At 33.1% G+C, this 45,217-nt stretch carries 40 protein-coding genes, 1 tRNA gene and 1 other RNA gene; 29 read left to right on the top strand and 13 right to left on the bottom strand.

The genetic code is table 11. The features are described 5' to 3' along the window. Positions 1–132: 132 nt before the first annotated feature. Positions 133–366, bottom strand: a complete 234-nt coding sequence (locus Q1J40_RS02515; protein WP_502306654.1) for a Rid family hydrolase — start codon at positions 364–366, stop codon at positions 133–135. A 74-nt stretch (positions 367–440) separates the two neighbouring features. Beyond that, on the bottom strand, positions 441–1,460 hold the full coding sequence (locus Q1J40_RS02510; RefSeq protein WP_301098459.1) for a branched-chain amino acid aminotransferase: 1,020 nt from the start codon (positions 1,458–1,460) through the stop codon (positions 441–443). A gap of 484 nt (positions 1,461–1,944) precedes the next feature. On the opposite strand from Q1J40_RS02510, the gene Q1J40_RS02505 reads away from it, so the two are divergent. Then, complete coding sequence (locus Q1J40_RS02505) at positions 1,945–2,838, top strand: transcriptional regulator GcvA (RefSeq protein ID WP_301098458.1); 894 nt, start codon at positions 1,945–1,947, stop codon at positions 2,836–2,838. Positions 2,839–3,027: 189 nt separating this feature from the next. Here Q1J40_RS02505 and argG read toward each other — a convergent pair whose 3' ends face one another. Beyond that, positions 3,028–4,359 carry an argininosuccinate synthase gene (gene argG, locus Q1J40_RS02500; RefSeq protein WP_301098457.1) on the bottom strand — a complete coding sequence of 444 codons (1,332 nt, stop codon included), beginning with the start codon at positions 4,357–4,359 and terminating at the stop codon, positions 3,028–3,030. 144 nt (positions 4,360–4,503) lie between these two features. Then, on the bottom strand, positions 4,504–5,265 hold the full coding sequence (locus Q1J40_RS02495; protein WP_301098456.1) for a glycosyltransferase family 2 protein: 762 nt from the start codon (positions 5,263–5,265) through the stop codon (positions 4,504–4,506). Positions 5,266–5,383: 118 nt separating this feature from the next. Between Q1J40_RS02495 and yhbY the strand changes: the two genes are divergently transcribed. The 12 genes from yhbY (at position 5,384) to lpxA (ending at position 16,810) form a co-directional block, all read left to right on the top strand. Further along, complete coding sequence (yhbY, locus tag Q1J40_RS02490) at positions 5,384–5,698, top strand: ribosome assembly RNA-binding protein YhbY (RefSeq protein ID WP_301098455.1); 315 nt, start codon at positions 5,384–5,386, stop codon at positions 5,696–5,698. Positions 5,699–5,757: 59 nt separating this feature from the next. Further along, positions 5,758–6,480, top strand: coding sequence for a phosphatase PAP2 family protein (locus Q1J40_RS02485; protein WP_301098454.1), 723 nt, complete (start codon positions 5,758–5,760; stop codon positions 6,478–6,480). Positions 6,481–6,482: 2 nt separating this feature from the next. Next, positions 6,483–7,400, top strand: a complete 918-nt coding sequence (gene nagK / locus Q1J40_RS02480; RefSeq protein ID WP_301098453.1) for an N-acetylglucosamine kinase — start codon at positions 6,483–6,485, stop codon at positions 7,398–7,400. Between the two features lie 66 nt (positions 7,401–7,466). After that, positions 7,467–8,174 carry a hydroxyacylglutathione hydrolase gene (gene gloB, locus Q1J40_RS02475; RefSeq protein WP_301098460.1) on the top strand — a complete coding sequence of 236 codons (708 nt, stop codon included), beginning with the start codon at positions 7,467–7,469 and terminating at the stop codon, positions 8,172–8,174. A gap of 95 nt (positions 8,175–8,269) precedes the next feature. Further along, positions 8,270–8,983 carry a polyprenyl diphosphate synthase gene (gene uppS / locus Q1J40_RS02470; RefSeq protein ID WP_301098452.1) on the top strand — a complete coding sequence of 238 codons (714 nt, stop codon included), beginning with the start codon at positions 8,270–8,272 and terminating at the stop codon, positions 8,981–8,983. Between the two features lie 23 nt (positions 8,984–9,006). After that, positions 9,007–9,876, top strand: coding sequence for a phosphatidate cytidylyltransferase (locus Q1J40_RS02465; RefSeq protein ID WP_301098451.1), 870 nt, complete (start codon positions 9,007–9,009; stop codon positions 9,874–9,876). A gap of 12 nt (positions 9,877–9,888) precedes the next feature. Continuing rightward, on the top strand, positions 9,889–11,223 hold the full coding sequence (gene rseP, locus Q1J40_RS02460; protein ID WP_301098450.1) for an RIP metalloprotease RseP: 1,335 nt from the start codon (positions 9,889–9,891) through the stop codon (positions 11,221–11,223). Between the two features lie 55 nt (positions 11,224–11,278). Then, on the top strand, positions 11,279–13,690 hold the full coding sequence (gene bamA / locus Q1J40_RS02455; protein WP_301098449.1) for an outer membrane protein assembly factor BamA: 2,412 nt from the start codon (positions 11,279–11,281) through the stop codon (positions 13,688–13,690). A 67-nt stretch (positions 13,691–13,757) separates the two neighbouring features. After that, positions 13,758–14,474 (top strand): OmpH/Skp family outer membrane protein, encoded by a 717-nt coding sequence (locus Q1J40_RS02450; RefSeq protein WP_301098448.1) that lies wholly within the window; start codon positions 13,758–13,760, stop codon positions 14,472–14,474. Between the two features lie 3 nt (positions 14,475–14,477). Next, a complete protein-coding gene (gene lpxD / locus Q1J40_RS02445; protein ID WP_301098447.1) occupies positions 14,478–15,515 on the top strand; it encodes a UDP-3-O-(3-hydroxymyristoyl)glucosamine N-acyltransferase in 1,038 nt (345 codons plus the stop codon). A 19-nt stretch (positions 15,516–15,534) separates the two neighbouring features. After that, on the top strand, positions 15,535–15,987 hold the full coding sequence (fabZ, locus tag Q1J40_RS02440) for a 3-hydroxyacyl-ACP dehydratase FabZ (protein WP_301098446.1): 453 nt from the start codon (positions 15,535–15,537) through the stop codon (positions 15,985–15,987). 28 nt (positions 15,988–16,015) lie between these two features. Continuing rightward, positions 16,016–16,810: an acyl-ACP--UDP-N-acetylglucosamine O-acyltransferase gene (lpxA, locus tag Q1J40_RS02435; RefSeq protein ID WP_301098445.1), complete on the top strand. Its 795-nt coding sequence runs from the start codon at positions 16,016–16,018 to the stop codon at positions 16,808–16,810. A gap of 67 nt (positions 16,811–16,877) precedes the next feature. On the opposite strand, the gene Q1J40_RS02430 is transcribed toward lpxA, so the two are convergent. After that, positions 16,878–19,391 carry a glycogen/starch/alpha-glucan phosphorylase gene (locus tag Q1J40_RS02430; protein WP_301098444.1) on the bottom strand — a complete coding sequence of 838 codons (2,514 nt, stop codon included), beginning with the start codon at positions 19,389–19,391 and terminating at the stop codon, positions 16,878–16,880. 261 nt (positions 19,392–19,652) lie between these two features. On the opposite strand from Q1J40_RS02430, the gene rplY reads away from it, so the two are divergent. Next, positions 19,653–19,940, top strand: coding sequence for a 50S ribosomal protein L25 (gene rplY, locus Q1J40_RS02425; protein ID WP_301098443.1), 288 nt, complete (start codon positions 19,653–19,655; stop codon positions 19,938–19,940). Between the two features lie 59 nt (positions 19,941–19,999). Here the strand turns inward: rplY and Q1J40_RS02420 are convergent, their stop codons facing one another. Both Q1J40_RS02420 and yjgA read right to left on the bottom strand, forming a co-directional pair. Next, the gene (locus tag Q1J40_RS02420; RefSeq protein WP_301098442.1) at positions 20,000–20,347 is read right to left on the bottom strand and encodes a SirB2 family protein; all 348 of its coding nucleotides are present in this window, start codon (positions 20,345–20,347) and stop codon (positions 20,000–20,002) included. A 5-nt stretch (positions 20,348–20,352) separates the two neighbouring features. Further along, the gene (yjgA, locus tag Q1J40_RS02415; protein WP_301098441.1) at positions 20,353–20,883 is read right to left on the bottom strand and encodes a ribosome biogenesis factor YjgA; all 531 of its coding nucleotides are present in this window, start codon (positions 20,881–20,883) and stop codon (positions 20,353–20,355) included. A gap of 157 nt (positions 20,884–21,040) precedes the next feature. Between yjgA and pmbA the strand changes: the two genes are divergently transcribed. Next, entirely contained in the window at positions 21,041–22,390 is a 1,350-nt protein-coding gene (gene pmbA, locus Q1J40_RS02410) for a metalloprotease PmbA (RefSeq protein ID WP_301098440.1), read from the top strand. A 42-nt stretch (positions 22,391–22,432) separates the two neighbouring features. On the opposite strand, the gene priC is transcribed toward pmbA, so the two are convergent. Continuing rightward, complete coding sequence (gene priC, locus Q1J40_RS02405) at positions 22,433–22,939, bottom strand: primosomal replication protein PriC (protein WP_301098439.1); 507 nt, start codon at positions 22,937–22,939, stop codon at positions 22,433–22,435. A gap of 451 nt (positions 22,940–23,390) precedes the next feature. On the opposite strand from priC, the gene Q1J40_RS02400 reads away from it, so the two are divergent. From Q1J40_RS02400 to Q1J40_RS02385, 4 genes are all read left to right on the top strand, one after another. Further along, positions 23,391–24,602 (top strand): porin, encoded by a 1,212-nt coding sequence (locus tag Q1J40_RS02400; protein ID WP_301098438.1) that lies wholly within the window; start codon positions 23,391–23,393, stop codon positions 24,600–24,602. Between the two features lie 78 nt (positions 24,603–24,680). After that, positions 24,681–25,361 (top strand): pyrimidine 5'-nucleotidase, encoded by a 681-nt coding sequence (gene yjjG / locus Q1J40_RS02395; RefSeq protein WP_301098437.1) that lies wholly within the window; start codon positions 24,681–24,683, stop codon positions 25,359–25,361. 28 nt (positions 25,362–25,389) lie between these two features. After that, complete coding sequence (gene cysB / locus Q1J40_RS02390) at positions 25,390–26,364, top strand: HTH-type transcriptional regulator CysB (RefSeq protein WP_301098436.1); 975 nt, start codon at positions 25,390–25,392, stop codon at positions 26,362–26,364. Beyond that, a complete protein-coding gene (locus Q1J40_RS02385; RefSeq protein WP_301098435.1) occupies positions 26,364–27,005 on the top strand; it encodes a hypothetical protein in 642 nt (213 codons plus the stop codon). Before cysB ends, Q1J40_RS02385 begins: the two co-directional genes overlap by 1 nt. A gap of 70 nt (positions 27,006–27,075) precedes the next feature. Here the strand turns inward: Q1J40_RS02385 and Q1J40_RS02380 are convergent, their stop codons facing one another. From Q1J40_RS02380 to pyk, 3 genes are all read right to left on the bottom strand, one after another. Beyond that, a complete protein-coding gene (locus Q1J40_RS02380) occupies positions 27,076–28,632 on the bottom strand; it encodes a SulP family inorganic anion transporter (protein ID WP_301098434.1) in 1,557 nt (518 codons plus the stop codon). An 80-nt stretch (positions 28,633–28,712) separates the two neighbouring features. Beyond that, the gene (gene recD, locus Q1J40_RS02375) at positions 28,713–30,659 is read right to left on the bottom strand and encodes an exodeoxyribonuclease V subunit alpha (RefSeq protein ID WP_301098433.1); all 1,947 of its coding nucleotides are present in this window, start codon (positions 30,657–30,659) and stop codon (positions 28,713–28,715) included. Positions 30,660–30,772: 113 nt separating this feature from the next. After that, on the bottom strand, positions 30,773–32,212 hold the full coding sequence (gene pyk, locus Q1J40_RS02370; RefSeq protein ID WP_301098432.1) for a pyruvate kinase: 1,440 nt from the start codon (positions 32,210–32,212) through the stop codon (positions 30,773–30,775). Positions 32,213–32,364: 152 nt separating this feature from the next. On the opposite strand from pyk, the gene sixA reads away from it, so the two are divergent. The 6 genes from sixA (at position 32,365) to Q1J40_RS02340 (ending at position 38,122) form a co-directional block, all read left to right on the top strand. Next, entirely contained in the window at positions 32,365–32,883 is a 519-nt protein-coding gene (gene sixA / locus Q1J40_RS02365; protein ID WP_301098431.1) for a phosphohistidine phosphatase SixA, read from the top strand. Between the two features lie 267 nt (positions 32,884–33,150). Next, entirely contained in the window at positions 33,151–33,360 is a 210-nt protein-coding gene (cspE, locus tag Q1J40_RS02360) for a transcription antiterminator/RNA stability regulator CspE (RefSeq protein ID WP_301098430.1), read from the top strand. Positions 33,361–33,675: 315 nt separating this feature from the next. Then, the gene (gene cspE / locus Q1J40_RS02355) at positions 33,676–33,885 is read left to right on the top strand and encodes a transcription antiterminator/RNA stability regulator CspE (protein ID WP_301098429.1); all 210 of its coding nucleotides are present in this window, start codon (positions 33,676–33,678) and stop codon (positions 33,883–33,885) included. Positions 33,886–34,093: 208 nt separating this feature from the next. Beyond that, the gene (glyA, locus tag Q1J40_RS02350; RefSeq protein ID WP_301098428.1) at positions 34,094–35,356 is read left to right on the top strand and encodes a serine hydroxymethyltransferase; all 1,263 of its coding nucleotides are present in this window, start codon (positions 34,094–34,096) and stop codon (positions 35,354–35,356) included. A gap of 208 nt (positions 35,357–35,564) precedes the next feature. Beyond that, complete coding sequence (locus tag Q1J40_RS02345) at positions 35,565–37,388, top strand: glycine betaine ABC transporter substrate-binding protein (RefSeq protein WP_301098427.1); 1,824 nt, start codon at positions 35,565–35,567, stop codon at positions 37,386–37,388. Continuing rightward, positions 37,385–38,122 carry an ATP-binding cassette domain-containing protein gene (locus Q1J40_RS02340; RefSeq protein ID WP_301098426.1) on the top strand — a complete coding sequence of 246 codons (738 nt, stop codon included), beginning with the start codon at positions 37,385–37,387 and terminating at the stop codon, positions 38,120–38,122. The genes Q1J40_RS02345 and Q1J40_RS02340 overlap by 4 nt, the downstream gene beginning before the upstream one ends. 77 nt (positions 38,123–38,199) lie before the next feature. On the opposite strand, the gene mltA is transcribed toward Q1J40_RS02340, so the two are convergent. Continuing rightward, positions 38,200–39,306 carry a murein transglycosylase A gene (mltA, locus tag Q1J40_RS02335; protein ID WP_301098425.1) on the bottom strand — a complete coding sequence of 369 codons (1,107 nt, stop codon included), beginning with the start codon at positions 39,304–39,306 and terminating at the stop codon, positions 38,200–38,202. A 217-nt stretch (positions 39,307–39,523) separates the two neighbouring features. On the opposite strand from mltA, the gene Q1J40_RS02330 reads away from it, so the two are divergent. Next, positions 39,524–39,600: transfer RNA gene (locus Q1J40_RS02330), tRNA-Met, on the top strand. A gap of 182 nt (positions 39,601–39,782) precedes the next feature. On the opposite strand, the gene ffs is transcribed toward Q1J40_RS02330, so the two are convergent. Beyond that, an RNA gene (gene ffs / locus Q1J40_RS02325) (signal recognition particle sRNA small type) lies at positions 39,783–39,880 on the bottom strand. A 438-nt stretch (positions 39,881–40,318) separates the two neighbouring features. On the opposite strand from ffs, the gene cmoB reads away from it, so the two are divergent. The 3 genes from cmoB to lysS all read left to right on the top strand — a co-directional run. Further along, a complete protein-coding gene (gene cmoB / locus Q1J40_RS02320) occupies positions 40,319–41,284 on the top strand; it encodes a tRNA 5-methoxyuridine(34)/uridine 5-oxyacetic acid(34) synthase CmoB (RefSeq protein WP_301098424.1) in 966 nt (321 codons plus the stop codon). Positions 41,285–41,409: 125 nt separating this feature from the next. Next, positions 41,410–43,842: a DNA topoisomerase (ATP-hydrolyzing) subunit B gene (gyrB, locus tag Q1J40_RS02315; RefSeq protein WP_301098423.1), complete on the top strand. Its 2,433-nt coding sequence runs from the start codon at positions 41,410–41,412 to the stop codon at positions 43,840–43,842. 158 nt (positions 43,843–44,000) lie between these two features. Then, positions 44,001–45,217 (top strand): lysine--tRNA ligase (lysS, locus tag Q1J40_RS02310; RefSeq protein ID WP_301098422.1); only part of this gene is annotated, 1,217 nt, incomplete at its 3' end.

Below are 45,217 nucleotides of genomic sequence, written 5' to 3'. Positions count from 1 at the left end.
AAGCAGAAAATATTAGCATTGATGAAGACTCGTTACAGTCGAGGAAGATTTAGATTAAAATAAAATAGTTATTTGTAAACTTTATTCTATCTATTATTTTATAACTTTTCTCTATTAAATAGGTAAGACTAACTATTTATCTAGAGTTAGATTCGCAATTATATTGAGCCTACCTTGAGCCATTAAAATACGATCTTTACTCGTATTTGCTTCTATGAGTAGCTTATCTATTTCATCTAACACCTGCTTTGTCTGACCATACATATCTTGTGTATCATCTTCTGGAACTTGTCCTGCTAGATATACGACACTATTATGAATAGCCATTTCTGATAGGTGTCTACCAACATTGAATCGTTTTATCATTATTCTTCTTCTCTGAATAATAAAAACAGTTAAATCGGTTTATTTTTAGATTTAACTGTTTTATTTTACTGAGTTTATTCTACTTTAACTATCCAACCTTCAGGTGCTTCAATATCACCAAATTGGATACCTACTAATTCATCATATAGACGTTGAGTGATAGGACCCACTTCTGTTTCAGAATAGAACACATGGAAATCATCACCATACTGGATACCACCGATTGGCGATATTACAGCAGCCGTGCCACATGCGCCAGCTTCAATAAATTGATCAAGTTTATCAATATAGATATCGCCCTCTATTGCTTCTAAACCTAATCTTTCTTTTGCAAGGTAAAGTAGAGAATATTTAGTAATACTTGGCAAAATAGACGGAGAGTTTGGGGTAATGAACTTATTATCCGCTGTAATACCAAAGAAGTTTGCTGCACCGACTTCTTCTATTTTGGTGTGAGTTTTAGGATCAAGATAAATACAGTCAGCAAAATTTCTTTCTTTTGCTAATTTCCCTGGGTATAAACTTGCTGCGTAATTTCCTCCAACTTTTGCTGCTCCTGTACCAGCTGGAGCGGCTCTATCATATTCTGAAATTAAGAAATTAGATGGTTGCATGCCATTTTTGAAATAAGCACCAACTGGGCAACAAAATACGCTAAAAATAAATTCAGGAGCAGAATGTAGCCCTAGATTTTCTCCTACACCAATAACGAATGGACGCAAATAAAGTGTTGCTCCACTGCCATATGGGCCAAGCCACTCTTTATTTGCTTTTACAACTTCTGTACATGCTCGAATGAATAATTCAATAGGAACTTGTGGTATTAATAGACGAGCACAACTTTTTTGAAGTCTTTTCGCATTTTCTTCAGGACGAAATAGATTGATGGAATTGTCTTTACAGCGGTAAGCTTTTAAGCCTTCGAAACATTGTTGTCCATAATGCAGAGCAGGAGAACCTTCATGAATATGAAGTGTATCATCTTGAGTAAGTTCTCCCTCATCCCACCTTCCATTTTTCCAGTGAGCAATAAAGCGATAGTCTGTTTTTATATAAGAAAATCCAAGGTTTTTCCAATCGATATTTTTAGTCATGTTTGTTTATCCTTATTTTTTATTTATTACTTGTAATGGGAATGAATTTACACCATTAAAGATAGTTTTGAAAAGAGGAAGATATAAAAATTAGGTAGATTTATATAAAAAAATGGATTTACTGACTAGAATATTTAGTTATGGTAGAATACTTAAAATTTTGATATAAAAAAACCGCCTAAAATAGGCGGTTATAAACCAAATAAAGAGGTTCAAAATATACAGGAAGTGAAACGAGTAACTTAGTTACTCTTGTCTAGTTTCCTAGACCAATATGCAAACACAACATCATACTTAAATTTGAAGTAACTAACAAAACCTTCATATGAAGTTATCTGCTAATTACCACCTTCCATCTAAGTACGAGAGTATTTTAGTTGGATTTAATTGTTCTAACAAACGATATTTTTTTATTTTATTAATTAAAAAAATTAATGAGATAGTTTAAAATAACTATATAAAAAACAACTACTAGTGAAAATATATGAGTAATAAAAAACTTCCACCATTAAATGCGTTAAAAGCTTTTGAATCAGCTGCTCGTCACTTAAATTTTACTAAGGCTGCTGAGGAGTTGTTTGTTACGCAAGCAGCTGTGAGTCATCAAATTAAATTATTAGAAGATTTTTTGAATGTAAAATTGTTCCATCGTAAGAATAGATTATTGGAACTAACGGAACTAGGAAATCAATATTTTGATGACATTAGACCGCTATTAGAACATATTGCTACAGCTACAGATAAAATTAGGCAAAAAAATAATCGCCAAGTATTGACTATTAGTGTTCCTCAAACATTTGGCATGCATTGGTTGGTACCTAGATTGAATGATTTTCACCAAAAATTTCCAGATATTGAAGTTAGAATTAAAGGTGTGGATCAAGATGAAGGATTATTAGGTAAAGAGATTGATGTTGCCATTTATTATGGTACAGGACATTGGCAAAATGTTGAATCTGTCCGATTAAATGAATCTCCTCTTGTCATCTTAGCTTCTCCTGAATATTTGGAACAATATCCTGTGAATGGTCCTGATGATTTAATTGGTAAGACATTGCTTCATGTATTTAGTCGCAATAAATGGAAAAGAGTCATAGAACATTTTGGCTTATTATCAGAGATAGATATTGATGAAATTGGCACTATGTTTAGTCATACATTTATGGCCTTACAAGCTGCAATGCATCAGCAAGGGATTGCAATAGCAAATAAAATTGTTGCCCAGCATGAATTAGAGCAAGGTCATTTAATTGAGCCTTTTTCTACGGGACTGTATGATGAAAAATCTTTTTATGTTGTTTATCCTCCAGAAATGTCGGAAATTACCAAAGTAAAATATTTTGTTGAATGGATTGTTGAAGAAATTAATCTTTGTTAGCTATTTATGTTCAAAGTATAGATGAGTCAATAATTAAGTACCCTTTTTGCCTATTAGGCATAGAAAACGAAAAATTTCCTACACTTTTGTCTACTATACCTATAAATTTTTTTGGGGGAGCTAGTTACATAACTAGCTCATAAAAATCACACAAAATTGGTATTGTGCGATTTTTTAATATTTATTTTATTATTTGTTACCTAATTGCGGTAGTTCATTATTTTTGACAGAAAGTAACCCTGTATCACTGTAGATTTTTAGTTTTTGGCGAGTATCAGTAATATCTAGGTTACGCATAGTTAATTGTCCAATACGATCAGATGGATCAAATGGTGCATCTTCAACTTTTTCCATGCTTAAACGTTCTGGTTCATAAGTTAAATTTGGTGATTCTGTATTCAAGATTGAGAAATCATTACCACGACGTAATTCTAGAGTTACGGTTCCTGTAATTGCTTTTGCCACCCAACGTTGAGATGTTTCTCTAAGCATCAATGCTTGCGGATCAAACCAACGACCTTGATACAATAAACGACCTAGTCTTAAACCATTAATACGATATTGTTCAATAGTATCTTCATTATGAATACCTGTTAATAGACGCTCGTAAGCAATATGGAGTAGCGCCATTCCTGGAGCTTCGTAAATACCACGACTTTTTGCTTCGATAATACGATTTTCAATTTGATCGGTCATACCTAGCCCATGTCTTCCACCAATTTTATTGGCTTCCATTATCAGATCAACCGCATCATCTAAACGTTTCCCATTAAGCGCAACAGGCACACCTTCTTCAAAAGTTACAGAAACAGTTTCCGCTTTAATCTCTACTGATTCATCCCAAAACGCAACGCCCATAATAGGTTTAACAATTTTGATACCCGTACTTAATAATTCAAGATCTTTAGCTTCATGGGTTGCTCCAAGCATATTAGAATCTGTTGAATAGGCTTTTTCAACGGACATTTTGTATTTGAAGCCATTGTCAATTAAGAATTCAGACATTTCATGTCTTCCACCTAATTCATCAATAAATGTTTTATCCAACCATGGCTTATAAATTTTTAATTGAGGATTAGTTAATAGACCGTAACGATAGAACCGTTCAATATCATTTCCTTTAAATGTACTACCATCACCCCAAATATTGACATTATCTTCTTTCATCGCTGCAACCAACATTGTTCCAGTTACTGCTCTACCTAGTGGTGTAGTATTAAAATATGGCATGCCTCCAGTAGAAATATGAAATGCTCCACATTGAATAGCGGCAATACCTTCGTGAGCTAATTGAGTGCGACAGTCAATTAGACGTGCATTTTCAGCGCCGTATTCCATTGCTTTTTTAGGGATTGCATTGTAATCGTCTTCATCAGGCTGACCTAAATTTGCGGTATAAGCGTAAGGAACTGCTCCTTTTTGACGCATCCATAGAAGAGCTGCACTAGTGTCAAGCCCTCCAGAAAAAGCGATACCAACTTTTTGACCGAGTGGGAGTGTTTCTAAAATTGTTGCAGACATATAGTTTCCTATAATAATTTTTGAATAGTAATAAATGAGGGTTTCACACAAGGCTATTCCTTGTGTTCAGATTCAACATTCTATCCTAAATTTGTAAAAATTAAAGCCCAGTCATTAGTATAATTTGAAATATGTGACTGGATTTTATATTTCTCGTGTTTTATCCCACAGCTCAGCATATTTTTGAAAAGTATAGTTTGAATATAAAATGGCAAGTAATAATCCTTGTTTACCATCCAAAAATCCTAAATTTAATAAGTACATTTTTACAAAGCAACCTATGGAATGAATACACGCTTCAAATATTGATCCTTTTTTTCCTTGATTAAAACGTTGTTCTGCCCAAGCATGTGAATATCTGGTTGATTTTATAAGATATTGGTGAATATCTTTGTAAGTATAATGTAATAAATCTCCAGATAATGTTTTTACTAGAGCTGATTGTGGATAGACTACTTTTTCATGCACTAAATTATCGTTATATCTAGCCAATCCTGTAGGATACATTCTTACTACATAATCTGGATACCACCCGGAATGGCGAATTTTTTTTCCAAATGCCTCACCTAATCGAACTATTCTGTATACAGTATTAGGTTCATTGTGATTAATGGCTTCTTGTATCGATATTTTTAATTCTGATGTGACTTGTTCATCTGCATCTAACCATAAAACATAGTCACTGGTTACATATTGTTGAGCAATTTGTCGTTGTTTACCAAATCCAGGCCATTCAAAGTTTTCAAAAAATTTTGCATTATAGCGGAGAGCAATTTCTTTTGTATTATCTGTGCTACCACTATCAAGAATGATGATTTCATCGACCCAATTATAAATGGACTCGAGGCAGCGAGCTAAATTCTCAGCTTCATTTTTTACAATCATTGCGACAGAAAGAGTTGGCATTATGTAACATTTCCTATTTGTATTAAAAAATCTTGGAAAAGGATAATCAAATCCTTCTTTAAAAACTAGTCTATTTATGTTATTTTTCCGCAGATTTTATTCAGAAAGGCAAAATTAAATGTCAATTACACTAACTACAAAACAAAAACAATATCTTAAAAGTTTAGCTCATCATCTTAATCCAGTTGTCATGCTTGGAAATAACGGCTTAACAGAGGGGGTTCTTGCGGAGATTGATAATGCACTAAATCATCATGAATTAATTAAAGTGAAAATTTCAGGTGTAGATCGAGAAACAAAACAATTAATTATTGATGCCATTATTCGTGAAACTAATGCTAGCAATGTACAAATAATAGGACATATTTTAGTTTTATATCGTCAAAGTGAAGATAAAAAAATAAGCTTACCTAAAGCAACTAAGGCTGTTTAAAAATTATTCTGTAGATTTAACCGCTTGTATGTTCAAGCGGTTTTTTGTGTGAGGATTATATGCTAAGAAAATTATCTCTTTTTACATTAGTGATGCTTTTTATTCCTATGGTTGCATGGCTAAATAATTGGCAATGGCTATTGAATACAAATTTACAATATCCTGATTTAGATAGAGGTTTATTACTTTTGACTGAAGCAGGTTCTAAACCATATGCACTCATAACTTGTGTAGTGTTTATGCTATGGATTATGTGGCTGACTCGTCACCGTTACTCATGGTTACTTGTCGGTTTTATTTGTGCCAGTACTATCATAGGAACACAAGTAATTAAAGAAGGAGCAAAATTAACTTTTAAGGAACCTCGTCCTTTTGTAACCCAAATGTTCAGTACTAATCCAGAACAATTTTATATGTTATCTAAAGAGGTACAAAAAAATGAAGTAATGAAGTTTGCGACTGAGGATACTATGTCAATAGTTTCACATCAAGCAGATGAGCTTGGGTATTCATTTCCTTCAGGGCATACTATTTTTGCTGTATCGTGGTTATTACTATTTTCAGGATTTTTGCTAGGGTTATCTGGGCAAGCGGTCTTTTTCTCACAAGTTTTTGCAATTTTCTGGACAGGCTTGATGTTGATCAGTCGATTACGATTAGGAATGCATTATCCTATTGATCTCTTCGTAAGTACATTAATTGCTTGGGTATTTAATCTTGTTATATTTATTTACATAGTACCTTATTTAGAAACTTGGAGCTTATTTAAAAAAAGAGGTTAAAAATGAAGTTCTATTATGGTTTAGATATTGGCGGTACAAAAATTGAATTGGCTATTTTTAATGAAAAACTAGAGAAATTACACAGTGAGCGAATTGCAACCCCTCAAACAAGTTATAAAGACTGGCTAACTCAGATTGAAATATTAGTTAATAATGCAGATAAAAAATTTGAAACAAGAGGATTTGTCGGCTTAGGGTTGCCAGGATTTGTTCATAAAGAAACAGGTATCGCAAAAATATCTAATATTAAAGTGGCAGATGGTAAGAATATTTTAAAAGATTTATCTAAACGCTTAAATCGAGAGGTTAGAGGAGAAAATGATGCTAATTGTTTTGCGCTTTCAGAAGCTTGGGATAGTGAAAATCAGCAATATTCAACAGTATTAGGGCTCATTATTGGGACTGGGTTCGGTGGAGGACTTGTCTTTGATGGTAAAGTTCATTCTGGTAGTATTGGGATGGCTGGTGAAGTTGGACACATTCAATTAAATTATCATGCGCTAAAATTACTCGGTGGAGATAGTGCGCCAATTTATGATTGTGGATGTGGTAATACTGCCTGTTTGGATACTTATCTTTCTGGACGAGGTTTCGAGTTTTTATATCGAGATCTAGTTGGTGAGAGTATCGATGCAAAAACTATCATTAGCCGTTTTTATCAAGGTGATCAAAAAACGGTTGATTTCGTGAATAAATTTATTGAATTAATGGCAACAGGTATTGGAAATCTAATTACAATTTTAGATCCTGATATGATCGTTTTTGGCGGGGGATTATCTAATTTTGATTATATCTATGAAACACTACCAAAATATTTACCTAAGTATTTATTAAATATTGCTAAAGTACCGGTTATTAAAAAAGCAATTCATGGTGATTCTGGTGGTGTGCGTGGTGCTGCGGCATTATTTTTAAAGTAAACTAACAAGGTAAATAATGAGGTATAAATGGGCAAGAGATTTGTCCATTATTATATGGAGCTTATGATGATAAAAATTACCCCAATCCCAGTATTATCTGATAATTATGTTTGGATTATTCAAAAAAATAGCAATGCTATTATCGTTGATCCTAGTCAATCACAACCAGTATTAGCATTTTTAGCTAAAAATCAGTTAGAACCGACCGCTATACTACTTACACATTATCATGGTGATCATACTGATGGTGTTTCTGGTGTTTTGTCTGCATATCCAGATATTTCAGTTTATGGTTCAAGTGAAGTTCAAGATCTTGCAACACATATTGTTAAAGATGCCGAACACTTTTCTTTACTAGGGTTAAATATAGAAGTTATGGATAGTGCAGGACATACTTCAGAACATATTAGCTATTTGGTTGGACGAGAATATCTATTTTGTGGTGATTCACTTTTTTCTGGCGGATGTGGTCGAGTTTTTACTGGGGATTATTTGGCTCAATTTGAAACATTACAGCGTTTTAAACAATTGCCTGACTTTGTAAAAGTTTATCCAGCTCATGAATATACACAATCAAATTTAAAATTTGCAGAGAAGGTAATGCCATCTAATTGTATATTATTGGAATATCAAGAAAAGGTTGATATTTTACGTTCCAAAAATATCCCATCTTTACCGACAACAATTGGATTGGAGAAGCAAGTTAATCCATTTTTATATGCAGATACATTGGATAAATTCATTCAATGGCGTAAAGAAAAAGATAATTTCTAATTAATGCTTAATATCAGAGCATTTTAGAAAGATCTGTATTATGATATAGTTGCGACCATTTTGCATAATATTGACTAAAAAAGAAGAGAGCTTTTGTGGATTATAATACTCAAAAAATGCCTAAACATGTCGCTATTATCATGGATGGAAATGGTAGATGGGCAAAAGAAAAAGGAAAACTAAGAGTTTTTGGACATCAAAATGGTGTTAAAGCGGTCAGAAATGCCGTAAATTTTGCAGCAAGAAATGAAATAAAAGTATTAACTTTGTATGCTTTTAGCAGTGAAAATTGGAGTAGACCAGAGAGTGAAGTTTCGGCATTAATGACATTATTTATGAAGGCACTAACATCAGAAGTTAAAAAGTTACACTCCAATAATATTAAACTGAATATTATTGGTGATAAATCAGCGTTTACCGAAGATTTACAAAAGCGTATTATCGAATCTGAAATATTAACTGCTAAAAATACGGGCTTAATCCTTAATATTGCTGCAAATTATGGTGGATATTGGGATATTGTGAATGCTACAAAAAGCTTAGCTGAAAAAGTAAAAGCAGGAGAATTAGAGCCTCAAGAAATTACTGCTGAATTATTTCAATCTAGTTTGGCAACAAAAGAACAACCACCTGTTGATTTATTAATTAGAACAAGTGGAGAACAACGTATAAGTAATTTCTTACTTTGGCAAATTGCTTATGCTGAATTATTTTTTACATCGGTATTATGGCCAGATTTTGACGAAAATGTTTTTTCTGAAGCAATTAGTGTTTATCAACAGCGAGAACGTCGTTTTGGAAGTTGTTAGTTAAGCGTTTATAAGGGTAAAAAATGTTAAAAGAACGAATTCTATCAGCTATTATTATGATTGTTATTGCAGTAGTTGCACTTTTTGGGTTAACACCGCTACCTTTCACCTTAGCTTTATCAGCAATTGTTGTATTGAGTATGTGGGAGTGGGCTCAGTTTGCAGGGTTTAAACGTCCAATTGTAAGAGCTATTGTTGCTTTTGTTACTGTTGGACTATTACTTTTTCCCATTATGGCTGCGAACAATTATGTTAGGGCAGCAAGATTTTTAACAGATGAAAGTACACCATTTCTTTTCTTAGGGTGTATTTGGTGGATTGTTTCATTTGTTCTTGTTATCTCATATCCCAAGTCGGCTAATCTCTGGATGAAATCGATCAGTGCGAAGTTTATTTTTGGTTTTTGCACATTAATTCCATTCTTATTGGGTGTGTTGGCTTTACGATTCTATCAGTATAATACAAATAATTATCAAGGCGCTTATCTTTTATTATATGTTTTTGTACTTGTTTGGGGAGCTGATTCTGGAGCCTATTTTGTAGGTCGTAAATTCGGTAAGCATAAGTTAGCCCCTAAAGTTTCCCCAGGTAAATCAGTAGAAGGTGCAATTGGTGGAATTATTACCTCAGGGATTATTGCTTTTGTATTTTTACAATTCGCACCATTAAGTATTTTAGGAAGAGAAGTCTCTACGTTATTTTTTATTCTATTATCAGTCTTAACTGTAGTTGTTTCTATTTTAGGTGATTTAAGTGAAAGTATGTTTAAACGACAAGCAAGTATAAAAGATAGTAGTAATTTGATTCCAGGGCATGGCGGTATTCTAGATAGAATTGATAGCTTAACTGCTGCCGTACCAGTATTTGCAACTGGATTCTTTTTCTTTTTATAAGTGGGGATTTGTGTGTTTTCAATTATTACTTTCTTTGTATTAATTTGTATTTTAGTTTTTGTGCACGAATATGGGCATTTTTGGGCTGCAAGAAAATGTGGAGTTGCTGTTTTACGTTTTTCTATTGGATTTGGAAAGATACTTTGGAAAAAAAAGGATAAACAAGGTACTGAGTTTGTTTTTTCTATGATACCTTTGGGTGGATACGTCCAAATGTATAATGAAGAAGAGGAATATAAAAAACAAATAGAAAAATCACATTCCTTAAGTCAAAAGAGTATTTTACAGCGAGCTTTTATTGTTATTGCTGGCCCGTTAGCAAATATTATTTTTGCAATTTTGGCATATTGGGTTGTTTTTAGTGTTGGTATGCCAACAATAAAGCCTGTTATTGATAGTGTTGTTAAACATAGCATTGCTGATGAAGCTGGATTAAAACCTAATTTCCAAATAACACAGATAAACGGCAAAGATATTCAGAATTGGGAAGATGCAGTGCTTGTTTTGATTGGCGAAATAGGCTCATCTAAAGTGGAAGTAAAAGGCAATAATTTAGATCTTCCAAAACAAGAGCAATATCAAACTACTACTTTAGATTTGAGTCATTGGAACCTAGATAGCAACAAAGAGAACCCACTGACATCATTAGGTATTAGCCCTAAAAGTGGTAGTGTTGAACCTATCATAGAAAAGGTAGTCGAAAATTCAGCATCAGATAAAGCAGGCTTGAAATCTGGCGATAAAATAATTAGCGTAAATCAAAGAGGATTTGATTGGCAGAATTTATTGAGTGAAACTCAAAAAGGTGATCAACTCGAATTTGTAATCGAAAGAGATAATCAACAATATAATTTCTTAATAATGCCTGAAATGTCGAAAGAAGATAATCGCTATTTAGTGGGAATAGTTCCTCGGGTCAAACCACTAGAAGAGCAGTATCGAACTTATTTAAAGTATGATATTCTTACAGCATTTGCAAAAAGTTTACATAAAGTAAATTCATTAATTGAGACAATTATCCAATTTATTGTCAATTTAATAACAGGGGAGCTTTCAATAAAAAATATAGGCGGTCCAATTTCTATAGCTAAGGGGGCAGGCGCTACTGCAGAAATTGGTATTGTTTACTATATTGGGTTTATGGCACTAATTAGTGTTAATTTAGGAATAATGAATTTATTTCCGATTTTACCACTGGATGGTGGTCAGTTATTTATCCTTTTAGGGGAACTAATTAGGGGTAAATCTTTACCAGATAAGTTTCAATTTATATTCCAACAAGTAGGATTTATATTGATTATTAGCCTAATGGGATTTGCTTTATTTAATGATCTAATTCACTTCTAACTACTGTATAAGTGGTTAGATAATTATACAATTTTATATTACTAGGGTTTGTTCAATGAAAAAACTATTACTTTCAACGTTGCTTATGGCAAATGGCATAGCAGTTGCGACACCATTTGTTGTTCAAGATATTCGTGTTGACGGGATACAGCCTGATGCAGGTTCCTCTCTTATTTCTTCTTTACCGATAAAAATTGGACAAAAAGCAACAGATAATGATATAGCAAACGTTGTTAGGCAGATTTTTTTACAGAATCGCTTTCAAGATGTAAGTGCTGATCGTGAAGGTAATACATTAGTAATTAAAGTTGTGGAATTTCCAGTAATTAATAATGTATCTATTGAAGGGAATTCTGCTATTCCAAAGGAACCATTAAAAGAAAATTTAAAAGCTAATTTGATTAGCCGAGGTGAAGTTTTTGATGCAGAAAAATTAGAAAGTTTCAAAGATGCATTACTTGAGCATTATCATTCAATTGGTAGATATAATGCAAAAATTGATTCGGAAGTAACACAAGCTGATTCAGGTAGTGTTAATATTAAACTTATTATAAAGGAAGATGAGATATCATATGTAAAAACAATTACTTTTGAAGGTAATAATTCTTTTGATTCAGATGAGTTACTTGATCAATTGGATATTCAACCAGATGTTAAATGGTGGAATATTTTCTCAAGTAGTAAATTTGAACAGCCTGTTTATAAGCAAGATATAGAAAACCTGCGTAACTTCTATATGAATAGAGGATATGCAAAATTTAATATAGAGAATTCAGATGTTTCATTTAGTAATGACCAAAAAGAAGTGTATCTAACATATAAAATTAATGAAGGAAACCAATATAATATTAGTGAAATACAGATTATTGGTGATACTGCTAATATGGATAACGAACTCAATAAGGTATTAGATGGTTTTGAGCCAGGTCAACAATTTCGTCGTAGTGAACTCATAAAAATTGAAGATGATATTAAAGATATATTAGGTAATAATGGATTTGCATCAGCAAAAGTAGAAATTTACCCTGTTTTTGATGATAAGAATAATACTGTTCGCATTAATTATGTTGTTGAAGCAGGAAAGCGTATCTATGTAAGAAAAATTCGTTTTGAAGGAAATACTGTTACTGCAGACTCTACATTACGTAGAGAGATGAGACAACAGGAAGGTGCTTGGTTATCTACTAACTTAGCTCAACTTGGTAAGTCTCGCTTGGATAGAACGGGATTTTATGAGTCTGTTGATGTTAGTTATCCAAAAGTTGAGCAATCAGATGATCAAGCAGATTTAGTCTACAAAGTTAAAGAGCGTAATACTGGAAGCATTAACTTTGGTATAGGATATGGCACAGAGAGCGGATTAAGCTACCAAGCTGGAATTAAACAAGATAATTTCTTAGGAATGGGTTCAACAATTAGTTTAAATGGGTCGCGTAATGATTATGGAACTACAGTTAGTTTAGGTTATACTGAACCCTATTTCACTAAAGATGGTGTTAGCTTAGGCGGTAATGTTTTCTATGAAGACTATGATAATTCGCGAAATGATAATGTTTCAAGCTATAAACGTCAAACTTATGGCGTAAGTGGTACATTAGGATTTCCCGTTGATGAAAATAACTCATATTATCTTGGATTAGGGTACACTCATGATAAGATCAAAAATGCTCAACGTGAGTTTAATCGGGATTTATATGTAAGATCAATAGGAATTGATATTCCTCCAGGTTCAATAAACTATCCAAAGATTAAGGCTGATGATTTTGATTTTTCATTTGGATGGAATTATAACAGTTTAGATAGAGGTTATTTACCAACAGAAGGAACAACAGCAAATATTGGCGGAAGAATAACAATCCCTGGTTCTGATAATAAATATTATAAATTGAGTGCTGGTTTCAAAAATTATTATCCATTGAATAGAGACCATAGTTGGATCATTCAGACTGGGGCTGATATTGCGTATGCTAATGGAATAGGTGATAAACGTTTACCATTTTATCAAAATTATACTGCAGGAGGTATTGGTTCGTTACGAGGATTTGGCTATGGTGCAATAGGACCTAAAGCTATTTATGCGGACTATTCTTCAAAAGCTAAAAGAACGAGTAATGGAGATTTTATATTTAATCGATTGAGTGACGATGTTATTGGTGGTAATGCCATGGCTACAGCTAGCTTAGAATTAATTACACCAACTCCATTTATAGATGATAAATATCAAAATAATGTTAGAACATCAATATTTGTTGATGCTGGAAGTGTTTGGAATACAAAGTGGGATAAGAGTATTTATCCTAATGCTGTAGATTTTGGAGATTATAAAAGAATTCGTTCTTCTGCTGGTATATCGTTTCAATGGAATTCACCTATTGGACCATTATTATTTTCATATGCTAAACCAATTAAAAAATATGAAGGTGATGAAATTGAGCAATTTCAATTTAGTATTGGCGGAACATTCTAATTTAACTTCTATATGGACTACAATTATTTTGTAGTTTGTTATTTCAATTATATTTAAAGGACTTTTAATGAAAAATTTATTTAAAACAACGGCTATTGTAGTCGCTATGACTTTATCTATCAACGTTGCTCATGCGGATGAAAAAATTGGTTTTGCTGATCCAACTTATTTACTACAAAACCATCCTATCATGGTTGAGTTAAATGCAAAAGTGGATAGTTTTATGCAAAAAACCAGAGAAAAATTTGCTCCTGAAGAAAATGCATTAAGTAAAGAAGAAGAAAACTTAGTCACAGAAAAAAATAAAATCGATGAAGATGCAGATAAGCTTAAAAAAGAACAGGCTACAGTTGAGAAGTCTTTAAAAAAGAAAGTCGAAGCTTTAGAAAAAGAAGCTCCAAGATTGCGCTCTAAAGATATACAAGCTCGTCAAAAAATAATCAATGATGAAAGTAAAAAGTTTCAAAATAAGGTTAATGCATTGCAAAAGAGAGAAGTTGAATTTTCTAAAAAAGCAGAGGCATTCCAGAAAAAAGTTTCTGATCTACAAGCTAAGTTAGCTAAAGAACAAGATAAAGCTAATGCAATGATTTCTAAAGAAGATAAACAAAAAGCTGTAGATGATATTAATAATACAATTAAGTCTATTGCTGATTCTAAAGGGTTTACTTTAGTTTTATTACCTTCAGCTGCACTATATGCTAAAAATGAAGGAGCAGATATTACTGAGCAAATATTGACAGAAATTAAAGAACATTCAACAAAAAAAGCTCAGGATAAATAATAGATGAATACCTTCTGTTTAAGACAGTTAGCGGAGCAAGTCGAAGGATCTCTCAGAGGAGATCCTGATTTGATGATTATCGGTATTGCTCCTTTAGATAAAGCATCTTTAAATCAGATCACTTTTATTTCTAACTCGAAGTTTCGGTCTCAATTAAAATTAAGTAAAGCAGGCGCTTTAATTGTATCAGAATCTGATGTTGAGTATTGCCTAGATTCGCAGAATTTGATTATTGTAAAAAATCCTTATTTAGCTTACGCATTACTAGCTCAATATATGGATTCTACACCACTACCTGCAAAAAATATTTCATCATCTGCTGTCATAGCCGAGGATGTTTTATTTGGTACTAATGTATCTATTGGGCCTAATGCAGTAATTGAAAGTGGTGTAAAATTAGGTAATGATGTTGTTATTGGTGCAGGATGTTTTATTGGGAAAAATACTATAATTGGAGATCGCACCAAATTATGGGCAAATGTCACAATATACCACAGAGTGACCATTGGATCTGATTGTTTGATTCAATCTTCGGCAGTGATCGGAGGCGATGGGTTTGGCTATGCAAATGATAAGGGTAAATGGATAAAGATACCTCAAACAGGAAGTGTCATTATTGGTAATAGTGTTGAAATCGGAGCCTGTACATGTATCGATAGAGGTGCTTTGGATTCAACGATTATTGAGGATAATGTTATTATTGATAACCTATGTCAGATTGCTCATAACGTACATATTGGCTACGGTACAGCAGTTGCAGGTGGTGTAATTATGGCTGGAAGTTTGACTATTGGGAAATTTTGTCAAATAGGTGGTGCTAGTGTAATTAATGGCCATATGGAAATTTGTGATGGTGCTGTTATTACAGGTATGGGAATGGTTATGAGACCTATTACTGAAAAAGGAATTTATTCATCAGGTATTCCTCTGCAGCCTAATAAAGAATGGCGAAAAACTGCAGCGTTGACAATGAACATTGATGGTATGAATAAACGTTTAAAAGAAGTAGAAAAACAATTGGCTAAAAAAATTAATAATTAGGAATAGGATTGGTGTGATAATGAAAAATAAAGAAGAGAAAGCTATGATTGATATTCGTGAAATTATGGATATTTTACCACATCGGTATCCTTTTTTACTTATTGACAGGGTAATTGAATACAAAGAAGGGGAGTGGTTGAAAGCAGTTAAAAATATCACTATTAATGAGCCATATTTTACAGGACATTTTCCATCTGATCCTATTTTCCCTGGCGTGCTAATTTTAGAAGCAATGGCACAAGCAACAGGAGTATTGGCTATTAAAAGCTATGGAAAGTTAAAAGAAAATGAATTGTATTATTTTGCCGCAGTCGATAGTGCTAAATTTAAAAATCCGGTTGTACCTGGTGATCAAATGGTAATTGAAGTTCATTTTATCAAAGAACGCAGAGGTATTAGTGTATTTACAGGTAAGGCTTTTGTTGATGGAAAATTAGTTTGTGAAGCTGATTTAAAATGTGCTCGTAAATAAGATGTAATTCTAGATAGAGAATATTATTATGCAATTTATAGATCCTTCAACAAAAATTAGTCCTTTTTCTATTATTGAAGATGGGGCAGTTATTGGTAATAATGTAGAAATTGGCCCATTTTGTGTTATAGGAAAAGATGTCAAGATCGGGGATAATACCAAAATACACTCTCATGTAGTTATTCAAGGGGATACAGAAATAGGTGAAGCAAATCATATTTTTCAATTTGCAAGCATTGGTGAGATAAACCAAGATCTAAAATATAATGGTGAGTTAACAAAAACAATTATTGGAAATCGTAATAGAATCAGAGAAAGTGTAACTATCCATAGAGGTACTAAACAAGGTGGGGGAGTCACCAGAATAGGTGACGATAATTTATTTATGATAAATTGTCATATTGCTCATGATTGTACAATTGGACACCGTTGTATTATTGCAAATAATGGAACTTTAGCTGGACATGTTACTCTAGATGATTTTGTTATTGTTGGTGGAATGTCTGCAATTCATCAATTTGTTGTAATTGGAGCTCATGTTATGCTAGGAGGCGGTTCTATGGTTAGTCAAGATGTGCCTCCTTATGTCATGGCTCAAGGAAATCATGCGCATCCATTCGGTGTTAATCTAGAAGGATTAAAACGTAGAGGTTTTGAAAAAGCTACAATGCACGCTATTCGTAATGTTTATAAATTGCTTTATAGAAGTGGTAAAACATTAGAAGAAGTTATACCGGAAATTGAACATTATGCAAAAACAGAAGCTGCAATAGGTCTCTTTCTAGATTTCTTTAAGCGTTCAACTCGAGGTATTATCAGATAATCATAAAATTGATGAAAATATAAAATATATCTGGGGCTATTGCTGATTTGCATTAGCCCCATCTTTATTATTTTATTTTGATAACTTTGTTTGAATCTTTAATAAGATCTAGCACTTTAGGTTGTTCTGATAGCTGTTTTTCAGTCGTTGGTTCAATATTCCAGATATTCTTAGCATAATCAAGAACAGAGCGATCGGATGAAAAATACCCCATATTAGCAATATTGATAATAGCTGAACGAGTCCATGCTTTTTTGTTACTAAAATATTGAGCGACTTTATCCTGAGTATCAATATAACTACGGAAATCAGCACATGCTTGGTAGTAATCTCCAGAATCCAAGATAATATCTTGATAACGATAAGGTTCTTCTGGAGAAAATTTACCATTTAGAATCTGTAAAATGGCTTCATTAAGTTCTGTATCTGTTTCATAGAACGTATACGGAGAGTATCCTTTTTTTCGTAATTCTTCTACTTGTTCAACAGTATTACCAAAGATGAAAATATTTTCTTGTCCTACACGATCTAAAATTTCTACATTTGCACCATCAAGCGTACCAATAGTTAAAGCTCCATTAAGCGCAAATTTCATATTAGATGTGCCTGAAGCTTCTGTTCCAGCCAGAGAAATTTGTTCTGAAATGTCTGCTGCAGGAATAATTATTTGAGCAAGCGTAACACCGTAATTTGGTATAAAAACCACTTTAATTAGATCATTAATTCTTGAGTCGCTATTAATAACTTTTGCTACATCATTGATTAAGCGAATAACTTTTTTAGCTGCATAATATGCGCTAGCAGCTTTACCTGCAAAAATAAATACTCTTGGTTGCCAATTTGCTGTTGGATTTTTTAAGATTCGATTATATAAAGCTACAATATGAAGAACATTTAATTGTTGACGTTTATATTGATGAATACGTTTAATTTGCACATCAAAAATTGCATCTGTATTTAATTTGATACCTTGAGTAGTTTCAATGTAATGAGCTAATTTTCTTTTGTTTTCTATTTTGACTGCCGAAATTTGTTCTTGTAAATCTTCATCATCCACAAATTGATTTAATTTATCTAACTGACTTAAATCTGTTCGCCAATTTTTACCAATATATTTATCTAAGATAGATGCAAGGCCAGGATTAGCTATTTGAATCCAACGGCGAGGAGTGACCCCATTAGTCACATTTGTAAAACGATCTGGATAAATTTTAGCAAAATCAGCAAAGATTGATTCAACCATTAAATCTGAATGGATTTTTGCAACGCCATTCACTTTACCAGAAGCAATAACAGCTAGCCATGCCATACGAATTCGCCGATCACCATTCTCATCAATAATAGAGACTCTACGAATAAGATCATGATCCTCAGGAAATTTATCACTAACTTTTTTAAGAAACCATTCATTTATTTCAAAAATAATTTGTAAATGACGAGGCAAAATTCTTGCTACCATTTCTACTGGCCATGTTTCCAATGCTTCAGCCATCAATGTATGATTTGTATAGAAGAAAGTTTTACGAGTGATATTCCAAGATTGCTCCCAACTGTACCCTTTTTCATCAATTAATATACGCATTAATTCAGGAATAGAAAGTGTTGGGTGAGTATCATTTAGATGGATTGCTACTTTTTCTGCTAAATTTAGACATGAACCAGATTCAACTTCATGACGACGGATAATATCCTGTATAGAAGCAGAGGAAAGGAAATATTCTTGACGTAGACGAAGTTCTCTACCATTATAAGTTGAATCATCCGGATAAAGTACTCTTGAAACATTTTCAGAACTATTTCGTTGAACCATTGCTGAGAAATAATCTCCTCGATTAAAATCAGCTAATCCAAAAACTTTATCTCCTGCATGAGCAGACCATAATCTTAAGCTGTTAGTTGATGATGTCTCAAAACCAGGGATAAGATGATCATGTGCTTGTGCAATAATCTCTTCCTCTGCTTGCCAATGAGTTTTTTTCCCTTCTTGCCATGTTCTTCCTCCAAAACGTACAGGGAAACGTTTACTTGATCGAATATAAGGCCAAGCAAATTCTTTATCCATCCAATAATCAGGATATTCGACTTGCTCACCATTTTTTATTTCTTGTCGAAACATTCCATATTCATATTGAATCCCATAACCAATAGCAGGAATTTTCATTGTAGCAAGGCTATCTAAGTAGCAAGCAGCTAATCGACCTAAGCCACCATTGCCAAGGCCAGGATCACCTTCCTCATCAATAATATCTTCAAGCTTATGCCCCAATTCATCTAATGCAGCACGGATTACTTCGTAAACACCCTCAGAAATCATAGCATTACTAAAGGTTCTTCCCATTAAAAATTCCATTGATAAATAATATACTCTACGGCTCATATTTGCAGCTTGACTACGGCGATTTTGTAACCAAGATTCCGTAGAAAGATCTCGTACAACACGGAGCGCTGCATTTAGCCAATTGCGATTGCTAGCTTCTCTAGGTTCAACACCAAGGGCAAATACAAGTTTATACAAAATAGCATTTTTTACATTTTGTATATTTTCTGGACTTAAATATGCTTTAGATGAATAGTTGCCCATGAATTACTCCTAATTTAGTAAATGTGTAAGAATTTGTCGTATTTTACAATAATTTTGTACTCTATTGGTAAATAATTTGACCAATATTACTTTTATAATAAAATATGGGAAGATATATTGAAAAATAGTTGGATTTTTTATCTTTTCAGATTAGAATTGCACCTCGGCTTTTAGCCGTAAAAATTTAGGGAATAGCTGGGTCGCCTGCTATTTTTGATTAACGGAGCAGAATTTGTTCCAACTATTTATGAGAATTTAATAATGTCATTCAAATTTGAAGCTGAAACTCGTTTAGCGCAAGGTAAGGGTGCGAGCCGCCGCCTGCGTCACAATGGTCAAGTTCCTGCAATTATCTATGGTGGTAATGCAGAGCCTGTATCAATTATTTTAGATCACGATAAAGTGAACAATGCACAAGTTAGTGATGAGTTTTATAGTGAAGTGTTAACTATCATCGTTGCAGGAAAAGAAGAAAAAGTTAAAGTTCAAGCTATTCAACGTCATCCAACTAAGCCTAAACTTTTACATTTAGATTTTAAACGTGTATAAATATAAATAAGTTTAATTTATATAAAGCCCTTATAATAAATAAGGGCTTTTTTTCAAACTTATTTAACTATTACGATTATCATTGCTGATATAAAGCTAATAATAGAAAGAATCAAGTACTTTATAGAAAAAAGCTTATTTTTCCCAAAAGTTTTTATAGAAAATATGATGTAGAGAATAATAAATAATATTTTTAACCAAATCCATATTTCGAAAATTGAAAATCCATATATAACAAAAATACTAACACCGCTTATCAGTAGTAAGCTATCAATAAAGTGAGGAAGTATACGCAATACTTTATATTGTCTCCAATTCACATTTTTGATAGAAAGTATTCCTCTAATAAGTAATAATATTAAACTTATATAAGCAAAGGTAATGTGAGAAAAAAATAAGATTTGCATAAGAATTATTCCAAAATACTAGATTTTAAATATTGAAAAATTTCACGATAATTTTTAGGTGATTTGTTTGATTGTTTTTCTTTATTTGCACCACGAATTAAATTTCGTAAATGTTGACGATCAAGTCTTGGATATTGATCTAACAAAGTATTTAAAGCTGAATCACCTTGCTCAATGAGTTGGTCTCGAGTTACTTCTAATTTTTGTAATAGAGCTAATTGTTGTTGATGACGATTTTCTACTTTATCCAAAGCATCCTGAATTGGTTCAGGATCGATATTTCTTAACAATTTCCCTATATACTGAATTTGACGACGACGGGCTTCTAACCGCAAGCGTTGAGCAAGTTCAATGGCTTCTTTTAGACTTTCATCAAGTGGAATTTTAGCAAGGTTGGCTGAAGTCAAGTTTACTAAACTATCACCCAGTTTTTTGAGATGTTCGGCATCACGTTTAATTTCACTTTTACTTACCCAAATGATTTCCTCGTCTTCATCTGTCCAATCTATTTCTTCATGTCGTTTTTTTCTAGCCATAGAGATTTATTTTCCTGATAGTATTGAGTTAAAAAGCCTATCGCAAAGGATAGGCTTTTCTGCTATGATTTTTTCTTATTGCATTCTATGCTGAAATGCGAATTAGGTCAAATATTTGACATAATATATTGATTTTACTGATATTCAGGAAATACTTATGAGTTTAATTACAAAAAAAGAATTACAGAAACAAGAACAACAATTAAGAGAAGCGGTTAAATTAGCGTTATCACTTGCAGAAAAATCAGGCGCAACAGCAGAGGTTGGGGTAACAAAGGTTGCAGGGTTATCTGTTTCTACCAGATTAGAGCAAACTGAAAATATTGAATTTAACAATGATGGATCTTTAGGTATTTCAGTTTATTTAGGTAATAGAAAAGGTAATGCGTCTACATCCGATTTACAAACAAAATCAATTCAACAAGCGGTCGAATCCGCATTAGCAATTGCAAAATATACATCAGAAGATGAATATAGTGGCTTAGCGGATAAAGAATTAATGGCATTTAATGCACCTGATTTAGATTTGTATCATCAAGTGGAGATCGATGTTGATCAAGCAGTGCAATTAGCTATAGAAGCAGAGCAGTATGCGCTAAATTATGATCAGCGAATTGTAAATAGTGAAGGAGCAACATTTAACTCACATAGTGGTATTCGTGTTTACGGTAATACCTATGGTATGTTGCAAAGCTATTTATCTAGCCGATACTCTCTATCTTGTAGTGTTATTGCAGCACATGACGAGCAACTAGAACGAGATTATGAATATACTATTTCTAGAGAATTTGATCGTTTAGATTCGGCTCAATGGGTAGGTGAAAAATCAGCTCAAAAAGCAGTAGAAAGATTAAATCCACAAAAATTATCAACACGAGAAGTACCAGTTATTTTTTATAATGATATTGCAACAGGGCTTATTGGGCATTTAGCCGGTGCAATAAGTGGTGGAGCGTTATATCGTAAATCAAGTTTCTTAGTTGATAAGTTGGGAGAAAAAATCTTACCTGATTGGTTTGAAATTAGCGAGCATCCACATTTACTTAAACAACTTGCCTCGTCCCCATTTGATAGTGAGGGTGTAAAAACCCAAGATAGAACTATTATTGAAAATGGTATATTACAGACTTATTTACTAACAAGTTACAGTGCAAGAAAATTGAAAATGCAAACAACGGGACATGCAGGAGGAATTCATAATTGGCAAGTAAAACCTAACCGTCTTGGTGGATTAGAGACATTATTAAGAGAAATGGATACAGGGTTACTGGTAACAGAAATGCTAGGTAGTGCGATAAATGGTGTAACAGGCGAATATTCTCGAGGTGCTGCAGGTTATTGGGTTGAAAAAGGTAAACTTTGTTATCCCGTTGCTGAAATTACTATAGCAGGTCAATTACAAGATATGTATAAAAATATTGTTGCTGTGGCCAATGATATTGAACACCGATCAAATATTCAAACTGGTTCAATTTTGCTTGAAAGAATGAAGATCTCTGGCCAATAACATTAAATAAAAACTAAAAAGTAGGCGATAGCCTACTTTCGTCTATTCTAGTGCATTAATTGCATTTATACATTTTTGCTTTCTATATTCTGTTTCATAAATTTTTTCTTGATAAATTTTTTTTTGTTTATTATCTGAACATAAATAAATTTGTTCAATTAGCCAACTTAATTTTTCATTAAGTGCTCTTAAAGCCTTGTGATATTCTTGTAGTTTTTGGGTAGAAGATAGGTTAGAAAATTTCTTATTAAACTGATAATTAGAGATAAATTTAGGGAGAACCATATTTGTCTGAGATAAGAGTAAGAGTTTGTCTGTAGCTTCTTTTAATTCAATAAACTGAGATATTAGTTTTTGTACATAATACTCTATATGCTCTTGGCTCTTTTTTTGTATAGTAAACCTTGCTGTCAATTTTATTTCATCAACAAAATCCTTTACATATCCTTTATTCTTTGTGAAAGAATTGGATGAAATAGTAATTTCATATGAAAGCAAATGTTCAAAAATAGAGCATTGCTTCTCAATAGATTGTATAAATTTATTCATAATTATCAATTAATTGGTATTTTTCCAAAGTATAAATGAGTTTTGGAGATTTTCAACCATCCTTCTTTGCTCTTTATTTAATCATAATATGTATTGATTTGTAAAAATGTGAAATATATCACATTTTTAATGAACTTTTATTGATTTAATTAAATTCTATTAAAATCATATAGTTATATACTATTTTAAATTGGAGTAATACTCGGAATAAGTATGTATTTTTTTATTTTTTCTAACTATTTAATTTAACATATTGTTTTTAAAGATTATTTTTGTTAATTATAATAAGTGGTAATATATTGACACTTTATACTTATTCTGACAGTATACGCACACAATCGGAATTTGCTCATGATGATTACAAATGGAGTGAATGGTAGATTTGGTGATTATTCCTATAACCTTAACTAGGATGATTTAGCAGAACTAAAATAATTTTAAGGTGAACACTATGAAAAAAACACTAGTAGCATTAGCAGTAACAGCATTTGCAACATCAGCTTCAGCTTTGACCATTTACGAAGCAGATGGTTCAAAAGTAGTATTTGATGGTTCTATCCGTATGCGTTTGGATAACGAAAAATCTGTAGAGAAAAGAAATGGTGTTAAGAAGGTAACACAAAAAGCACACACTAATTTACATAATGATGGTACACGTTTTAATATCGCTATGAGCCATCAATTAGGTGAGGATCTTTATAGTTTTGGTCGTTTAGAGTTCCGTTTTAATGGAGATTCAAAAGGTACTGATAAGTTTGGGGATTTATTTACAAACAAAGCTTACGTAGGAATTGGTAGTCATAAATTTGGTGAAGTGGCTTTTGGTCGTCAAGCAACAATTGGCGATGAGATTTATCAAGCAGATTTTGAATATGCTTATGGCGTGTTTGATACTACTTTGAGTACATCAGGACGCTCAGTTATCCGTTATGATTATAAAGGTATTGAAGGTTTACATATTGGTTTAGATTATCGCTTTGCTGAACATCGTGATAACAAGGGTGAAGTAATTAAACCTAACTTATTTGCAGGTTCTGATGATTACAGTTCTTTATATCCACTAAAATCAGGTTATGGTGTCGGTGCTTTATATGAATTTCCTAAATTTGGTAACCAAACTGTAAGAGTTGGTGCTGGTTATACTCGTGATAATTTTGAATCATCTCCAGATCATCAGTTTGCAAGTCACCATCGTGATGCGTGGGGTGCAACAGCTAAGTATGCTATTGATGATTTAGAAGTAGCAATTGACTATAGTGGCCAATTTTTAAAAGAAGGATCCAAAAAAGATAAGATTAATGGTTTCCGAGTAGGTGCTTTATATAATGTGACAGATAAAATTGCGTTGTATGGTAGTTATGGTTATCTCAAAAATAATGTGGATAATATGTTTGGAGATGTTGTGAAAAATGTATGGAGTTTTAATGAACAGGGTAAAGCTCAAAATGATCCTAAACATACTAATGAAGATAACTATACAACAGAAAGAACAGAGCGTCATAAATTTATGTTAGGTACATCTTACCGAGTTCATAAAAATGTTGTAACCTATCTTGAGGGATCTATCGAAAACTCTAAAGAAACATATAGCTCAGATACGAAGAGATTGGTTAAAAAAATCCGTAATACAAATGTTGGCGTAGGTTTACGTGTTTTCTGGTAATTTTTTGATTAGGAATTTTTAATAATTAAAGCGAGTAATATTTATTACTCGCTTTTTACTTTTGTATAAGGATACTAGATGAAATATCAATGGATTTTATTTGATGCAGATGAAACGTTGTTTTCTTTTAATTCATTTTTAGGATTGAAATCAATGTTATTAAAATATGGCATTAATTTTACGCTTGAAGATTATGATGAATTTCAATCTATTAATAAACCACTATGGATTGCTTATCAAAATAATGAAATTGAAGCCAAGGATATTCAACAAATTCGTTTTAAAAAATTATCAGAGCAAACTGGTGTAGAGCCATTAATACTTAATAATCAACTAATGGAAGAGATGGCAACGCTTAGTCATCCACTTGAAGGCGTTAAAAGTACATTAGATAAGCTCTATGGTATTATTAATATGGGGATCATTACGAATGGGTTTAATGCACTTCAGCAGAAACGATTAATGAATACTCAGATGGATAAATATTTTGATATTGTTGTTGTTTCTGAAATGGTTGGTGAAGCAAAGCCTTCATCTAAAATTTTTGAGTTTGCCTTTGCAAAGATGGGGAGTATTAAAAAAGAAAAGATTTTGATGGTAGGAGATACGTTAACATCTGATATTCAAGGTGGAATAAATGTTGGAGTGGATACTTGTTGGTTCAATCATACACAAAGTGAAAATAATACTGCTATTATACCGACCTATGAAATTAAACGATTTTCTGATTTAATTAAAATTGTATGCGGTAAGATATAGCCGTAAATTAGTAAAAAAGAGTATAAAAATGAAACTACAACAACTACGTTACATTGTTGAAATTGTAAATCAAAATTTTAATATTACAGAAGCTGCAGAAGTACTTTATACATCCCAACCGGGCATTAGCAAGCAAGTTCGCTTATTAGAAAGTGAACTTGGCATTAATATTTTTGAAAGAAATGGTAAACATATCAAAGGGTTAACTCCATCTGGTGAGCAAATTGTTTCAATTGCGAGAGAATTATTATTGAAAACGCAAGGGATAAAAGCTGTAGCTGATGAACAAACTCATCCAAATAAAGGCACTCTTAGAATTGCTACAACCAATACTCAAGCTAGATATGTTTTGCCGAGTATTATTGAAAAATTTAAGACGCAATATCCAGAAGTTAACTTACATTTGCACCAAGGATCACCTAATCAGATTTATGATGCACTTATGTTAGGTGAAGTTGACATTGCAATAGTGACGGAAGCTCAATATTTATTCGAAAATGCAGTATTATTACCTTGTTATTTATGGAATCGATCTGTGATAGTGAAACCCAATCATCCACTTGCGAAACAAACTCAAAAATTAACAGTCGAACAGCTGGGTAAATATAATCTCATTACTTACACATTTGGATTTACTGGTCGTTCTGATCTTGATCATGCATTTAATAAAGTAGGAATATTGCCTAATATTGTATTTACAGCGACTGATGCGGATGTAATAAAAACTTATGTTCGATTAGGACTAGGAGTAGGAATAATGGCATCAATGGCATATACGCAATATGATAAAGATCTGGTTGCTATTGATGCAAGTCATTTGTTTCAATCCAGTATGACACAAATTGCATTTCGTAGAGGTATGTTTTTACGAAATTATATGTATGATTTTATTAATTATTTTTCTCCACACTTAACAAAAATGAGGGTAGAGGAAGCTGAGCAGTTAAGAGATAATAATGCAATATTGCGTCTATTTGAAAAAATTACTTTAGAGGAAAAATAATGAAATTATTTTATAAACTAGCATTACTAGCAGTGAGTTCCGTTGGATACATTACAAATGCATTGGCAGATGATTTTCATATTAAATATAGTTCAAATTATTTAATGCCTGCTTATGTACATTTTCATAATGATGCGGGTAAGTATAAAATTGAATCAAGAATCAACATTCCATTATATAAAATATTGTTTGTTGCTCAAGGACGCGATAATAACGATCGCTTGAGTTTAGAAAGTTATAAGGATATACGTAATGGTAAAAATTATGCTGTAGCAGAGTTAGATAAAAATACTATTCAGTATGGAAAAGTTAAAGATCCTTTAAAAAAAGAGAAATTGACTCTTCCTACTTTTGATTTGTTTAGTTTAGCTTTCCAATTAAGTTACTATGATAAATTACCTAATAGTTTTCAGACAACTAATGGAAAAAAATTATATCCATCAGAGAATGTAGTTATAAATAAATCTCAAGTAATGGTCAAAAATAATGGCAAAAATGTTAAAGAGATTACCTATAGTTTTAGAATGGATAATAAATATTTTACTATTAAGAAGCTAATAGGAGAGAGGTTCCCTCGATATATTTCCTACAGTCGTGATGGTGATAATTATGAGTTAGTGTTTGATGAATTTGTTAAGTAGGATATAAATTAAAAATGTATAGTCCCAATAAAGGTCATTTTTAATGTGACCTTTATTAGGTAGTTGATAATTAAATTGCACTTCGGTGTTCTACTCTAATATTTGTATGAGAAATTCCTTCTTGATTCTCATAATCATACTTAAACCCGCGAAGTTTCACCTGAATATTATTTTCTTGCGCATATACATTAGTAAAATCTTCAAGTAATTCTAAAATATCACTTGCTATATAGATAGCTTTTTCTGCATCAATAGTGATTTTTGAATTAGGTTGAATATTTTTTAAAGTTTTCTTTAATGCTGCTTTATTTAAGAAAGAAACTTCTTCTCCAAGCTCTAAAACAATTTGATCTGCATCTGCAAGTTCTTCTCTACTTAAGTAGTAAGAACGTTTCATATTACCATATAGTATGAATACTAGACTAATGACTAGACCTAATCCAACGCCTTTTAGTAAATCAAAGAAGACAACAGCAAATACGGTAGCTACAAAAGGAATAAATTGGTAGATACCTTTTTTCCAGTAACGAATATATACCGATAGGCGAGTTAATTTATAACCAATAATTAGCAATATTGTAGCTAGACTGGCAAGCGGTATTTGATTGAGTAATGAAGGAATTGTCAATGCACAAACAAGAAATAATATACCGTGGAATATGGCTGATGTCTTGTGTGTTGCACCTGCATTTGCATTGGCTGATGAGCGAATAATAACAGACGTTAAAGGTAATGCACCGACTAGTGCAGCAACAATGTTACCAATTCCTTGCACCCTTAATTCTTTATTGGTATCAGTGATACGGCGATGCTTATCTAATCTATCGGATGCTTCAATTGAAAGTAGTGTTTCCACAGATGCAACGATAGCGATTGTAATTCCTGTTACCCATACAATACTATTTAGAAAACCAGAAAAATCGGGAAAACGAATTAAATTTTCTGCTTCAAGTAAAGTATGTGGAGTTGGAATTTGTACTAATTGATCTGCAGGAATTGCAAGAGGACTTCCAATATATACAAAAATATTATTTATTATTATGCTAACGATTACAGCAATCAATGCTGAAGGCAATAATTTAATATTACGTAATCGAGGCACATAGTCCCAACCTATCATTACAAAAAGAGAAATGAGAGCAATAATAAGCGAACCGAGATGAATTTCAATAGTTGAAATATTCATAAAATCTGGATAATTTTCATTACCAAAGGCATAAGGAATTTGTTTAAGAATAATCATAATACCAATTCCTGCAAGCATTCCTTCTATAACCGCAATGGGAATATAGTTAGTTAGACTACCTGCTTTAATTATGCCTAATAATAATTGTGCTATACCAGCAACGATTCCCGCACATAGAAAGAGTTCAAAAGAACCTAGTTCAGTAATGGCATTAAGTACTATAGTAGCAAGTCCTGCGGCAGGGCCAGAAACGCTAATATGAGAAGAACTCAATGTACCAATGAGTATTCCGCCAAGTATACCTGATAATATACCTGATAGAGACGGAGCACCAGATGCAACAGCGATACCTAAACAAAGAGGCAATGCGATCAGAAATACGACTAATCCTGATGAAAAGTTTTGTTTAAGTAATTGTTTTTTGCTTTGTTGTTGGCTCATAGTTTAATAATCAATAAATAAAGTATTATTCTACTCTTTTTTAGTATAAGAATTTAAGTTTATTACATAAAAAGCAAAGATTATTGATAAAGCTGTAATAATTGTTCCATTAATCCACTTTGGCGTTGCGTTTTTGTTTTTACACCTTGTTCCCACGTTTTTCTATGGCTGAATAGAGTAAACTTATCTTTGGCTCGAGTAACTGCAGTATAGATCAGCTCTTTACTCACTACAGGGGAGTAGCTTAATGGCATGATTAGGAATGTATGTTTAAATTCAGAACCTTGGGACTTGTGTACTGTCATTACATAAGCAGGTTCATGATTTGGTAGTCGACTTGGTGAGATATTTAAGTTTTCATCATTTATTTTGGTTTCAAAATAGACTCGCAAATCACCTTTTTCATTGGGTAGGACAATACCAATATCCCCACTATAGATATTCTGTTGAGGCGAGTTTTGAGTGATTAATATCGGTTTACCAATATAATTTGTATTTTGATTCTTAAACTCTACAAGATTAGCCTCACGTAATGCCATTGCAATGGATTGATTTAGTTTTTCAGAACCTAGTTCACTGATTCTCAAAGCAGATAGAAATCTGACTGCCTGAAATGCTGTGAAAATATCTTCTATTGAAACATTCTTTGGATTGTTGCCTCGTTCATTAGCCTTAGATAAATAATTCTGATAGTGGGATACAGCTGATGAAACCACAAGCTTTACACTCTGATGTATCCACTCATTTTTATCTTGAGTAGAATTGCTTTCAGGATAAATCTCTAGATTTAGATCTTTATAGGTGTGATTTGCAATTATTTGCCAAGAACTAACCGCTTGTTGAGCATTGACTTGTGCTGCCAACTGTCCAATACCTGAATTTTCATCAAATCGAAAACTGTGTTTTAAATGTGAAAGAGAGTCACAAATCGGTATCACTTTTTCTCTTTGCGGTTTAATCGTATAGCCTGTTATTTTTTCTAAATAATGACAGTGTTCTTCGCTATATCCCCATTCAATAAATTGTCCAAGCTCTCCCATTATATTTCCTACCTCAACTGAGGCTAACTGGTCTTTATCACCTAACATAATAATACGAGTTGATGGTTTTAATGCATAGAGTAGTTTTTCCATAAGAAACAGATCAATCATTGATGCTTCATCAATAACGATTAAATCAACATGAAGAGGATTGTTTTCATTATAATAAGGTTGATCACTTCTAGGATTAATTCCAATAAGTCTGTGAATTGTTGATGCTTGTAAGGGCACTGCTAATTTTATAACTTCTGGCACAGACAAGTCTGATATATTTGTAGCAATAGATTCTTTTAATCGAGCAGCCGCTTTTCCTGTAGGGGCAACCAGAGCAATTTTCAGGAATGGTTGCTTTTGTTCTAGTTGTTTTTGTTGTAATGCAGTAAGTAAAGAGGCAACCGTTTTAGTTTTTCCTGTCCCTGGTCCTCCAGAAATCACGCTGAATGTTTGATTTAATGCAGTAGCTACAGCCATTTTTTGCCATTTAGCTCTTTCATCCCCTGTAAATAAGTTATTTAGAATCTTCTTGTCACGATCAAGATTATAGTTAGATCTTAATATTACTTTTTTATGTAGATACTTCGCAATATGATACTCTGCTTGCCAATAGCGATAAAAATAGAGCTTATTATTTTGGAATATTAATGGTGCAATCTCTGGCGGAGCATGGCTAAATGCAATATGGTTTTGTAAATTAGTTTGCCATTCAAGCGGTGAGATATGATTAATTTTTTGCAAAATTTCAGCGTAATATTTTTTCCCATCATTACTATATAATAAATCAAATGGATTTTGGATAAGCGTTAAATCTACGCAACTATGTCCTTGCATAACATGAAATGAAACTAAAGCACTTAGATAAACAGCTAGATTTTGTTGTTCAATTGAGAAATCGTATTTTTTTTGTTGAGTATCAATGAGTTTGGCAAATTGATAATTTAGTTCTGAAATAAATCCTTCAGATTTTAAATTAGATAGTAGTGTTAACATAATGGATAAGGTAGGAAAATAAATGACAGTATATAAAAAAATCCATACTTTTTGTACTTTTATACAATTAAGTATGGATTTCTTCTATTGAATTAAATTTAATATAAATAATTTTAGTCTACTGTAAGCATACGACACGTATTTGTGCCACCTTCTTTTAATTCATCACCATGAGTTAAAAGAACCATATCGCCAGCCATTAAATAGCCTTGTTCTTTTAATTTATTAATTGCTTTTTTTGCACCTTCAATTGTACGACTGTCATGATCGTAGAATACTGGAGTAACGCCACGATATAACGCACTACGATTAAGCGCTTGCTCATTACGAGATAATGCAAAAATTGGTAATCCTGAACTAATACGGCTCATGAGTTTTGCTGTTTCACCTGATTGTGTAAGCGCAATAATTGCACTGACTTTATCTGTATGATTAGCTGTATACATTGCAGACATTGAAATTGCTTCTTCAACGGTACTGAAACTATTATCCATACGATGACGAGAAACATTAATACTTGGCATTTTTTCTGCACCTAAACAAACTTCAGCCATAGATTTTACTGTTTCAACAGGATAATCGCCATTTGCAGTTTCACCAGAAAGCATTACCGCATCTGTACCATCCAATACCGCATTTGCAACATCCATTACTTCAGCACGAGTTGGCATTGGTTTTTTGATCATAGATTCCATCATTTGTGTTGCCGTAATAACAACACGGTTCAAACGGCGTGAACGACGGATTAATTTTTTCTGTACTCCAACAAGAGCGGCATCACCAATTTCTACACCAAGGTCACCACGTGCAACCATAATAACATCTGCACCTAGAATAATATCATTCATTGCTTCTTCGGTCGCTACTGTTTCAGCTCGTTCCACTTTAGCAACAATTTTAGGATCCAATCCTGCTTCTTTAGCTAATTGGCGAGCAAGATCAAGATCTTTACTAGATTGAGGGAATGAAACAGCAAGATAATCTACCCCAATTTTAGCTGCTAGTTTAATATCTTCTCTATCTTTTTCTGTTAATGCAGGTGCAGATAACCCTCCACCTAATTTATTAATTCCTTTATTATTTGATAAAGGACCACCAACAGTTACTTCAGTGAGAACTTTTGCTCCGTCAATTGATGTAACTTTTAATTGTACATTGCCATCATCAAGCAAAAGAATATCACCAGGCACAACATCATTTGGTAGATTTTTATAATCTAATCCAACTGCTTCTTGAGTACCTTCACCTTTTGGTAAATTTGCATCTAAAGTAAATTGATCACCAATATTTAAGAAAATTTTACCTTCTTTAAAAGTTGAAACACGAATTTTAGGACCTTGTAAGTCACCTAAAATTGCAACATGTTTACCTAAACGCTTTGCTATTTCACGGACTTTTTCCGCACGACTAATATGATCTTCTGGTACACCATGGGAAAAATTCATTCGAACCATATTTGCACCCGCCGCAATCACTTTTTCTAGTGTGTTGTCACGATCCGTTGCTGGACCCATTGTGCAAACAATTTTAGTTCTTCTGAGTTTACGAGACATTATTTATTTACTCCATTTAGTAATAGTTTGAATAAAAATCAGATTCTTTCAAGTTTAGTATTTGGTATAAGTAGCTTGAAACTACGAAAAATGAGGTGCATTATACGCCTAAATTATCAATCTTGAAACAGTTTATAGTTGGAAATTACATAATGAATATTTGGATAATGCGACATGGTGAAGCTGGATTTAATGCACAAACAGATCAGCAACGTTCTTTAACTAAAAAAGGATATAAAATGGTCTTTACTCAAGGACAATGGTTAGCGAAAAGATTAGAAGAACAAAAAATTAAATTAGATAGGGTTATTGTTAGTCCTTATTTAAGAACTCAACAAACTTTTTCTGAATTGTTAGAGGGAATGAAAGCGGTAAGTTCGCAAATATTTTTTACAAATGAGCAAGTAGAAAACTGGCAAGGGATAACACCTTCTGGAGATATTAATAATGTTATAAATTATATTAACTTTTTGCATACAGATAAAAACGTACAAAATATTTTGATTATTTCTCATTTACCTCTAGTTTTTGATTTAGTAAGAACACTAACTCAACATAAAAATTTTGTTCATTTTTATCCTGCAGTTATTGCAGAAGTTAGTTTATTAGGAAACGATAATTTAGAATTAGAAGATGGGATTTTAACAAATACACAAGCTCCTAATTTATAACATACAAATAAAAGCAAGTTATTTATTAATTTAAAATATAATTAATAAATAATTTGCTTTAAGTAAATTAATGTGTTCTAATACTTTCCAAGCTAAAGAGCTGGTTACATAAGTTTGTTATTTATTGCACTTCCTTTTATTACAAGTTTTAAATTTGTTTCTTGAAAGTTCTATTAATATCTATCTCTACTTAAATTCAAATTCTTAGCGTTATCGCTTACTTTCATAAGTATGCACAAATTTAATTTTTTTTATAAGGAAGACAATATGTCTAAGTTACAAGGTTTAGTAAAATGGTTCAACGCAGATAAAGGTTTTGGTTTTATCACTCCGTCTGATAATAGCAAAGATTTATTCGTACATTTTTCTGGTATTGTGGGTACAAACTTCAAGACCTTAAATGAAGGTGACCGCGTAGAATATACTATACAAAATTCTGATCGTGGTCCAGCTGCTATTGATGTAGTTGTTATTTAATTTATTTAGTTATTGATAAACTAATTATTTATTAATAATATTAAATCCCTACTTTATTAAATTAGAGTGGGGTTTTTTTATTATTAAATAAATATAAAATAATTTATTTAATTACTTGTATTTAATCTTTTTATATGTTCTAATGGGACCAAGCTAAAGAGCTGGTTATATTAGTTCGTTATTTATTGCACTTCCTGTACTACAAGTTTTAAATTTGTTTCTTGAAAGTTCTAATTAATACTAATTTCTATTCAATTTCTTAGCGTTACGGCTTTCAAGCCAACAGATTTAATTTTTAATAAGAAGGAAGACAATATGTCTAAATTACAAGGTACAGTAAAATGGTTCAACGCAGATAAAGGTTTTGGTTTTATCACACCATCTGATAATAGCAAAGATTTATTTGTTCACTTTTCCGGTATTATTGGTACAAACTTTAGAACTTTAAATGAAGGTGACAAAGTAGAATATACTGTACAAGATTCAGATCGTGGCCCAGCAGCAATTGATGTTGTTGTAATCTAATCTAGCATTTAGCTGAAGGATTTTAAACCCGAGACTTACATTGTGAGCCTCGGGTTTTTCATATCTATAACATAATATTGTACAGTTGTGATTCAGTTATCCTGATTGGTAAAGATATTTTTATCAAAAAGACTATCCGATTGAAATAAAAATGCGTAAAATGAATATATTCTTTAGTTACGCAAACGATTACCTATAGGAGAATCCAATGTTAAGACGTGATATGAATATCGCTGATTATGACCCAATTTTATGGCAAGCTATTCAAGATGAGAACCGTCGTCAAGAAGAGCATATTGAATTGATTGCCTCTGAGAACTACACAAGCCCAAGAGTAATGGAAGCACAAGGCTCTCAATTTACGAACAAATATGCTGAAGGCTATCCAGGTAAACGTTATTACGGTGGATGTGAATATGCTGATATTGTTGAGCAACTTGCAATTGATCGTGCAAAAGAGTTATTTGATGCAGATTATGTTAATGTCCAGCCTCATTCGGGTTCACAAGCAAATGCTGCAGTCTATATGGCATTATTACAGCCAAACGATACAATTCTAGGAATGAGCTTGGCTCATGGCGGCCACTTAACACATGGTGCATCAGTGAGTTTCTCAGGTAAAATTTATAACGCAGTACAGTATGGTATTACTGATGATGGTGTATTAGATTATGAAGATATTCGCCAAAAAGCATTAGAATGTAAACCTAAAATGATCGTTGGTGGATTTTCTGCTTATTCTCAAATTGTAGATTGGGCAAAATTGCGTGAAATCGCTGATGAAGTAGGCGCATATCTCTTTGTTGATATGGCTCACGTTGCAGGTTTAATTGCAGCAGGTGTTTATCCAAGCCCAATGGATCATGCTCATGTGGTTACTACTACAACACATAAAACATTAGCAGGTCCTCGTGGTGGATTAATTTTATCTAATGCAAAAGATGAGGACTTGTATAAAAAATTACAAAGTGCAGTTTTCCCTGCTGGTCAAGGTGGCCCACTTGTCCATGTTATTGCAGCAAAAGCAGTTTGTTTTAAAGAAGCATTAGAGCCAGAATTTAAACTTTACCAAGCTCAGGTCGTAAAAAATGCTAAAGCAATGGTAGAAGTATTTAAACAACGCGGATTTAATGTTGTATCAAATGGTACAGAAAACCATTTATTCCTTGTTGATCTTGTTTCAAAAGGTTTAACAGGTAAAGCCGCTGATGCTGCTCTTGGTCGGGCAAATATTACTGTAAATAAAAATGCAGTACCTAACGATCCACAAAAACCATTCGTGACATCAGGTATTCGTGTGGGAACACCGTCAGTAACTCGTCGTGGATTTAATGAATCAGATGTAATTGAATTAGCTGGTTGGATGTGTGATGTGTTGGATAGTATCAATCAAGATAATCATGAAGATGTAATTGCAAAAACAAAGGAGAAAGTTTTAGCGATTTGTAAGCGTTTACCTGTTTATGCTTAAATTTTTAAGCGATTACTTGTAATTTATTTTTTGTAAGTATTGAATAGCCTGTATTTTAGTTTTTTTAAGATTAGAATGCAGGCTTTTTTATTTTTTGCAAAAGAACGTTTTATGTGCATAAAATATTTAAGACATCTATAATGATGTCTTAAATACAAATATATCTGTATAAATTAAGGTACAGACTGAGTAAAATAAGAGAAAATCAGTGAAAAATTTTTTTAGTAAATTATGCCTTTTACTTCTTATTTCCCCATTAAGCTATGCAAAGCAAGAACCTATAAAATTTGGAGCATTAACTTGGGAAAGTGGTCAATTCACAACTGCATTATTACAAACAATTATTGAGAAAGGATATGGGTATCCTACTCAAGAGGTTTCAGGAGCAGGTATTGCACTTGAAAATGCACTTATCCAAAATGATATTCAAATTATAGGTGAAGTTTGGGCTGGTCGATCTGATGTTATGCAAAAAGCAATTACTGATGGTCAAGTTAAAGTTATTGGCGACACATTAAAAGGTGGAGCGACTCAGGGTTGGTATATTCCTCGTTATGTACAAGAACAATATCCGCAATTAAAACATGCTAGAGATTTAGCCAAATTTTCTTCCCTATTTACTGATCCTAATGATCCACTGCATGCTCGTTTTTTGAATTGTCCTACGGGATGGACTTGTGAAGTATTTAATTCACATTTACTACATAACTTTGGATTAGATCAACAATTTAATAATGTTCAACCTGGAACAGGGGCTGCTTTAGATAGTGAAATATCATCATATTACGAACAGAAAAAACCAATATTATTTTATTATTGGCAACCAGCGGGATTAATGGCTAAGTATGATTTTGTTCCTCTCGAATTTCCTGAGCATGATGCAACTTGTTGGTGGTCAGAGTTATTAAAAATAGATAGCAATGCAGATTGTTTGTCTGGTTTTCCTGTTTCTAAACTTGCTATCGGAGTATCTGAAAAATTTACTCAAGATTATCCTGAGCTAGTTAAATTTTTTGAAAAAATACAGTTAGAACCTAAAGAATTAAACCAACAAATTTTAGAAATGATAGAGTATCATCGTACTAGAGAAGAACAAGCGGTTATTTTCCTTCAAAAAAATGTCAAAAAATGGGAGACTTGGGTTACACCTAAAGTAGCAGAACAATTAAAATCTTCTCTTATACCGCAAACATCTAAGGAATTTTTTCCTGAATGGTCTGTACAAATACCTTTTAATCAATGGTTAAAAAGTTTTGTACAAAATCATGGAGATTTATTTCGTCAAGTTAGTCTTTATTTTCAACAATATTTATTAAACCCTGTTGGACATTTTTTCGCACAAATTCCTGCATGGTTATTTATTGGAGTTATTTCATTGGTTGTATGGCATGCGACTCGTAAATGGTATTTTACCTTATTGAGTGCATTAGGATTATTTCTCATTGGTGCTTTTGGTTTATGGTTTGAGGCGATGCAGACTGTTTCGCTAATGTTAGTGTCGATTGGTTTAACTGTAATAGTAGGGATTCCTTTAGGAATTTTATTAGCAAGATATTCAAAAATTTATCGGATAATCTTACCATTACTCGATATTATGCAAACAATGCCAAGTTTTGTTTATTTAATTCCCGTATTAATGTTATTTGGTATTGGCGAAGTGCCAGCGGTATTTGCTTGTATGATTTATGCCATAGTACCTCTAATTAGATTAACAGTACTGGGAATTCAACAAATTGACCAAGAACTGATTGAAACAGGGAAAGCATTCGGAAGTAGCCGTTGGCAGATGCTGAAATGGATTACTTTACCATTAGCAAAACCTCAAATAATGGCAGGAATCAATCAAACTGTAATGATGTCACTTGCTATGGTTGTATTAGCGTCCATGATTGGTGCCTCAGGGTTAGGACAAATTATTTTACAAGCTATTCAAACCTTAAATGTTGGCCAAGGATTACAAGCAGGTAGTGCAATAGTAGTTTTAGCTATTATTGTAGATCGTGTAACACAGGGATATGGGGGTAAGAAGTGAGCAATATTGAATTTAAAAATGTGACAAAAATATATGGAAAGAAAGTTGCATTAGATAATGTTTCGATGAGTTTACCCAATCAAAAAATCAGCTGTATTATGGGGTTGTCAGGTTCAGGTAAATCGACACTACTTCGCCATATCAATCGATTACTTGATCCCACATCTGGTGAAGTATGGGTTAATGGACAAAATTTAATTAAGTTGAGAGCTAAAGAATTACAAAAATTCCGTCAAGACTGTGTCAGTATGATCTTTCAACATTTTGGATTGTTACCTCATTTGAATGTAATTGAGAATATTGAATACGGTCTAAAAGTTAAAGGTATAGAGGCTAAAGAGCGACGTGAAAAAGCACTTTATTGGCTCAATGAAGTAGGATTAGTTGAAAATGTTTCCAGTTATCCGCAAGATCTATCAGGAGGAATGAAACAACGTATAGGTATTGCTCGTGCTTTTGCATGCGATACACCGATTTTATTAATGGATGAACCTTTCTCTGCATTAGATCCTATTACTCGAGCAGGACTTCAAAATTTAGTGTTAGAATTACAACATAAATGGCCTAAAACCATTGTATTTGTTACTCATGATTTAGATGAAGCAGAAAAAGTTAGTGATCATGTTATATTGCTAGAGCAAGGTAGGGTTGAACAAATAGGGAGTTTTGATGCATTACTTAAAACACCAGCAACAGAACACGTCATAACCTTTATGCAAATTAAACAAACTTAGTGATTATGCTTTAGAAAAAACTTGTGACTAAAAATATTTTAATCACAAGTTTTATTATTCAGGGATAGAGCTTAAAATTAATTCAAGATCCAAACACGCCCATAATGTTTCAATAAACCTGCTGTATGACCTGCTTTATCTCCAATTCCTTGGTATAAATCAAAATGTTGACCTTTTACAGCTCCACCTACATCTAATGCAACCATTAATCTCAATTCATGTTTACCCGTCCAATTTCCTTGATTATCAATGAGTGGCATTTCTACTAATAAAACACTTCCAGTTGGAACAATACGTTTATCCGATGCTACAGAAGCTAGAGGTACTAGAGGTACACCTGCTGATCCCTTAACATTTAAAGTTTGATCATACCTGAAATAGACAAACGAACGATTACGTTCTAATAAGGCTTGCAGACGAGATGGATTTCTCGCCCCCCATTCGCGAATGGCTTGTACAGACATTTGTTCTTTTGGAATTTCACCATCTTCAACAAGTAATCGTCCTACACTAGTGTATCCATATCCATTTTTATCTCCATAGGCAAAATGACGAAGATTTCCACCACCTAGATCAACAAATCCACTTCCTTGAACTTCCATTAAAAAATTATCTAGCATCGAATTACTATAAGCTAGCTCTAAGCCTTTTCCATATAATGCTCCGTTATAAATTTCAGCTCGAGTATATTTCTTTTGTCCTTTAGGAATAGCATAAATAGGGTGAATAAATTCACCTTGTCGAGTAAGACGAGCTTGAATAACAGGTACGTAATATCCTGTCATTAATACATTTTGAAATCCATCTTCGCCACGCATTTGGTTTGTACTGATACCATATCTAGACAGTTCATGAATATTTCCGCTTCGATTAAGCCAGTTAGTTATTTTCCCATAAGTACTTGCAAAGCGATTAGTTATAGTTGATGAATAGGAACGAGCATAATTTAATTGTTGTAAGAATTCCCTTGGATTAACAATTTTTCCATTTACATTAACAGTTGCTGTTGCAAAATAAGGATATTGTGGTGGAATAAATTGACGATTTTGGAAAATTGCACCTAATTTTTGTGTATTCGATGAATAAACTTTTGTATGTTTTTTAGTTGTGGTAGTTGAACATCCTACAATTAATAATGCAATAGCAGTTGTAAGTAATAATTTTTTATTTTTTCCCCAAGTCATAAATAAAATTCCTCGACAAGTTAGTAAACTAAGAATATTTGAACAGTGAGCATAACAAAAAAGGTAATTATTCGATAGTGATAATTTTTCTATGAATAAAAATAAAACATAAAGGTGTAATTTTGAGTAATTATTGTATTTGTTTAGGGCAAATAAATCATAATAGTAAATTAGTACTTGAATCTGTCATAAAAAATCGTATTATAGGGCCATCAGACGCGGGGTGGAGCAGCTTGGTAGCTCGTCGGGCTCATAACCCGAAGGTCGTTGGTTCAAATCCAGCCCCCGCAACCAATTCCAATTCTTATTTTCTATCTATAAGTAATTTTTCTCACAAAAATTTCTATTTTCTAGCAATTATTTAGATATTTATCTTCCATTACTCAAATTAATAGCTACGTAATGATAGCTAATGTCATTTACAAAATGAATGGAAATAAATACGAATCGTATAAGATATTATAAATAAGGTGGAGGCATTCCCAGCAAACCTCGGCACATAGAAATCCCAATTCTGGCTGCTTTCTTCCGAACCTGACCAAGTAAATTGAACACCATTGCGAGGAACCAAGAATGCCCCCATTGAGTTACACTGTCATGTGTAATGACTATGATTGTAGTCTATAAAATCCATTAACACAAGAATTAGAAAGTTTAAATATATAGAATGCTATAATAAATTACAATTTCTGCTAATTAATTGACCATTTGTGCTTATTAAATATTTAAATTAATTAAATTTGAGTTGTAACATCGTAACGAATGTAAAATTATTTAATTACAATATAAATAAATGTTGATTTTTATGTTTAGACTGATAGGATTGGGCAAGTTTTATTGATGTTCATTTAGGATATTGATGAAGCGGTTATATAACAAAGGAAATTTTATTCATAATATTTTCGGCTAGATTTTATCTAGCCTTTTTTATTATCCAACTATCTGCTTTTTGCAGAATATAGCGAATTGCATTAAAATTTCCAATATTCTAACCTTTAATACTAAAATCCTTATGATTGATTTTCGCCCTTTTTATCAGCAAATTGCCACAACAACTCTTTCTAGTTGGCTAGAAACTTTACCTTTACAATTAAAACAATGGGAAAAACAAACTCATGGTGAGTATGTAAAGTGGGCAAAGCAGATTGATTTCTTACCAAGTTATGCTGCAACTCTTAATTTAAAAGATCGTGTAGAATCTACATTAGATCAACCGTTACCATCGGGAGAACAGAAACGATTGGAGTATCACCTTAAGCAATTAATGCCGTGGCGAAAAGGACCTTATCACCTTTATGGTGTACATATTGATTGCGAATGGCGATCTGATTTTAAATGGGATAGGGTTTTGCCTCATTTATCGCCACTAAAAGATAGAACCATTTTGGATGTCGGGTGTGGTAGCGGTTATCACATGTGGCGAATGGTAGGTGAAGGCGCAAAACTTGTTGTAGGTATTGATCCAACCGAGCTTTTCTTGTGTCAATTTGAAGCCGTGCGTAAATTATTAAATAATGATCGCCGAGCTAATCTAATTCCTCTTGGCATTGAGCAAATGCAACCTTTGCATGCCTTTGATACGGTTTTTTCAATGGGAGTGTTATATCATCGTAAGTCGCCATTAGATCATCTTTCTCAACTTAAAAATCAATTAGTGAAGGGCGGAGAGCTAGTATTAGAAACGTTAGTGATTGATGGTGATATAAATGATGTCCTTGTACCAGCCGATCGTTATGCGAAAATGAAGAATGTCTATTTTATCCCTTCAGTTCCTGCATTAATAAATTGGTTAGAAAAAACTGGATTTAAAAATGTACGATGTGTTGATGAAGCTGTGACAACATTAGAAGAACAACGTAAAACAGAATGGTTAGAAAATGAATCATTAATTGATTTTCTTGACCCTAATGATCATTCAAAAACCTTTGAAGGATATCCTGCCCCTAAACGTGCTGTAATTATTGCAAATAATCCCTAAAAAACCACCGCTTGTCTCATAACAAGCGGTCACTTTCTTCTATTTTTCTGCTATAATATCTGTTAATTTTCGGTAAATGCCGTAGTCTTTTTTTAAGACTATAGTTTAAGATAATAGGAATGATAATGTCTGAACAACAACCAACAAATAGCTATGATTCTTCTAGCATTAAAGTCTTGCGTGGACTTGATGCAGTGCGTAAACGCCCAGGAATGTATATTGGTGATACCGATGATGGAACAGGATTGCATCATATGGTCTTTGAAGTAGTCGATAACGCCATTGATGAAGCATTAGCGGGTTATTGTAATGATATTGTCGTGACGATCCATTCGGATAATTCTGTCTCTGTACAAGATGATGGTCGTGGTATTCCTGTTGGAATTCATTCTGAAGAAGGAGTATCAGCGGCCGAAGTCATTATGACTGTACTCCACGCAGGCGGTAAGTTTGATGATAATTCTTATAAAGTTTCAGGTGGTCTACACGGTGTAGGTGTATCTGTTGTGAATGCTTTATCATCAAAATTACAATTAACTATTCGTCGTGAAGGTAAAGTACACGAGCAGTTTTATAGCTTGGGTGAGCCTGATGCACCGTTAACAGTCATTGGTGAAACTGAAAAAACAGGTACATTAGTTCGTTTTTGGCCAAGTCTTGATATTTTCAAAAATAAAACTGATTTTGAGTATGCGATTTTATCTAAACGCTTGCGTGAGCTTTCATTTTTAAATTCTGGTGTGTCAATCAAACTTATTGATGAACGTAATGATAAATTTGAGCATTTCCACTATGAAGGGGGAATCCGTGCCTATGTTGAATTTTTAAATGAAGGTAAAACGCCAATTCACCCAACTCCATTCTATTTATCAACAGAAAAAGATGGCATTGGCGTAGAAATCTCAATGCAGTGGAATAATAACTATAACGAAAATGTGTATTGTTTTACCAATAACATTCCACAACGTGACGGTGGTACTCACTTAGCAGGGTTCCGTGGCGCATTAACTCGTGCATTGAAAAACTATATGGATTCAAGCGGCAAGATTAAAAAAGCCGATGCAAAAATTGATGCGTCTGGCGATGATGCACGTGAAGGATTGGTTGCGGTAATTTCTGTTAAAGTGCCTGATCCAAAATTCTCATCACAAACTAAAGACAAATTAGTTTCTTCAGAAGTTCGTTCAGCAGTAGAAAGCTCAATGAACGAAGCGTTGCAAGAGTATCTCATTGAAAATCCGAATGATGCACAAAATATTGTAACCAAGATTATTGATGCTGCACGAGCAAGAGATGCTGCTCGTAAAGCACGTGAAATGACTCGTCGTAAAGGTGCATTAGACCTTGGTGGCTTACCGGGTAAATTAGCCGATTGCCAAGAAAAAGATCCAGCGTTATCTGAATTGTACTTAGTGGAGGGGGATTCTGCGGGCGGTTCAGCAAAACAAGGACGTGATCGTAAAAATCAAGCGATTTTACCGTTGAAAGGTAAGATTCTAAACGTGGAAAAAGCCCGTTTCGACAAAATGCTCTCTTCGCAAGAAGTGGCGACCTTAATTACTGCACTTGGAGCAGGAATTGGTCGAGATGAATATAACATCGAAAAATTACGTTATCACAAAATTATCATTATGACCGATGCGGATGTCGATGGTGCGCATATTCGTACCTTATTATTGACTTTCTTCTATCGTCAAATGCCAGAGCTAATTGAGCGTGGTTATGTTTATATTGCTCAACCTCCACTTTATAAAGTGAAAAAAGGTAAACAAGAGAAATATATTCAAGATAACGATGAAATGACACAATACGAATTAGCTTTAGCCTTAGATGGTGCGGCATTGTATGTAAGTGAAACTGCTCCAGCAATGAGTGGAGTCGCGTTAGAGAATTTAATTTCAGAATTTAATGGTGTGAAAAAATTATTTGAGCGTCTAGTACGTCGTTATCCAATGCCAATTTTAAATGAGTTGATTTATCAACCTGCATTATCATTAGATTTTGCAAAAAATGAAGCAGATGTAACCGCTTGGTGTCAGCAATTAGTTGAAAAATTAGTTGAGAATGAGACTGGTGGAAGTAACTATGTTGCAAGCGCATACTATAATACTGAACGCTCTATCTATGAGCCTCAAATTATTGTAACGACTCACGGTATTGATACCACTTACCACATTGATTTTAATTTTATCAATAGTAATGAATATGGACGTATCACTAAACTGGGTCAGCAGTTAATTGGATTACTTGAGCCGAGCGCTTATGTAATGCGAGGCGAGCGTAAACAAGAAATTGAGAGTTTTGAAGAAGCAATTGATTGGCTAGTAAAAGAATCGCGTAAAGGCTTAAGTATCCAACGTTATAAAGGGTTAGGTGAAATGAATCCTGAACAGTTGTGGGAAACAACAATGGATCCGGTAGCAAGAAAAATGTTACAAGTAACCATTACCGATGCGATTGCCGCAGATAAATTGTTTACTACATTAATGGGGGATGATGTTGAACCACGTCGTGATTTCATTGAAAGTAATGCCCTATATGCGAACTTAGATATCTAGTTTTAGTGATTTATTTTAAATACCCCGAGCTTTCGGGGTATTTTTTGCAAAATTATCTGCTAAAGTTACCGCTTGCTTCCTACCCAATTTCCTCAAAATCGCTTATAATTCCCTACTTTATAGAACCGAATTCATTTTAAAAATTTTAAGGTAATACAATGTCTGAACAAGAAAACCAAGAAGTTGATCTAAATGGCGAAATGTTAGCTCGTCGTGAAAAATTGAATCAATTACGCCAAAAAGGCAACCCATTCCCAAATACTTTCCGTCGTGAGAACTTAGCTGCTGATTTACATAAAGACTATGATGATGAAGATGGTGAAGCATTAAAAGAAAAAGAAATCAAAGCTGTTGTGGCTGGACGTATTATGTTACGTCGCTCAATGGGGAAAGTGACTTTTATTACTATTCAAGACGTGAGTAGTAAAATCCAACTTTATGTCGCTCGTGATAGCTTACCTGAAGGCGAGTATGCAAGCACCATCGCAATGCTTGATTTAGGTGATATTGTTGGTGCAAAAGGAACATTATTTAAAACCAAAACAGGCGAATTAACTGTTCGTGTAAGTGAATTACAATTATTAACTAAATCACTTCGTCCATTACCAGACAAACACAAAGGTTTAACGGATCAAGAAATTCGTTATCGTCAACGTTATTTAGACTTAATCGCAAATGATGATTCTCGTCGCACATTTATGATTCGTTCTAAAGTGGTATCAGGTATTCGTCAATTCTTCTTAGAAAAAGGATTTATCGAAGTTGAAACACCAATGTTACAAGTGATCCCAGGTGGTGCAGCTGCTAAACCGTTTATTACTCACCACAATGCACTTGATGTTGATATGTACTTACGTATTGCACCAGAACTTTACTTAAAACGTTTAGTTGTGGGCGGCTTTGAGCGAGTATTTGAGTTAAATCGTAACTTCCGTAATGAAGGGGTTTCTGTTCGTCACAACCCTGAATTTACAATGATTGAGTACTACCAAGCTTATGCGGATTATCACGATCTAATGGATAATACTGAAGAATTGTTACGTCGTTTAGCATTAGATATTTTAGGCACAACAGATGTACCTTATGGCGAATACGTATTTGATTTTGGCAAACCATTTGAGCGTATTACAATGCATGATGCGATTGTAAAACACGGAGATGGCATTACCCTTGAAGATTTACACGATTTTGATAAGGCAGTAGCAATTGCGAAAGGCTTACATATTGAAATTCAAAAATCATGGGGATTAGGTTCAGTTGTGAACGCTATCTTTGAAGAAGTAGCAGAACACAAATTAATTCAACCAACATTCTTAATGGCACACCCTGCGGAAATTTCTCCATTAGCACGTCGTAATGATGAAAATCCAGAAGT

Origin of the sequence: Otariodibacter sp. (genome assembly GCF_029256985.1) — a bacterium.
Classification (GTDB): domain Bacteria; phylum Pseudomonadota; class Gammaproteobacteria; order Enterobacterales; family Pasteurellaceae; genus Otariodibacter.
The sequence above is the reverse complement of the archived record's forward strand: the minus strand, read 5'-3'. Positions and strand labels throughout refer to the sequence as shown.

What these genes read in the sequence shown, in the direction of transcription:
- Q1J40_RS02515 (WP_502306654.1), bottom strand. Translation starts at nt 366, where the DNA reads ATGATAAAACGATTCAATGTTGGTAGACACCTATCAGAAATGGCTATT.
- Q1J40_RS02510 (WP_301098459.1), bottom strand. Translation starts at nt 1,460, where the DNA reads ATGACTAAAAATATCGATTGGAAAAACCTTGGATTTTCTTATATAAAA.
- Q1J40_RS02505 (WP_301098458.1), top strand. Translation starts at nt 1,945, where the DNA reads ATGAGTAATAAAAAACTTCCACCATTAAATGCGTTAAAAGCTTTTGAA.
- argG (WP_301098457.1), bottom strand. Translation starts at nt 4,359, where the DNA reads ATGTCTGCAACAATTTTAGAAACACTCCCACTCGGTCAAAAAGTTGGT.
- Q1J40_RS02495 (WP_301098456.1), bottom strand. Translation starts at nt 5,265, where the DNA reads ATGCCAACTCTTTCTGTCGCAATGATTGTAAAAAATGAAGCTGAGAAT.
- yhbY (WP_301098455.1), top strand. Translation starts at nt 5,384, where the DNA reads ATGTCAATTACACTAACTACAAAACAAAAACAATATCTTAAAAGTTTA.
- Q1J40_RS02485 (WP_301098454.1), top strand. Translation starts at nt 5,758, where the DNA reads ATGCTAAGAAAATTATCTCTTTTTACATTAGTGATGCTTTTTATTCCT.
- nagK (WP_301098453.1), top strand. Translation starts at nt 6,483, where the DNA reads ATGAAGTTCTATTATGGTTTAGATATTGGCGGTACAAAAATTGAATTG.
- gloB (WP_301098460.1), top strand. Translation starts at nt 7,467, where the DNA reads ATGATAAAAATTACCCCAATCCCAGTATTATCTGATAATTATGTTTGG.
- Q1J40_RS02465 (WP_301098451.1), top strand. Translation starts at nt 9,007, where the DNA reads ATGTTAAAAGAACGAATTCTATCAGCTATTATTATGATTGTTATTGCA.
- bamA (WP_301098449.1), top strand. Translation starts at nt 11,279, where the DNA reads ATGAAAAAACTATTACTTTCAACGTTGCTTATGGCAAATGGCATAGCA.
- Q1J40_RS02450 (WP_301098448.1), top strand. Translation starts at nt 13,758, where the DNA reads ATGAAAAATTTATTTAAAACAACGGCTATTGTAGTCGCTATGACTTTA.
- lpxD (WP_301098447.1), top strand. Translation starts at nt 14,478, where the DNA reads ATGAATACCTTCTGTTTAAGACAGTTAGCGGAGCAAGTCGAAGGATCT.
- fabZ (WP_301098446.1), top strand. Translation starts at nt 15,535, where the DNA reads ATGAAAAATAAAGAAGAGAAAGCTATGATTGATATTCGTGAAATTATG.
- lpxA (WP_301098445.1), top strand. Translation starts at nt 16,016, where the DNA reads ATGCAATTTATAGATCCTTCAACAAAAATTAGTCCTTTTTCTATTATT.
- Q1J40_RS02430 (WP_301098444.1), bottom strand. Translation starts at nt 19,391, where the DNA reads ATGGGCAACTATTCATCTAAAGCATATTTAAGTCCAGAAAATATACAA.
- rplY (WP_301098443.1), top strand. Translation starts at nt 19,653, where the DNA reads ATGTCATTCAAATTTGAAGCTGAAACTCGTTTAGCGCAAGGTAAGGGT.
- Q1J40_RS02420 (WP_301098442.1), bottom strand. Translation starts at nt 20,347, where the DNA reads ATGCAAATCTTATTTTTTTCTCACATTACCTTTGCTTATATAAGTTTA.
- yjgA (WP_301098441.1), bottom strand. Translation starts at nt 20,883, where the DNA reads ATGGCTAGAAAAAAACGACATGAAGAAATAGATTGGACAGATGAAGAC.
- pmbA (WP_301098440.1), top strand. Translation starts at nt 21,041, where the DNA reads ATGAGTTTAATTACAAAAAAAGAATTACAGAAACAAGAACAACAATTA.
- priC (WP_301098439.1), bottom strand. Translation starts at nt 22,939, where the DNA reads ATGAATAAATTTATACAATCTATTGAGAAGCAATGCTCTATTTTTGAA.
- Q1J40_RS02400 (WP_301098438.1), top strand. Translation starts at nt 23,391, where the DNA reads ATGAAAAAAACACTAGTAGCATTAGCAGTAACAGCATTTGCAACATCA.
- yjjG (WP_301098437.1), top strand. Translation starts at nt 24,681, where the DNA reads ATGAAATATCAATGGATTTTATTTGATGCAGATGAAACGTTGTTTTCT.
- cysB (WP_301098436.1), top strand. Translation starts at nt 25,390, where the DNA reads ATGAAACTACAACAACTACGTTACATTGTTGAAATTGTAAATCAAAAT.
- Q1J40_RS02385 (WP_301098435.1), top strand. Translation starts at nt 26,364, where the DNA reads ATGAAATTATTTTATAAACTAGCATTACTAGCAGTGAGTTCCGTTGGA.
- Q1J40_RS02380 (WP_301098434.1), bottom strand. Translation starts at nt 28,632, where the DNA reads ATGAGCCAACAACAAAGCAAAAAACAATTACTTAAACAAAACTTTTCA.
- recD (WP_301098433.1), bottom strand. Translation starts at nt 30,659, where the DNA reads ATGTTAACACTACTATCTAATTTAAAATCTGAAGGATTTATTTCAGAA.
- pyk (WP_301098432.1), bottom strand. Translation starts at nt 32,212, where the DNA reads ATGTCTCGTAAACTCAGAAGAACTAAAATTGTTTGCACAATGGGTCCA.
- sixA (WP_301098431.1), top strand. Translation starts at nt 32,365, where the DNA reads ATGAATATTTGGATAATGCGACATGGTGAAGCTGGATTTAATGCACAA.
- cspE (WP_301098430.1), top strand. Translation starts at nt 33,151, where the DNA reads ATGTCTAAGTTACAAGGTTTAGTAAAATGGTTCAACGCAGATAAAGGT.
- cspE (WP_301098429.1), top strand. Translation starts at nt 33,676, where the DNA reads ATGTCTAAATTACAAGGTACAGTAAAATGGTTCAACGCAGATAAAGGT.
- glyA (WP_301098428.1), top strand. Translation starts at nt 34,094, where the DNA reads ATGTTAAGACGTGATATGAATATCGCTGATTATGACCCAATTTTATGG.
- mltA (WP_301098425.1), bottom strand. Translation starts at nt 39,306, where the DNA reads ATGACTTGGGGAAAAAATAAAAAATTATTACTTACAACTGCTATTGCA.
- cmoB (WP_301098424.1), top strand. Translation starts at nt 40,319, where the DNA reads ATGATTGATTTTCGCCCTTTTTATCAGCAAATTGCCACAACAACTCTT.
- gyrB (WP_301098423.1), top strand. Translation starts at nt 41,410, where the DNA reads ATGTCTGAACAACAACCAACAAATAGCTATGATTCTTCTAGCATTAAA.